Raw genomic sequence first — 54741 nt, 5'->3', positions numbered from 1 at the left:
CTGCGCCTCGCCCATTTCATGGCCCAGTGCGCGCACGAGAGCGGCGGCTTCCGGTACAATCGCGAGATCTGGGGGCCGACGGCGGCGCAGAAGAAATATGAAATGCATGCGGGGCTGGGCAATGACCAGCCGGGCGACGGCCTGCGCTATCTCGGCCGCGGCCCCGGCCAGCTCACCGGCCGCGCCAACTACCGGCTCTATGGCCGCAAGCTCGGCATCGATCTGGAGAGCAATCCCGAACTGCTCGAGATCTGGTCGCTCGGCCTGCTCGCCTTCTGCGCCTATTGGGACAATTGCAGCCTCAACGGCTGGGCGGACCAGGACAACCTCAAGGCCGTATCCAACGGCATCAACCGCGGCAGCCCCACATCGACCAAGGATCCCAATGGCTGGACGGATCGCCAGGACCGTTACACCAGGATGCAGGCGCTGATCCTCTGAACCACTTCGGACCGGGTTCCGGATTGATTTGGCAGTCGGATCAATCCCTTATTCGATCTTCTCAATCGAGGAGTCGTTGCATGAAAACCGCTCTGAAGATCGCCGGACTGTTCGCCGTGCTCGCCGCCAACATCGCCCTTCCCGCCCAGGCGGCGATGCATGGCCGGCAGGAATATGTCGTCGTGTTCTACAGCGACGAGAGCCACACCAGCATCGTCGGCCAGAACGTCTTCTATTGCGACGGGCATATCGTCCGCGTCGGCGTCCCCTCGCTCGAAAGCGAAGAAATCTACTACGGCTGCGACTGATCTGATCGGCGGAGGGACGGGTCGGTCAGAACCCGCTCCCGTCCTTCCGCCGGAACCCCTGCCCCGCCGGCAGATGCATGTCGATGTCGGGATAATGGCAGTCGGTCACGGACGGCTTGCCCACTGCGATGTACACACAGGGCGTGTCGCCACGGTTCTGCAGCACATGCCCATTGCCGTCATTCTTGGGAAAGGCCGCGACGTCCCCCGGTCGCATGATCGTCTCGCCGCCATCATCGACCAGCACCGCCTCGCCGGACAGCATGACGACGAACTCGTCCTCGCCCTGGTGCCAGTGCCGCTGCGCGGACCAGGCGCCGGGCTCGAGCGTGACATGGCTGTAGCCGAAATCGGTGATCCCGCTCGCCGGGGCCAGCCGGCGATACCAGCGCCCCTGCACTGGCCCGGCAAATTCGGGGGGATAGCCGGTCGCATTGGTCTGCGGGATGGCATCGAGATCGAGCTTGGGCATCGGGAAACCTATTGGCGCCAGCGGAGGCAGGCATCAGCGAGCCGCAGTAGCGCCTCGTTGTCCAGGCCGTCGCTCAGTTGGAGTTCGGTGCGAGAAGGCTGCACGGTGCCGAACCGGCGATTGAGCACCGCCGCCGTCGCCTTGAGCTTTCCATTCCGCGCCTGGCCGATGCGCCCTTCCTCGGCGGTGCGATATCGCTCGCGGGCGAGCGTCTCCGAATCCGCGAGCATCTCCACCTTGATGCCGGTCAGCCGGCACAGGCCCGGCGTCGGCACGGGCGTGGTTGCGGCCTCCTGCCCGGATGCCAGCAATGCCGCGATCAGCAGTGCCATCATGCGCCGCCCCTCCGTGCCGGGATTGTATCCTTGTCGCGCTTGGGCAATGCCACCTCCACCAATGCCGGAGACCATCTTGCCCGACGCCATCGAACTCACCAAGGCCCTGATCGCCGCCGAAAGCGTGACGCCTGCACGCGGCAGCGTCTTCGACGTGCTGGAGGCCGCCCTCCTCCCGCTCGGCTTCAAGGTCGAGCGCTTCATCGAGGGCGAGGCGCCCGAGGGGCCGGTCGAGAACCTGCTCGCGGTGCGGGGCACCAGCGGCCGCCACTTCGCCTTTGCCGGCCATCTCGACGTGGTGCCGCCGGGCCAGGGCTGGACCAGCGGCGCCTTCGAGCCGGAAGTGCGCGGCGGCCTGCTCTATGGCCGCGGCGCGGTGGACATGAAGGGTGCCATTGCCGCCTTCGTCGCCGCCGCGGCCCGGGTCGAGGGCGGCGTGACCACCCTGATCATCACCGGGGACGAGGAAGGCCCCGCCACCTATGGCACGCCCCGGCTGATCGAGCGGATGGCCGAGCGCGGCCTGCTGCCCGACCTGTGCCTGGTCGGCGAGCCCACCTCGCAGCATCGGCTCGGCGACATGATCAAGATCGGCCGCCGCGGCTCGACGGTTATCGACATCGTGGTGCCGGGCAAGCAGGGCCATGTCGCCTATCCGCACCTCGCCGACAATCCGGTCCCCCGCCTCGTCCGCGCGCTGGCCGAGATCGATGCGATCACCCTCGACCAGGGCAATGCCTGGTTCCAACCCTCGAACATCGAGATCATCGACCTGACCGTCGGCAATCCCGCCACCAACGTCATTCCCGGCGAGGCCAGGGCGCGGATAAGCATCCGCTTCAACGACCAGCAATATGGCCCGGACCTGATCGCCCGGATCGAGGAGATCGTGCAGAGCCATGCGCCGGCGGGGATCGTCAAGGGCCGGGTCTATGGCGAAGCGTTCCTCACCGAGCCTGGGGAGCTCTCCACGCTGATCTCCGGCGCCATCCGCGACCGGCTGGGCGTCGAGACCGAGCTTTCGACCACCGGCGGCACCTCCGACGCCCGCTTCCTCTCGAAGCTCTGCCCGGTGGTGGAGTTCGGCCTGCTCAACGCGACGATGCACAAGCTCGACGAGGCCGTGGCGCTTCCCGACCTGGTCGCGCTGACGGACGTCTATGCGGAAATCCTGAAGCGGGCGTTCGCCTGACCCAAACCGTCATCCCGGCGAAAGCCGGGATCTCAGGCGACGGCGCGATACGGCACGAGACCCCGGCTTTCGCCGGGATGATGGGGGGTTACCCCGCGATCCGCTGCGGCTCGATGCCGCGCGCCCATTCGAGGAAGGCGTCCTCCTCCATCGGCGTCGCCACGGCATAGCCCTGGAGGATGTCGCAACCGATGACGCGCAGCACGGTGGCCTGGTCCTCGCTCTCGATGCCCTCGGCCACCGCCTCGCAGTTCAGGCCGTGGATCAGGCCGATCAGCGCCTGGGCGATCGTCCGCGCTTCGGCGCTGTTGGCGACATGCTCGATCAGGCTGCGATCAAGCTTGATGCGGTCGATCGGCAGCTTGCGCAGGCGCGCGATGTTCGAATAACCGGTGCCGAAATCGTCGATCGCGATGGTCGCGCCGTCATGGCGCAGCAGGGCGATCGCTTCGAGCACTTCGCTCGAGCAATGCATCGCCAGCGTCTCGGTGATCTCCAGCTCGAGCAGGTGCGCCGGGGCATTGGCCGCCAGCATCGCCTCGCGCAGCTTGCGGAAGAAGCTGGCATGATCGAGCTGGCGCGGGCTGATGTTGACCGCGAGCCGCTGCTGGATGCCGAGGCGGCCCCAGCGCGAGATCGTCTCGGCGACGCTCTCGACCACCCATTCGCCGATCTCGACGATCAGGCCGGTCTCCTCGGCGCGCTGGATGAAGGTACCGGGCATCTTGAGCCCGTCCGGATGGCGCCAGCGCAGCAGCGCTTCAGCCGCCACGATGCGCCCGTCGCCGGCGGAGACCTGGGGCTGGTAGACGAGGGTGAACTGGTCCTTGTCCACCGCTTCGCGCAGATCGCTCTCCAGCCGGGCGCGGTCGGCGATCTCGGCGGCGAGGATCTCGGTGAAATGCTCGGCGCGGCCGCGGCCCATCGCCTTGGCATGGTACATGGCGGCATCGGCGGCGCGCATCAGGTCGTGCAGCGTCGTGCCATGCTCGGGGCGCAGCGCGATGCCGATCGAGGCGCCGATCGACACTTCCTGGTCGGCCAGGTCGAACGGCTCGGACAGGGCATAGAGGATGCCGCGGCCGATCCGCTCGGCGTCGCGCACATTGCGCAGCGTCGGGAAGAACATGGTGAACTCGTCGCCGGCCAGGCGCCCGATCAGCGGCGGCCGGGCGTCGGCCTCGGCGGCGAAGCGGTCGGCGACGGCGCGCAGGCGATTGGCGACCATGGCGAGCAGCGCGTCGCCGGTGGCATGGCCCAGCGTGTCGTTGACGTGCTTGAAGCGATCGAGATCGATGAAATAGAGCACCGCGACATTGCCCGTCGGCAGCTCCGAAAGCATGCGTTCGGCCGTGCGGCGGAAATTGGTGCGGTTGGGCAGCGAGGTCACCGGATCGAACATCGCCAGCCGCTGGACGCTCTCCAGATTGGCGTGGAGCTGGCTGAACAGCCCGTCCATCGCCCGCGCCAGCGTCGGCACCGATTCATGCACCTGGGGCGGGATGCCGCTCTGCAGATCGCCATTGGCGGCGCCTTGGAGGCGCTCGATCGCGGCGTCGATGGCTTCGGCGGTGGAAGCGATGCTGCGCTCGGCCGAGGCCCAGCACATCACGCCGCAGACGATCGCGGCGATCAGTGCGCGTCCGGCACTCTCGACGGTGATCAGTCCGGGCGAGGAGGCAGCCGCCAGCGCGAGGATGAACGCCACCGCACCGGCGCACATCGCAAAGGCTATCGCACGGCTCTTGAGCGAGAATCCTTCCACTATGCTCCGCCCGTCCCCCAGAATCCCTGGCCTGCCGGTGCAATCCAGCGGCGACCCGAGGACGATCAATCGCAGAGAGAGGTTAAGAATTCTCTCGGGGCCGACGCAGGACTATATAGAGGGCTCCGGTGCCGCCGTGGCGGGAATGCGCGGTTCTTACGGCAGCGATACGATCCGAGAAGCGCGACGCGGCAAGCCAGTCGCCGACCGCCGCGCGGATCGCGCCGCGGGCATGGGGACGCTCGGATTCCGGCCGCGGCGGCTTGCCGGTGACGAGCAGCAGCACCCGGTCGCCCCGCGCGATCGCCACCTCCAGCCCGAAATCGAGCCGGTCATAGGCCGAGGACAAAGTGTGACCGTGCAGGTCTACCGTCGATTCGGGCGAGACCAGGCCGCGCCCCAGCCGGCGATCCCAGGAAGCGTCGAGCGTGTTGGCGGCCGCTCTGCGCGCTGGCGGAGGCGTCGGCGTGGGCGCACGCAGCGGCGGTACCCGCCCCTTCACCTTGGGCGCCCCCGGCATCGGCAAAGGCGCAGGCGTCACCGATTTCTCGATCGCCTCGACCGACTTGACCGGACGCGCCTCGAGCGGCGTCACGCTGGCGATCACGCGTTTCCACAGCGCCGCTTCCTCGGGCGCGAGGCGCCTCACCGCTGGTGAGTCGGCGCCGGCACCGTGGCGATCGGCGCACCGCCCAGCCGGCTGAGCGTCCCCGCCGGCAGCAGCAGCCAGGCCGTGCCGCGCGCGTTCATGCCGCCCGCGATCGCCCGGGCATCGTCGCCGGCGCCCCAGAAGGTATCGACCCGGTTGGAGCCCTTGATCGCCCCGCCGGTATCCTGGGCGATCCACAGTCCGTTCGCCTCGGCGCGGTCCATCGAGAGGAACACCGGCGCGCCGAGCGGGATGAACTTGGGATCGACCGCGGCACTCACCTGCCCCGTGACGGGCAGCCCGAGCGAACCGTTCGGCCCTGCGCCCTTCAGTTCCTGGAAGAACACATAGCTCTTGTTCTCCCACATGATGTCGCGCCCCTCCTCGGGATGGGTGCGCAGATATTCCATGATGCCCTGCATCGAGGCCTTGCCCGGCTGGAGCAGCCCGCGCTCGCGCATCAGCGCGCCGATGCCGACATATTCGCGACCGTTCTGCCCGGCGAAACCGATGCGCATCATTTCGCCGTTCGGCCCGCGCAGCCGGCCCGAGCCCTGGATCTGCAGGAAGAACAGCTCGATCGGATCCGCCGCCCAGGCGATCTCGAGCCCACGCCCATCGAGCGCGCCCTGGTCGATGTCCTTGCGGTCGTAATAGGGGATGAAGGTCTTCCCCGCGACGCGGCCGCGGATCTTCTTGCCCTTCATGTCGGCAGAGAACTGGCCGAGATCGACTTCGATGATGTCGTCCGGCTTGGCATAGACCGGGACCTCGTATCCCGACCGGCGATGCCGCGATCCGGCGATCTCGGGCTCGTAATAGCCGGTCGCCTGCGCCTTGCCGTCGGCGACTTGCACCGTCTCGAACCAGCGGGAGAAGAAGGCACGCGCATCGCGCTCTGGCCAGGTCTTGGCCGCGTCGCACGAAGGCTGCCAGTCGCGTCCCTGGGTGAGCCCGCTAGCATCGGTGCGGCGCACCAGCGAAGGGCAGCTCAGCCGATAGGCGGTCAGCGCGCGCGCCGCGCCGGCATCGCTCAGCGGCAGTGAGTCGAGCGAAGGCCCGGCGAGCAGCCCGGCCGAGGACGCGGTGAGCGTTCCGGCGGGTGCAGCGGGCGCCGGGATGGCGGCCAGCGGTGTCGCCGGGATCGGCTGGCGCACCGCGGGATTGCCATGCGGCTCGGACACCCGAGGATTTTCACGCGGGGTCTCGCGCGGCACGTGGCGCGGCGGCGGACTGTACCCCGGCTCGACCGAATGCGGCACCACCCCGCCCGAACAGGCGCTCAACAGCGCCGCGAGCGCGACTCCCCCCCAGATTCGCATTGAATGGCCCTTCTTCAGGCTTCGTCGGTCTCGACGAGCTTCCAGTTGGGATCGTCGTTGCGGAGGTTCCGCGCGAAGGTCCAGATGTCGTGGGTCTCGACTGCGTCGCTCAGCGAGCCGGCGACCACATTGCCTTCGCCATCGCGCGTCACCGCTGCGATATCGGCGTCGAAGCGCACGGTGATGCGGGCGACCTTGCCCTCGACCACGGCGTCCGAGATCAGCGCGCGCTCGATCGCGACCAGGCGATTCTCGAGCACATGGCCGGCAGCCTTGCGGTCGGCGATCGCCTGGGCGAAGCCGGCACGGACATCGTCTTCCACCAGCCAGGCCAGCGTATCCTCGTCGCCCTTCCAGAAGGCTTCGAGGATCATCTTGTACGCGCTCTTGGCGCCGTCGACGAACTGGGCGACGTCGAAGCTGGAATCGGCGGCGATCACGGCCTTCAGGCCCGTCTCCGCGCCGGTACCGATCACCCGGGCACCGATCTCGCGAACCTCGGGAGTCTGGTCGATGGTGCGGGCCGCGGGCGGCACGGCCACGCGCTCCTCGCTCGGCTTGGGCAATGCCTGCTCATGGCCGGTGCGCTTGCCGAGCACGGCATAGAGTCGGAGTGCCAGGAAACCGGCCACCATTGCGAACAGGATTATCGTGTACACTACGCCTCCAAACGCTTCGCCGGTTAACATAGGCCTAAGCGGCGCCGGTTTCAAATCCGGCCAAAACCGGGGGCAATTGAAACCAATGCGCCCGCCTGCTAGGCGCGCAACCGATCCAACGCTTCAATAGCGCGAAACTTTCCGAAAAGAGGATTTTGTAATGGCCGAGAACGACACGATCGCCGAATTCGGCGAGCCCGCAGCCAACGGTGAAGACACCGCTCCGGCCGCCGGCCTGCTGTCGCAATATGTGAAGGACTTCTCGTTCGAGAACCCGAACGCCCCGGCCATCTTCCAGAGCCCGACTGCGCCTGCGATCGACGTGCAGTTCAACATCGGCTCGGGCAAGGTCGCCGACGAGGTGTTCGAAGTCGTGCTCAAGATCGAAGTCCGCGCGACTGCCGAGAGCCAGACCGCGTTCATCGTCGACCTGTCCTATGCCGGCCTGTTCGGCATCCGCAACGTGCCCGAGGGCGAGGCGCTCGACGGCTTCCTGCTCGGCGAGGCCCCGCGCCTGCTCTTCCCGTTCGCCCGCCGCGTGCTGGCCGACGCGGTGCGCGACGGCGGCTTCCCGCCGCTGCTGCTCGAGCCGATCGATTTCGGCGGCATCTACCTCCAGCAGCGCGCGGCGAACGAGTCGGGCCTGATCGGCGAAGTGGCCGGCGAAGCCTAAGGGAGTATCGGGGGGTGACGGTTCTCAAATCCTCCCCGAGCTTGTCTCGGGGAGGGGGACCATTCGCGCAGCGAATGGTGGAGGGGCCGTCGGCGAAGCCGGCGGTGTTCCACCGCCGCCCCTCCACCACGACGCTACGCGTCGCGGTCCCCCTCCCCCAGCAAGCTGGGGGAGGAATTTTTAAGTGAAACTCGCGCGTAGCCTGGGCTCGATCGGCGGGCTAACGCTCGCCAGCCGGGTGCTCGCGCTAGTCCGCGATTCGCTGCAGGCGCGCTATGTCGGCGCGAACTTCGCGTCCGACGCGTTCCTCGTCGCCTTCCGCCTGCCCAACATGTTCCGCGCCTTCTTCGCGGAGGGCGCCTTCTCCTCGGCGTTCATCCCGATGTTCAACCGCAAGCTCGCCGAGCATGACGGCGAGCGCGGGCCGGCCTTCGAATTCGCCGAGCGCACCCTGGCGGTACTGTTCGCCATCCTGGCGGGGATGACGGTGGTGATGCTCGCCGCCGCCTGGCCGCTCACCGCCCTGCTCTCAGGCGGCTTCCACAAGCAGGCGCCGACGCACGATCAGTTCGCCTTCGCGGTCGAGCTCAGCCGGATCACCATCCCCTATCTGATGCTGATCTGCCTGGCCTCCCTGCTCGGCGGCATCCTCAATTCGCTCGACAAGTTCTGGGTCAACGCCGCGGCGCCGATCCTGCTCAACATCGCGATGGTGACGGCGCTGTTCGTCTTCCACGGCACGCCCGAGGAGACCGCACGCGCGCAGGCGATCGCGGTGCCGCTGGGCGGCGTGGTCCAGCTGCTCTGGCTCTGGTTCGCCTGCCGCGCAGCGGGCGTGTCGCTGCGCCCGCGCCTGCCCCGGCTCGATCCCGAGGTGAAGCGGCTGATGAAGCTGATCCTGCCGGCCGCGCTCGGTGCCGGCGCGGTGCAGCTCAACCTGGTCATCTCCACTGCCCTCTCCGGTTACCTGCTCGGCGAGGGCTCGATCTCGTTCATCTATTATGCCGACCGGCTCAACCAGCTGCCGCTCGGCATGATCGGCATCGGCCTGGGCACCATCCTGCTCCCCACCGTCTCGCGCCTGCTCGGCGCCGGCAAGGAGGCGGAGGCGATGGAAACGCAGAATCGCGGCATGGAGCTGGCGCTGTTCCTCACCCTGCCCGCGATGGTCGCGCTGATCGTCGCCGCCGAGCCGATCGTGCGCGGGCTGTTCCAGTATGGCCACTTCACCGCCGACGACACGGTGAAATGCGCCTGGGCGCTGGCCGGCTTCTCGATCGGCCTGCCCAGCTATGTGCTGGTGAAGGTGCTGACTCCGGGCTTCTATGCCCGGCAGGACACGAAGACCCCGGTCCGCTTCGCCATGATCTCGGTGGTGGTGAACATCGTGGCGAACCTCGCGCTGATCCCTTCGATCGGCCATATCGGCCCGCCGCTGGCGACGGCGCTCTCCTCGACGGTCAATGTCTGGCTGCTCTACGCGGCGCTGAAGAAGCGCGGCCATTTCGTCGCCGACGCCCAGCTCAAGCGCCGCCTGCCCCGCCTCGCCATCGCCGCGGTGCTGATGGGCGCTGCGATCTTCGGGTGCGAAGGCCTGCTCGACCCCTGGCTGAACGGGCATATCGTCGAGCGGTACGGCGCGCTGATCGTCCTCGTCGGTGCCGGCGTGGCGATCTACGTCATTGCATGCTTCGTCACCCGCGCCTTCCGGCTTTCGGACCTCAGGGCGCTGGTGCGCAGGCGGCGCGCCTAACCCACCCCCAAACCGTCATCCCGCCCCAATCGTCATCCCGGCGAAAGCCGGGATCTCAGGCGAAGGCGCGGGGATGACGAAATGGGTCTTACCCTGGCGATACCCTTCGACTAGGACGCCTCCGTCCCTGACATCGCTGTGCGGCCGCGTCCCCGCCGTCTCGGACCCGCGGCCCGTCCAAAGGCCGAACGGTCAGCCCGGGCGTGGAAGGAATGAACATGCGTGTCGTCTCCGGCATCCAGACCACCGGCAATCTCCACCTCGGCAACTATCTCGGGGCGATCAAGCAGTGGGTGGCGATGCAGGACCAGGGGGAATGCCTCTTCTTCCTCGCCGATCTCCATGCGCTGACGGGCAACATCTCGCCGCAGGAGCTTGCCAATTCGACGATCGAGATGGCCGCGACGCTGATGGCGTCGGGCATCGACGATCGCGCGATCCTGTTCAACCAGGCGCGCGTTCCCGCACATGCCGAGCTGTGCTGGATCCTCAACGGCACCGCGCGCATGGGCTGGCTGAACCGCATGACCCAGTGGAAGGACAAGGCGGGCAAGAACCGGGAAGGCGCCAGCGTCGGACTGTTCACCTATCCGGTGCTCCAGGCCGCCGACGTACTCGTCTACAAGGCGACGCACGTGCCGGTGGGCGAGGACCAGAAGCAGCATCTCGAGCTGGCGCGCGACATCGCGACCAAGTTCAACACCGATTTCGAGGTCGATCTCTTCCCCCTGCCCGAGCCGTTCATCTCCAAGGCGGCGCCGCGGATCATGAGCCTGCGGGACGGCAGCGCAAAGATGTCCAAGTCCGATCCGTCGGACCTGTCGCGCATCAACCTGTCCGACGATGACGACACGATCGCGCAGAAGTTCAAGAAGGCGAAGACCGATCCCGAGCCCCTGCCCGATTCGTTCGACGCGCTCGCCGAGCGTCCGGAAGCGAAGAACCTCGTGACGATCTTCGCTGCGCTTTCGGATCGCGATCCCCAATCGGTGGTCGCCGAGTTCGCCGGCCAGGGCTTCGGTTCGTTCAAGCCGGCGCTGGCCGATCTCGCCATCTCGACACTCGGCCCGGTGCGCGAGCGGCTGAACCAGCTGCTCGTCGATCGCGAAGCGGTGGGCGCGCAGCTCGCCAGGGGCGCCGAGCGCGCCAGTACGCTTGCCGCGCCGACACTGCTCGCCGCGCAAAAGGCGGTCGGGTTGCAGGTCTGACGTGAAATCCGGGGTATCCGTGCACGCCGCGGGTACCCCGGCGACCGGTCTGAGCCCTCGTACACGGAAAAGGCACGGGAACCGCTATAACTAGAATCGGGTTTTGCCTTCCGGAGTGCGTTACATGCGTAGACTGATTCCCGTATTGCTCCTCGGGAGCGCGATCGCAGGCTGCAGCGGCGGCGGCTCGGATGGCGGCGCCGTCGTCACGCCCACCCCGACCCCGACCCCCACCACGACGCCCACGCCTTCGCCCACGGCGACGCCCACCCCGACCGGCACCGAGCCGGCCACGGGCTCCGATTTCCTCAGCTCGGTCGCCCTGCTCTACAGCGCCCAGCCGAACATCGCCGCCTGCCAGGCGGGCACGCTCAAGCCCGAGGTCGGCGCGCGCGTGCTGGCGGCGCTCAACGATATCCGCGCCCGCCACAAGCTGCCGGCGGTCACCTATGCCCCGGCGGACGAGCCCGCCTCCCAGCAATCCGCGTTGATGATGGCCGCCAATGGCCAGCTCAGCCATTTCCCGCCCACCAATTGGAATTGCTACACCACCGCCGGCGCCACCGCCGCGGGGCAGAGCAACATCTATCTGGGCATGGGCGGGCTGCGCTATTCGCAGGATGCCGACATCCTGATCGGCTTCCTCACCGACACCAACAATGTGACGGCGAACAATATCGGCCATCGCCGCTGGCTACTCTACCCCTTCCTCTCGACCATCGCCTATGGCCGGGTCGCCGGCGTGTGGCAGACCAACAACCGTGCGGACGGCGCTTCGATCAAGGTGATCAACACCACCCAGAACACCGCCGGTCCGCTGCCCGATTACGTCGCCTATCCGTTCGAGGATTATCCGGCGCGCTACTACGAGAACGGGGCGCTGCTTTCCTTCGGGGTGATCGCCAACAAGAGCTCGAACTTCGGCGCGAACAGCGCGGTGAACTTCGCCAATGCGACGATCACCGTCCGCGCACGCGGCGGCGCGGCGCTCACCGTATCGAATGTCTCGTTCGACAATGACGGCTTCGGCCTGCCCAACAACCTGCAATGGAGTGTTGCGGGACTGACGAACAACACGACCTACGACGTGACGATCAACAACGTCGTGGTGAGCGGTGCCGCGCGCAACTACAGCTATTATTTCAAACTGGTGCCCTGATCGGGGCAAATCCGCCATTTCCGTTGCAGATCGACTAGGTTGCGGCGCCGCCGCAACCTAGCCTGCGCCTCCCAGAAAGGGAGGCATATATGCGCAAGAAGATCGGTTTATCGCTTTCACTTGCCGCCGCGGCCGGATTCCAGGCCGTCCTCGCCCAGCCGCTCCAGGCCCGGCCGAACCTCGAATGCACCAACCCGCCCTCGGTCACCTGCACCAGCTACCGCGCGCGCGGCTTCGCCAGCTATGGCGAGTGCGTGACCTATTACAGCGAATATTGCCCGTTGCTCGAAAGCGGCGAAGGCGGATGCGTCTATGATCCGCGAATCGGCCAGACGATCTGCTGGTAAGCCGCAAAAGGCGACGACGTACCGAGGGAAACCGCATCCCGGTTATGTCTAGACAAAAAGGCCGGAGCTCCATGGAGCCCCGGCCTTTCCGTTTTGAAGGGTGGAGGCGTGACCGATCTGCGTTGCCCCGCTCTCAGCTCCTCCACCCCGCCCGCCCCTGAAAGGAGCGGGATTGTAGCTCGTTAGCCTTCCAGCGTGCGCATCAGCGTGCGCACGGCGGTGTCGATCTCCACGTCCTTGGCGCGCAGATCCTCGATTCGCTTCACCGCATGGATCACGGTCGAATGGTCGCGATTGCCGAACTTGCGGCCGATCTCCGGCAGCGAGCGCGTGGTCAGGCGCTTGGCCAGGTACATCGCGATCTGGCGCGGCCGGGCGATCGCCACGGCGCGGCGCTCGGAGATCAGGTCGATCTGCTTCACTTCGAAATGCGCCGAGACCGCGCGCTGGATCTCGTCGATGGTGATCCGGCGCTGGGCCGAGCGCAGCACTTCGCCGAGCACGTTGGTGGCGAAGTCGATCGTGATCACTTCGTTGTTGAGCTGGGCATAGGCGACCAGGCGATTGAGCGCGCCCTCGAGCTCGCGAACATTGGTGGTGATTCGCGCCGCGAGCAGGTCCATAACCTCGTGCGGCATGCTCACCGCCGGCATGTCCGTCAGCTTGCGGCCGACGATCGCACGGCGCAGTTCCAGCTCGGCCGGCTTGATGTCGGCGACCAGGCCCGAACCGAGACGGCCAGCCAGGCGCGGCTCAAAGCCTTCGAGCGCCTGCGGGGCACGGTCAGCAGCAATCACCAGGCGCTTGCCCGACGACATGAACTCGTTGACCGTGTGGAAGAATTCCTGCTGCGTCGCGTCCTTGCCGCCAATGAACTGCAGATCGTCGATCATCAGCAGATCGACCGAGCGCAGCCGCGCCTTGAACGCGTGGGTATCCTTGTTGCGGAGTGCCTGGACGAACTCGAACATGAAGCGCTCGGCGGTCACATAGATCGCGGTCGCTTCGGGATTCGCATCGAGGAACGCATGGCCGATCGCGTGCATCAGGTGCGTCTTGCCCTGGCCCGTGCCGGCATGGAGGTAGAGCGGGCTGAACTGCGGCGCGCCCGGCTGCGCCATCGCCTTGGCGGCGTTGCAGGCGACGCGATTCGTCGCGTCGATGACGAATCGCTCGAAGGTGAAGCGCTGGTCGAACTGCGGGCGCTCAACCGCGGCGGCCGCCACCGGTGCCGAATCGGCGACTGGCGCAACCGGTGCCGCGCTCAGGACGCGCTTGGGCTCCTCCGCCACCGTCTCGATCGAGACCGCGCACACCGCCGGGATCTGGCCCCGGAACTCGAGCAGCAGCCGCTCGGCATAGTGGTTCTTCACCCACTGGGTCATGAACGCCGAGGGCAGGCCCAGGCGCACGACATCGGCATTGCTGCCCTCGATCAGGACCACCGGCTTGAGCCACTGGTCGAACAGGCGCTGGCCCGCAGAGCGCCGCAGGTTCGCGCGCACGTGCGACCAAGCCTTGGCAACCGCTGCTTCCATTCCGTCCCGATCCAAGGCCTGAACCTGAGTCACTCTGACGCACCCCTCCCTCGCGGGAAGCATCACTTCCCGCGCGTCAATCCAATCCGACAAGAGGCCCTCTGACACCGGACATCCCCGGTCCCTGTGCAGCGGGCTTCGATAACACCCCGGCGAGAGCTCGCCTGGGAGGTCTGTTTTAGGAACCCCTGTCTGAGTCGATCAAGGGGGTCGGGTGTAAAGATACTGAAATAGTTTTGTTGACTCGCCATAACCCACGGAAAACCGTGGGAACAATCTAACAAGCCAATGAAAACATTGGCTTCTTCAGATTATTGCAAGTCCAAGACACTGCGACTCGCGCGAATCTCAGGGTTCCAGAACCTCGACCCGATTCGTTCCTCAAGCCCTTTCGGACACGACAAAAACCCCGCGGAACCGGGGTCCCGCGGGGCTTTGTTACGGAAAAGTTACGGTTATGCCAGCGCTTCGACGCGCTTGTTCAGACGCGCGAACTTGCGCGAAGCCGTATTCTTGTGGAGCACGCCCTTGGCGACGCCGCGGGCCATTTCCGGCTGCGCAGCGGCGAGCGCGGCAGCGGCCGCAGTCTTGTCGCCGGCCTCAAGGGCCGACTCGACCTTCTTCACGAAGGTGCGGATACGGCTCACGCGGGTGCCGTTGATCTCCGCACGGCGCGCATTGCGCCGGATACGCTTCTTCGCTTGCGGCGTATTCGCCATGCCGTGTCGTTCCTAGCTCGAAATGTTTAGGGCGCGGGGAACATGCCTCCACGCCCGGAAAGACGGGCCCCTTAACCCCGCAGGCGATTCGGGTCAACCGTCTTGCGCCTATCCCGAGCCTGGTCCGCCCTCCCTTATTTCTGGCACCTCGGGCACCAGAAGGTCGAGCGCCCCGAATCGACGCGCCGCTCCACGAGGCCGCCACAGCCGCAGGGCTCACCCTCCCGGCCATAGACCCGCCACTCCTTGGCGAAATAGCCGAGTTCGCCGTCCGGCCGGGCATAATCGCGAATCGTCGAGCCGCCGGCACGGATCGCGCTCTCCAGCACCTCGCGAATCGCTATGACCAGCTTCTCCAGCCGCGCCTTGCTGATCGTCCCGGCTTCCCGGATCGGCGAGATGCGCGCGATGTAGAGCGCCTCGCACACATAGATGTTGCCCAGTCCCGCCACCACGCGCTGGTCGAGCAGCAGCGCCTTCACCGGCGCGATTCGATCCTTGAACAGGCGGGCGAGGTGCGCGGCATTGAAGTCCGGCCCCAGCGGCTCGGGGCCCAGCGCCACGAACGGCGCCCAGGCCGCGACCTCGGCGGTCGGCACCAGGTCGACCGAGCCGAATCGCCGCGGGTCGTTGAGCGCCAGCCGGTGGTGCTGCGTCTCCAGCACCATGTGATCGTGCTTGCCGATCTCGCCCGGATCGATCCGCCAGCGCCCCGACATGCCGAGATGGAAGATCAGCGTGTCGCCGCGATTCGTCTCGATCAGCCCATATTTGGCGCGCCGGCCCATGCCCGTCACGGTCGCCCCGGTCAGCCGCTGGCCCAGCCCTTCCGGAAAGGGCCGGCGCAGGTCGCCGCGGTGCAGGGTGACGCGCGTGATCGTCTCGCCCTTGAGCACGGGCTCCAGCCCGCGGACGGTGGTTTCTACTTCGGGGAGTTCTGGCATGGCCCGTCCGTACCCTTCCCGCCATCCCGGCGAAAGCTGTGATGACGGAAGGGCTTTGCGCGGCAGGGCTTTGCGCGGCGCACATGCCCCGCTAGAGCCCATCGCATGACCGACACCGTCTCCTTCGGCTACGAAGACGTGGCCCCCGAGGAAAAGACCCGCCGCGTCGGCGAGGTCTTCTCCAGCGTCGCGGCCAAATACGACCTGATGAACGATGCCATGTCGGGCGGCCTCCACCGCCTGTGGAAGGACAAGTTCGTCCGCCGGGTGAAGCCCCGCGCCGGCGAGCACATCCTCGACATGGCCGGCGGCACCGGCGACATCGCCTTCCGCATGGCCCCTTCGGGCGCGGCGATCACGGTGGCCGACATCAACCCGGAGATGCTCGCCGTCGGCGTCGAGCGCGCCGCCGAACGCGGGATCGACGGGCTGGTATGGAGCGAGGCCAATGCCGAGACGCTGCAATGGCCCGACAAGTTCTTCGACGCCTATACCATCGCCTTCGGCATCCGGAACGTGACCGACATCCCCAAGGCGCTCCGCGAAGCGCACCGCGTGCTCAAGCGCGGCGGGCGGCTTTATGTGCTGGAATTCTCGACCACCCAGTGGCCGGGCTTCGCCGAAGTCTATGACGCCTATTCGCACAAGCTCGTCCCCAAGCTCGGCCAGATGCTCGCGGGCGATGCGGACAGCTATCGCTACTTGATCGAATCGATCCGCCGCTTCCCGCCGATGCCCGAGTTCGAGCGGATGATCCGCGAGGCCGGCTTCACCCAGACCAAGGTCGAGCCGCTGCTCGGCGGGCTGGTCGCGATCCACAGCGGCTGGAAGATCTAACCTCACGTGACCGCACCCGCCGTCCATCTCTGGCGCCTGCTCAAATGGGGCCGCATCCTGGCGCGTCACGGTGCCCTGCGCGGCATCGAGCAGGACCCGCACACGCCCAGGCCCGTCCGCCGCGTGGCGCGCATCGCCCGCTTCGGCGCGCGCGTGCCCGCTGTGCCGCGCTATGCCGATGCCTTCCAGGCGATCGGCCCCGCCGCGATCAAGCTCGGCCAGACGCTCGCCACCCGTCCCGACCTGGTCGGTGACGAAGCCGCGCACGACCTGCTCCGCCTGCAGGACGCGCTGCCCCCGCTCCCCTTCCCGGTGATCCGCCAGCGGATCGAGGGCAGCTTCGGCCGCCCGCTCGAGACCTTCTTCGCCGAGTTCGACGAGCATCCCGTCGGCGCCGCCTCGATCGCGCAGGTCCACCGCGCCATCACCACCGATGGCCGCCAGGTCGCCGTCAAGGTGCTGCGCCCAGGCATCGAGACCGAGTTCACCAAGGCGATCGACACCTATGAATGGGCCGCCGCCCAGGTCGAGGCGATGGGCGGCGAGGCCTCGCGCCTGCGCCCGCGCCTGGTGATCGAGACGTTCAAGCGCTGGACCGCGCGCGAACTCGACCTGCGCCGCGAAGCAGCCTCCGCATCGGAACTCGCCGAGGGCATGCAGGCCGAGCCGGACTTCATGGTCCCGCAGATCGACTGGCAGCGTACCACCGGCAAGGTGATGACGCTCGAGTGGATCGACGGCATAAAGCTGTCGCACCGCCAGAAGCTGATCGAGGCCGGGCACGACACCAGCCTGCTCGCCAGCCGGCTGATCAAGGCGTTCCTGCGCCAGGCGATCGCCGAGGGCTTCTTCCATGCCGACATGCACCAGGGGAACCTCTTCGCCCTCCCCGACGGCCGCATCGCCGCGATCGACTTCGGCATCATGGGCCGGATCGACCGGCGCGCCCGGGTGTGGCTGGCCGAGATCCTCTACGGACTGATCACCGGCAACTACAAGCGCGTCGCCGAGATCCATTTCGAGGCGGGCTATGTGCCGCCGCACCACAATGTCGCCGAGTTCGCCACCGCGCTGCGTGCCGTCGGCGAGCCGATGCGCGGGCTGGCGGTCAAGGACATGTCGATGGGCGCGATGCTCGACGGCCTGTTCTCGATCACCCGCGACTTCGACATGCAGACCCAGCCGCACCTCCTTCTCCTCCAGAAGACGATGGTGATGGTCGAGGGCGTGGCGCGCGGGCTCGATCCCGACATTAACCTGTGGGATGTCTCGGCCCCGTTCGTCCGCGAATGGATCCGCACCGAGCTGGGCCCCGAGGCCAAGATCGCCGACCGGCTGGTCGAGGACATCCGCACCCTCGCCCGCCTGCCCGACCTGATCCGCAACATCGAGCTGCGCTTCCCGGCCCCCGGCGGCGCACCGCCCGCGCCGCCGCTCAAGGAGATCGAGCGGATCCGCGTGGTCGGCGGCTGGCGCTACGCGGCGGTGGCAGTGCTTTCGGGCGCGGTCGGCGCGGCGGCCATGATGTACCTGCTCTCATGAAGCTGCCGGCGGTGCAGTGGCTGGCCGATCCGACGCGCTTCGCCGTGTTGAACCGTGGCGGCGCCCGGATCGCGCTCGCGATTCTCGGCCTGTTCCTGCTCCTCTCGCTCACCGCGCTGGTCACCGTCGGCCCGCCGCCGGTGAGCGGCGACCCGGCCAAGCGGGCCGACGACCAGAGCGACGTCGTCCTCTATGAGAGCATCGTCGCAGGCGTGGCGCATGGCGGCGGCTATTATGCCGTCACCGCCGATGCGCTGCGGGCCGGCAACTATCCGCTGCGCCCCTTCGTCACCTTCCGCCTCCCCGGCCTGGCGATGGTCCAGGCACATCTGCCGCGCCTCGCGATCCTGGCGCTGCTCTACGCGCTGGTCGCCTCGGTCTTCGCCGTCTGGGGCATGAAGCTGCGGGCCGGCATGACGCGCTGGCCGCCCGTCGCGATCGGCCTCACCCTGCTCGCGGGCGGGCTGATGGCCTTCGTCCAGAGCGACCTCTGGGCGTTCCACGAGATCTGGGCGGGCCTGCTCATCGCCCTGGCGCTCGGCATTCGTCGCAAGGGCCGCTGGATCGAGGCGGTTGCGATCGGCCTGCTCGCCATGCTGATCCGCGAGACCGCCGCCCTGTTCGCCATCGTCATGCTCGCCACCGCCTGGTTCGAAGGGCAGAAGCGCGAAGCGATCGGCTGGGGCATCGCGCTCGCCTGCCTGGCGGTCGCGCTCGGGCTGCACGCCCATGCGGTGGGCCAGGTCACCAATGCCGCCGATCCCGCGTCGCCCGGCTGGGCGGGCCTGCACGGCTATGGCTTCTTCGCCAAGGCGATGGTGCTTTCGACCGCGCTGCAGCTCTTCCCGATGGCACTGGGCGTATTGCTCTTCACCCTCGCCCTGTTCGGCTGGGCGGCATGGAAGGACCAGGCCGCCGGCCGCGTGTTCCTCACCCTCGCCGGCTATGGCCTGGCTTTGGCCCTGTTCGCCCGCCCCGATACCTTCTATTGGGCATTGATGGTCGCCCCGCTCTCGCTGATCGGCCTGGCCTTCGTGCCCGATGCCCTGCGCGACCTGGTCCGCCAGGCGCTCGACAGGCGGCGCATCACCGTGACAAAGGTGGTGCGATGAGCGGCTATGATCGGCCTGCGCCCTTGGCGCCTCTGCCGTACGCCTGGCTGGGCGGCACGCTCGCCACGGCCCTGTTCGCGGTGCTGGTGCATCTGGGCCTGATCGCAGCGATGACCCCGGGCAATGCGCTGGCGGCGTCGCTGAGCATCCTTCCGAGCTTCCTGCTCTATGCCGTCGCTGCCTCCGGCGTGGTGATCGCAATGCTCGTCGCGATCATGGGCTTTGCCGAGGCCAGCGGCACGCGCCGGTCGCTGCGCGCCTGGCTGCTTGCGGGGCTGGCGGTCAGCAGCCCGCTTGCGCTGCTGGGCCTGGCCCTCGCCAATATGGGCGATCCGATCGAGGGCGCGCCGCAGTTCGATTATCGCACGCTGCTCGCCCCTGCCTTCTTCTTCACCTGCGGACTGGTCGGCGGAGCAACCGCCTTCCGCATCCGCCACCGGAGCTGGCGCCAATGATCAAGCGCATCCTCCTGATCGTCGGTGGCGGCATCGCCGCCTACAAGGCCTGCGAACTTATCCGCCTGTGCCGCAAGGCCGGGATCGAGGTGAAGTGCGTGCTGACCGAAGGCGGCCAGCATTTCGTCACGCCGATGACGCTCGCGGCCCTGTCCGAGAACCAGGTCTACACGAACCTCTTCGACCTCAAGGACGAGGCCGAGATGGGCCATATCCAGCTCAGCCGCGAGGCCGATCTGGTCGTCGTCGCGCCCGCCACCGCCGACCTGCTCGCCAAGATGGCCGCCGGCATCGCCGACGATCTCGCCACCACGCTGCTGCTCGCCACCGACAAGCCGGTGCTCGCCGCGCCCTCGATGAACGTGCGGATGTGGCAGCACGCCGCCACCCGCCGCAACGTCGCCACGCTGCGCGGCGACGGCGTGACGATCCTCGAGCCCGACGAGGGGCCGATGGCCTGCGGCGAGTACGGCCCCGGCCGCCTGCCCGAGCCCGAGGCGATCCTGCGCGCGATCCAGGGCGCATCTGCACCTGAATCCGGCGCGCCCAGACGCCTCACCGGCAAGCGCATCCTCGTCACCGCCGGCCCCACCCACGAGCCGATCGACCCGGTGCGCTACATCGCCAACCGCTCCTCGGGGAAGCAGGGCTATGCCATTGCCGGCGCGCTCGCCGCGCTGGGGGCGAAGGTCACGCTGGTCTCCGGCCCCGTCACCCTCGCCACCCCGCCGGGCGTTACCCGTGTCGATGTCGAGACCGCGCAGGAAATGGCCAATGCCGTGGCGCAGGCGCTCCCCGCCGATGCCGCGGTGATGGTCGCCGCGGTAGGCGACTGGCATGTCGAGGCGGCCGCGCAGAAGCTCAAGAAGGAAGGCGGCGCCCCGCCGACTCTGCATCTCTCGGAGAACCCCGACATCCTCGCCATGCTCGCCGCCAGCCCGCGCCGGCCAGGCCTCGTCGTGGGCTTCGCCGCGGAAACCGAGCAGGTCGTCGATCATGCCGTCGCGAAAAGGACTCGCAAGGGCGCGGACTGGATTGTCGCCAACGATGTTTCGGGCGATGTGATGGGCGGTGAAGCCAATGCCATCCATCTCGTCACCGCCGACGGTGTCGAACACTGGGAAAGACTGCCCAAGGAAGAAGTCGCCCGCCGGCTGGCGGAGCGTATCGCCGATGCGCTCTAGCCTCGCCTTGCTCCTGCTCGGCGCGAGCCTCGCCGCCTGCGCGCCGCGCGTCGGCGGCCCTGCCGAGCCGCCCGCGCCGGCGAACGGCCTGTACAGCCAGAGCTTCGGCAATACGCCGGCCAAGCAGGTCCGCACGCTGATCGTTGTGCTGCACGGCGACGCGCCGACGACCAAGCCGGACTATCACTACGCCTTCGCCCGCGCGGCATCGGAAGCGGTGCCGAACAGCGTCGCGGTCGCATTGCTGCGTCCGGGCTATGAGGATCCGCAGGGCCATCGCTCGCCCGGCGAGCGCGGCGAGACCACCGGCGACAATTACACCGCCGACCGGATCGGTGCGGTCGCCGCGACGATCCGCCACCTCCAGCATCGCTATGGCCTGGCCCGCACCGTGCTGGTCGGCCATTCGGGCGGCGCCGCGATCGCCGCCGATCTCGCCGCGACCCATCCCGGGCTGATCGACGGCATCGTCCTCGTCTCCTGCCCCTGCGCGCTGCCCGAGTGGCGCAAGTACATGAAGAAGGTGTCGCCGACGCCGCTCTGGGACGCACCGGTGACCAGCCTCGATCCAGTCAAGCTGGTCGGCGGCATGGCACCCACCCTGCGCGCCGCGGTGCTGGTCGGCGCCGACGACAAGACCACACCGGTGCGCTTCTCGCGCACCTATGCCGAGGCGCTGTCGCTGCGCGGCATCGCCACCGACTATCGTATCATCCCCGGCAAGGACCATGAGCTGCTTGGCGATCCCGAAGTGATCTCCGCGCTCCAGCGCCTCGCCGCCGCCCTGCCTGGAAAGTCCTGATGCTCGCACCGATCCGTATCGCCCTGCAACGCCTGCCGCATGGCGAGGGCCTGCCCCTGCCGGCCTATGCGACCGCGGGCGCAGCCGGCATGGACGTGGTCGCGGCGGAAGACGTGGTGCTCGCTCCCGGCGCGCGCCATGCGGTGGCGACCGGCTTCGCGATGGCGATCCCGGTCGGCTACGAAGTCCAGGTCCGCCCGCGCTCGGGCCTCGCGCTCAAGCACGGCATCACCTGCCTCAACACCCCCGGCACGATCGACAGCGACTATCGGGGCGAGGTTAAGGTGATCCTTGCCAATCTCGGTGACGCGGACTTCACCGTCGCGCGTGGAGACCGGATCGCACAGCTCGTGCCCGCGCCTGTCCAGCACGCGGAGCTCGAGGAGGTGGGGACGCTCGACGAAACGGCGCGAGGCATTGGGGGCTTCGGATCGACGGGTACGTGAGCGGATTGCTTCTTCTTGCCGCGGCGCTGCAGACGGCGCCGATCGATTGGGACGCGCTGCCGCCCCTGCCCTGGCGCGCGCCTCCGATCGTGACGCCGGACATGCAGAGCTTCGTCCAGCGCGAAGTGAAGCTGCGTCGCTGCGTCACGCCCAAGCCGAACACGCTCGAAGTCTCGGTCGCCGTGCTGGTCGATGAGAACGGGGCCATCCGCACCACCGTACCACGCGCCATCGCCTGCCCCTCGGTCGAGCAATATGCCGCCGCGCTCGCCGCCGGCTTCGCGCGCAACAACCTGCTCCCGCGCCCCGGCGCGACCGATCAATGGTACCGCACGACCCTCAGCTTCACCTGGACCAAATGACTCTCTCCGACGCGGAGCTGGAGCGCTACGCCCGTCACATCGTGCTGCGCGAGATCGGCGGCGGCGGGCAGATGCGGCTCAAGGCCGCGCGCGTGCTGGTGATCGGCGCGGGCGGCATCGGCTCGCCGGCGATCGAGTATCTGGCGGCCGCCGGCATCGGCACGCTCGGCGCGGTCGATGACGACCAGGTCTCGCTCTCCAACCTCCAGCGCCAGACGCTCTACGCCACCGCCGATGTCGGCCGCGCCAAGGTCGAGGCGGCCCGCGCCCGCGTCGCCGCGCTCAATCCCGAACTGGTGTTCACCGGCTTCGACCAGCGCATCGACGCGCGCAACGCCGACGCCCTGATCGAGACCTTCGCGCCCGACGTGATCCTCGACGGCTGCGACAATTTCGCCACCCGCCTCGCCGTCGCTGACGCGGCGCTCCGCCACCGCATTCCTCTCGTCTCCGCCGCGGTCTCCGAGTTCGAGGGCCAGCTCGGTGTGTTCCGTGGCTGGGAGGCGGACAGGCCCTGCTATCGCTGCTTCGTCGGCCATGATCCCGAACGCCCGGGCATCAGCTGTGCCGAACAGGGTGTGCTCGGCGCGCTCACCGGCGTGATGGGCAGCCTCGCCGCACTGGAGACGATCCGTGCGATCGCGCCCTTCGGCGAGGATCCCGCGGGCAAGCTGCTGCTCGTCGACGCCCTCGCCTTCCGCTTCCGCACGCTCACGCTGCCGAAGGACCCGGGCTGCCCTTCCTGCGGCGGCCAGTAACCGCCAGAGAGGAACTGGACTTCCCTCCCCGCTTCGGGCACCTCCCGCGCCATGACGCGCGTCCTGGTCACCGGCTCGGCCGGCTTCATCGGCTTCCACACGGCCAGCAAATTGCTCCAGCGCGGCGCCACCGTGCTCGGCGTGGACAATTTCACCGCCTATTATGATCCGGCGCTCAAGGAAGCGCGCAACGACATCCTGTCGAACCATCCGAACTTCAAGGTCGCCCGCGTCTCGATCGACGACATGGCCGCGTTCGGCGAGGCCTGGGCCGAGTTCCAGCCCGATGTGGTGATCCACCTCGCCGCCCAGGCCGGCGTGCGCCACTCGATCGACAGCCCGGAATCCTATGTCGCGGCGAACCTGATCGGCACCTTCAACGTGCTGGAGCTGGCCCGCCACCACAAGACGAAGCACCTGCTCGCCGCCTCGACCAGCTCGGTCTATGGCGCGAACACCGACATGCCGTTCACCGAGACGCAGCGCACCGCGACACCGCTCAGCTTCTACGCCGCCACCAAGGGCGCGACCGAGCTGATGGGCCACAGCTACGCGCATCTCTTCAAGACGCCCATGACCTTCTTCCGCTTCTTCACGGTCTATGGCCCGTGGGGCCGGCCGGACATGGCGCTGTTCAAGTTCACCAAGGGCATCCTCGCCGGCGAACCGATCGACATCTACAACAACGGCCAGATGGTCCGCGACTTCACCTATGTCGACGACCTGGCCGAATCGATCGTGCGACTGACCGAGGCGGTGCCGGGCGACACTCCGGTGGAAGGCGACAGCCTCTCCCCCGTCGCGCCCTTCCGCACCGTCAATATCGGCGCCGGCCAGCAGACCCAGCTGATGGACTATATCGGCGAGATCGAGCGCGCGCTCGGCAAGGAAGCGATCAAGAACTTCATGCCGATGCAGCAGGGCGACGTGCCCGCGACCGAGGCGTCGCACGCCCTGCTCAAGGCGCTGACCGGCTATGCGCCCTCCACCCCGCCGAGCGCGGGCGTGCCCGCCTTCGTGGAATGGTATCTGGAGCATTATCGAAACTGAAACCCCTCTTCCGGCATGAAGACGCGAGAGTGTTTTCCACCGGGATAGGGTAGCTATGAGCATCGAATGGCCCGCGCACGGGCTGAAGCTGCAGGCGCGGATCGAAAGCGGCAGCGCCATCATCGGCGTGATCGGCATGGGCTATGTCGGCCTGCCGCTCGCCGTGGCCTTCGGCGAAGCGGGCTGCCCCGTCCTCGCCTTCGACGTCGACCAGGCCAAGATCGACGCGCTCGAAGCCGGTGAGAGCTACATCAAGCACATCGACGCGGCCCGCATCGCGCCGCTGGTCGCAAACGAGAAGCTGCGCGCCACCGCCGATCTCGCCCGGCTGGGCGAAGCCGATGTAGTGCTGATCTGCGTCCCCACCCCGCTCACCCGCCATCTCGAGCCCGACCTCAAATATGTCGAGCTGACCACCCAGGCGATCGCGAAGACGCTGCGCCGCGGCCAGCTCGTCATCCTCGAATCGACCACCTATCCGGGCACCACCAGGGAAGTGATGCAGCCGATCCTCGAGGCCGAGGGCCTGGTCGCCGGCAAGGACTTCTTCCTGGCCTATTCGCCCGAGCGCGAGGATCCCGGCAACCCGACCTTCTCGACCACCAAGATCCCCAAGGTGGTCGGCGCCGACGACACCGTCTCGGCCGATCTGGCGCTGGGCGTCTATCGCCACATCGTGCCCCAGGCGATCCAGGTCTCGTCGGCCGCCACCGCCGAGGCGGTGAAGATCACCGAGAACGTGTTCCGCGCCGTCAACATCGCGCTGGTCAACGAGCTCAAGCTCATCTTCACCGCGATGGACATCGACGTGTGGGAAGTGATCGACGCCGCCAAATCCAAGCCGTTCGGCTTCATGCCCTTCTATCCGGGCCCGGGCCTTGGCGGGCACTGCATCCCGATCGACCCCTTCTACCTCACCTGGAAGGCGCGCGAGTACAACCAGCACACCAAGTTCATCGAGCTGGCCGGCCAGATCAACGCGGACATGCCGCAGCATGTCGTCCGCGTCCTCGCCGACACGATGGACGCCCGCTTCGGCCGCGGCCTGCGCGATGCGCGCATCCTGGTGCTGGGCGTCGCCTACAAGAAGAATGTCGAGGACATCCGCGAGAGCCCGTCGCTCCGCCTGATGGAGATGATCGAGGCACGCGGCGCCACCGCCGACTTCTTCGATCCACACGTCGCCCAGATCGACAATACCCGCGAGCACCCGACGCTCAACTTCCGGGACGGCATCGCGTGGGACGAGGCCGAGATCGCCAGGTACGATGCGGTGCTGATCGCCACCGATCACGACGCGGTGGACTATGCCGCGCTCGTCGAGGCGGCGAAGCTGGTGGTCGACACCCGCAATGCCTGCGCAAAGGCGGGCGTGGTGTCGGACAAGGTCGTCCGCGCCTGAGATCCGGTGCGCAGGGAGGGCTTGGCCTTCCCTGTCCGTTCTCAAATACTCCGTCCAGGCACGCTACCGCTTGCAGCAACCATTCCTCCCCCGGAGGGGGAGGGGGACCAGCCGCAGGCTGGTGGAGGGGTATTCTCCACGGACGAGATCGCTTGGGGCAGGCTACCCCTCCACCACCGCCTCCGGCGGCGGCCCCCGCCCCCTCCGGGGGAGGAATGGTCCTCATCCCGACCATCTGCCTTTAATCGCATGCGATACGCCCATGACCCCGCTTGCAAAATAGCACGACCGTTCGTACCAAATCGACATGAAAGCAGAAACGACTCGAATCCGCGTGCTCGAAGAAGGCCTGCAGACGCTCAGCCAGGGGGGGCTCGCGGCAGTCACCATCGGCCGGCTGGCAGAGGCGACCGGGCTCTCCAAGAGCGGACTGTTCGCCCATTTCCGGTCGCGGGAAGCGCTGGAACTCGCCCTGCTCGACGAGACCGTCCGGTTGGCCTGGCGCAACGTCGTCGAGCCCGCGATGCGCAATCCCGAGGGCCTGCCGCGCCTGATGGCGCTGGTCGGCCTGTGGTTCGGCTGGTCGTCCCGCGCCGGCCTGCGCGGCGGCTGCCCCGTCGCTGCCGCGATGTTCGAGCTCGACGACACGCCGGGCGTGGTGCGCGATCGCGTGGCCGAGCTGGACGAGGAATGGCGGCAGGTGCTCCATTCCCATGTCCGCCAGGCAATCGACCTCGGCCACCTCCATGCCGAGACCGATGCCGATCAGGTCGTGTGGGAACTGCGCGGCATCTATCTCGCGCATCACAGCACGATGCGCTTCCAGCGCGATCCCGACGCAGATCGCCGCGCCGAGGTTGCGCTCGTCGCCCTGCTGCGCCGCTGCGGCGCCGATCCCGCGAATCTCTGATGCCGCAAGCGCCCCGCATGCAGCAGCCCGCCCCTTCCCCGGCCGCCGCCGAGGAACGCGCCCAGATCCGGCGCCTGCGCCTCGCGTCCTTCGTCGAGGCGACCACGCTCCTGGTCCTCGTCTTCGTCGCGGTCCCGCTCAAGCACCTGTTCGACTATCCCCTGGCGGTCAGGCTGATGGGGCCGGTGCACGGCGCCGCCTTCGTCGCCTATGCCTGGAGCCTGGTCACCACCGTGTCGGGCGGCGGCTGGTCGCGGGGCGAGATCGCAAGGCTGGGCCTCGCGGCCTTCATCCCCTTTGGCGGCTTCCTCAATGCCGGGCTGCTGCGCCGCAAGCGCGCCGCCCTCGCCGCCCCGACAGGGGCGCGCGCCTGATGCCCTATCTCTGGCTGAAGGCGGTGCACGTCGCCGCCGTCCTGCTCTTCATCGGCGGCCTGTTCGCCCAGACCTTCGCCCTCGCCGCCGCGCAGCGCGGGGATGCCGCGACCACGGCCCCGCTCGCCCGCTGGGACCGGCTGGTCACCGTCCCGGCGATGCTGCTCGTCTGGGTGACCGGCGCGACGATCGCCGTCGAGGCCGGCTGGTTCACCAGCCCCTGGCTCTGGGCCAAGCTCGCCTTCGTCCTCGCTTTGACCGGGCTGCACGGCATCCAGTCCGGCAAGCTCCGGCGGCTGCGTGGCGGAGATCTGCCGTCCAGCCCCATCTCGGTCCTTCGGGTCGCGGGATTCATCGCCGCAGCCATTGCGTCGATCGCCGTGCTGGTGGTCGCCAAGCCCTTCTAGCCTCCGCCTCCCGCGGCCGACGCCTTGCAACGCGTCCGGCGCACCGGGACGCACGGCTCAGCCGGGGCAGCGGCTCGTCATGAAATCGCGGATCGCCGGGGCGATGTCCTCGCGCTCCAGCGCCACTGCGATGTTCGCCTGAATGAAGCCGGCCTTGTCGCCGCAGTCATAGCGGGTGCCCTCGAAGGTCACGCCGTGGAAGCGCTGGCCGCCGATCATCTGGGCCATCGCGTCGGTCAACTGGATCTCGCCGCCGGCGCCCTTTTCCTGGCCTTCGAGCACGCGCATCACTTCGGGCTGCAGGATGTAGCGGCCAATGACCGAGAGGTTCGACGGCGCGGTGCCCGGCGCCGGCTTCTCGACCAGCCCCTTCACCTCGGTCAGCGCGCCATCCTGCGCGCCGGGGGTGATGATGCCATAGCGGTGCGTCTGGTCGTCGGGGACGATCTCGGCGCAGATCAGGTTGCCGCCCACCTTGTTATAGGCATCGACCATCTGCTTCAGGCAGCCCGGCTTGCCGAGCATGAAGTCGTCGGCGAGCAGGACCGCAAAGGGCTCGTCGCCCACGATGTCGCGGGCGCACCATACGGCATGGCCCAGGCCCATCGGTTCCTGCTGGCGGACATAGGCGACCGCGCCGGGCTTCAGGCGCGTGGCATCGAGGATCTCGAGCGACTTGCCGCGGGAGGACATCGTCGTCTCGAGCTCATAGGCGATGTCGAAATGGTCCTCGATCGCGCTCTTGCCGCGGCCGGTGACGAAGATCATCTGCTCGATGCCGGCTTCCAGCGCCTCGTCCACCGCGTACTGGATCAGCGGGCGATCGACGATCGGCAGCATTTCCTTCGGCAGCGCCTTGGTGGCAGGAAGGAAACGCGTACCCAGGCCGCCGACGGGAAACACGGCCTTGCGCAGCGGCTTGATGGTCATAGCCCGAACATATCTCCGAAATATTGGCGCTGCTACTCGCCAAATGCGTCTCGTGCAATCGGCGCAATGCGCCAGAGCCGCGATGCGCGGTCTCGTATTGCGCCGCAACATGTGCCACGGGACGCACATGCAGCACATCATGCTCCGTATGTTCTTCCTTGTCGCGGTCGCTCTGGTGACCTTCCTGGCGCTGACGCCCGGTCCCTTGGGGCAAGTGGTGGAATCGGGGCCCGTACGCCACCTGCTCGCCTTTGCCGCGCTCCCCGTGCTCAGCAGCCTGGCGTGGCCACAGGTGAAGCCGGGCTGGCAGTTCATCGCCTATGCCGCGTTCGGCGCGGCGATCGAGATCACCCAGCTGCTGATGAATGTGGGGCGCGTGGCGGAATGGGATGATTGGGCCAATGATCTGGTCGCCACGGCGATCGCCCTCAGCCTCGTCACCTTTGGCCGGAACTGGCTCGAACGTCAGGCAGGGTTAGAGGCGCGTTAAGCTCGACCTGCTACGCGACGGGCATGACAGAATCGCCTGCTCGCCGCGTCCTGCTGATCTTCGGCACCCGTCCCGAAGCGATCAAGCTCTTCCCCGTCGTCCGCGCGCTGGCGGACGTGCCGGGCCTGGATGTGCGCACCTGCGTCACTGCCCAGCATCGCGGCCTGCTCGATCAGGTGCTGTCGATCGCCGGATTGGTGCCGGACATCGATCTCGACCTGATGGAGCCGGGCCAGACGCTCGACCAGCTGACCGCCCGCCTGCTCACCGGCCTGGGCAAGGTGATGGACGAAGAGAAGCCCGACCGGGTGATCGTCCAGGGCGACACCGCCACCGCGATGGTCGGCGCGCTGGCTGCCTATTATCGCAAGGTGCCGGTCAGCCATGTCGAGGCCGGGCTGCGCTCGGGCGACATCTACCAGCCCTGGCCCGAGGAGGTGAACCGCCGCATCGTCGCGCCGATCGCCGACCAGCATTTCGCTCCGACCGAGACCGCCGCCGAGGCGCTGCGCCGCGAGAACATCGCCCCTGCGACGATCCACGTCACCGGCAACACGGTGATCGACGCGCTGCTCGCCACCCGCGCCCGGATCGAGGCCGAGCCGGCGCTCGCCGCCGGGCTCGATCCGATCGCGACGCGCTTTGCCGGGAAGCGCATCGTCCTCGTCACCACGCATCGCCGCGAGAATTTCGGCGGCGGCATGGAGGACATCGCCCGGGCGCTCGGCCGCATCGCCGATCGCGACGACACCGCGATCCTCTTCCCGATGCACCCCAACCCCAATGTCGTCGCGGCAATGGACAAGGTGCTGGGCGACCGCCCCAACGTCGCCCGCATCGAGCCGCTCGATTATCCGCACTTCATCCGCGCCCTCGAGCTCAGCCATGTCGTGCTCAGCGATTCGGGCGGCGTGCAGGAAGAAGCCCCCGCGCTCGGCAAGCCGGTGCTGGTGATGCGCGAGACCACGGAGCGCCCCGAAGGGGTCGCCGCGGGCACGGCGAAGCTGGTCGGCACCGATCCCGAGCGTATCGTTTCCGAAATCTCAACCCTCCTCGACGTACCATCCGCCTATTCGGCCATGGCCCGCGCCCACAATCCGTTCGGCGATGGCCATGCTTCTGAGCGGATTGCGGGGATCGTCGCACATGGTTTCGGATTCTGAGCTCAAGGTCTGTGTTCTCGGCCTGGGCTATATCGGGCTTCCCACGGCAGCGGTGATCGCACGCACCGGCGCCAAGGTGCTGGGCGTCGATGTCCACCAGTCGGTGGTCGACACGGTGAATTCGGGCAAGGTCCATATCGAGGAGATCGATCTGGACGGCCTGGTCTCCGGCGTGGTCGCCCGCGGCAGCCTGCGCGCCTCGCTCAATGTCGAGCAGGCCGATGTGTTCGTCATCGCCGTTCCCACCCCCTTTGGCGAGAATCACGCGCCGGACATCGGCTTTGTCCTCAAGGCCGCGACCAACGCCGCGATCGTGCTCAAGGCCGGCGACGTGGTGATCCTCGAATCGACCTCGCCGGTGGGCACCACCGAAAAGGTCGCCGAGCTGCTCGCCAGTCTCCGCCCCGACCTCAAGATTCCCGGCCACTGCGTCGGCGTCGCCGATGTCGCCATCGCCTATTGCCCCGAGCGCGTGCTGCCCGGCCGCATCCTGGTCGAGCTGATCGACAATGACCGGGTGATCGGCGGCATCACCCCGCGCTGCGCCCGCAAGGCGCTGCAATTCTATCGCCGCTTCGTGCGCGGCGCCTGCGTCACCACTACGGCCAAGGCCGCGGAGATGACCAAGCTCACCGAAAACGCCTTCCGCGACGTCAACATCGCCTTCGCCAACGAGCTGAGCCTCGTCGCGGAGAAGATGGGCGTCGATGTGTGGGAAGTGATCCGCCTCGCCAACCGCCACCCGCGCGTCAACATCCTGTCGCCGGGCCCCGGCGTCGGCGGTCACTGCATCGCGGTCGATCCCTGGTTCCTGGTCAGCGCGGCGCCCGAGCAGACGCCGCTGATCCGCACCGCCCGCGAAGTGAATGACGGCAAGACCGACTATGTCATCGGCCACGCCGCCGCGATGATCGAATCGAACCCGGCGGCGCGCGTCGCCTGCCTGGGCCTCGCCTTCAAGGCGAACATCGACGATTTCCGCGAGAGCCCCGCGCTCAAGGTCGCGGCTGCCCTTGCCCAGCGTTTCGGCGAGCGCATCCAGATCGTCGAGCCCTATGCGAACGCCCTCCCCGCCACCTTCGATGGCACGGGCGCCGAGCTGATCGACGTCGATAGTGCGATCGAGAGCTGCGAGATCTTCGTGGTGCTCGTCGACCACGACGTGTTCAAGTCGGTCCCGCTCGACGAGCGCGCCGACAAGCTGGTCTATGACACGCGGGGGATCTGGCCGGACCAGCCCCGCCTCGCGGGCGGCGAGCCGCTGCGGCTGGCGAGCTGATCCTCGCCTAGCGGCGAACCAGGATCGATTGCCAATCGCCGTCGAGCGGCTTGTTCCGATCGGCGATCAGCGCGGGCACCAGCGGCCGCGTGGAGAGCGCGTCGATCTTCGTTGCCTCGGCCTCCAGCGTCGCCACCCTGTCCCGCCACGCCGGGTGCGAGCGGCTGCGCAGGATGCCCCCTGCCTTGCTCGGGCCGAAATGCTGCCAGAACGCCACGCTCGCCCGCACCGGGTACTTGGCGTTGGCGAGCAGATAGGCGGAGAGCAGGTCCGCCTGCACTTCGGTCTGGCGGAAATATTTCACATTGGCACCGAAGCCGGCCAGCAGGCCGTAGTCGACGCCGCGGGCCTCCAGCCGCTCGCGGTGGCGCAGGATGTTGTGCGCGAATTCGTGCGCGATCACCGCGGCAAGCTGGTCGTCGGGATAGTCGTCGAGGAAGCCCGACCCGATCTGCACCATGGCACCGTCCGCGGAGGCGCCGAAGCCGCCGTCCAGCTCGAGCTCGAAGCGCGTCCTGCAGGCGGGCACCGGCTGGACCGCGACATGCACCGGCGCACCGGCGCGGATGACGTCGATCTCGATCGGCGCGTCCTGTGGCAGTGCGGCGATGCCCAGCTGGGCCGCGACCAGCCGGTCGGTGGTCCCCGGCCTGCCGGCGAGCTTTGCGATCTCGACCGGGCCGACCCGGACCAGGGAATCGTCTGGGCGCAGTCCGGCGCGCTCCGCCGGGCTGCCCGCGATCACGCCCTCGATTGCCACCGGAGTCGCGAAGCCAAAATGCGCTCTGGCCGAATCCCGCGCCTTGGGATCGAATTGGTCCAGCGTATGCACCACCACCCCCATCCCGGCTTCCATCTGGTCGCAGAGCGGGACGTTCGCGGTTGCCAGACGCCAGCCGATTGCCGCCACCCGCAGGTCCGCTGCCCGTACCGCTTCGAGCAGCTTGGCATCCGCGTTGTCTGCCCGAGCATGGACGCCCGGCAGCGCGAGCGCTGAAATGGTTCCGACCAGCAGGGCGAAACGACGAAGCATGCGATGTGGAGGGTGCATCACACCGCCTTAAGGGCCGACATCGTCCTTGCCAAATCGGGGGATGATCCAGCGCGAATCATTGAGGGACCGCCGATCCCGACGTCAGGCCACGAACTCTTGTGCATCGCAACCAGGATTGCATCGGTGCAATCGAAACAAATCCGTCACAAAAAATCCCCTGTAACCCTCAAGAAACACGCCCAATTCGGCAGAGACGCTTCATTAACCCCCTTGGCGATATTGATGCAGCGCGTTAAGGACGCTCCCGTAACCACTTGGTGCGGGTCGCCCGAGTGCTGACTGAGAGGTTCGGGGCAACCGAACCCGGTGTTGCTGATGAGACACGGCGGGAATCTTCTCGCCGGTACCAAGGTTTAAGGTGTTGCGGCTGGTTTTGTCCTGTGCCATAGGTCGACCCGACGAGAGCACCCAGAGCTCGAAAGAGGGAGAAAAAGAGTGTTCACTAAGCTTCTTACGGCTGCTGCTATCGCGTCGATGGCGACTGCCCCTGTTCTGGCCGCTCCGACCAGCGCTTCGAAGCTGTCGCTGTCGGGCGTTCGCGCTTCGACCTCGACCAGCAAGAAGAGCGAACTGGCTCCGGCTATCCTGATCGGCGTTCTCGCCACTGTCGCCATCATCGGCGGCGCCGTGGTTCTGGCCGACAGCGACGACTCGCCCGACAGCCCGTAGTATCGGACTGCGCAAGCAGAGTTTCGAAGTGGCGGCCTAACGGCCGCCACTTTTTTATTGCCCGTTAGCCGGCAGCGGGATCGAGCAAGAATCACAGGTTGTTGCACATCATGTTCGCCAAGCTCTTTCGGTCGCGCCCGTCAGCTCAAGCCGAGCCAAGCGGCAGCATCCCCGATGGCCAGCGCATCTACGCCATCGGCGACATCCATGGCCGCCTAGACCTGCTTCAGGATCTGCTTGCGCGCATTGCAGCAGACGAAGCCGGGCGCACCGCAGCGGATACCCAGCTGATCTTCCTGGGCGATCTGATCGATCGCGGACCCGAATCCGCACAAACGGTAGAGTTCCTCCGGCAGCTCGCCTTGGAGCGCCCAAAGGACCGCACGCGCTTCCTCGCCGGCAATCACGAGGAGGTCTTCCTGTCCAGCCTCGATGGCGACGAGAAGACCTTGCGCTTCTTTACGAAGATCGGCGGCCGCGAAACGATCCTCAGCTATGGCTTCACGGAAGCCGAATATGACGCGCTCGACTACCCAGAGCTTTCCGCCGAACTGCAGGAGCGCGTTCCGGCGGAACACCGCGCATTCCTGGCCGATTTCGAGGACATGATCATCATCGGCGACTATGCCTTCGTCCATGCCGGCATACGGCCTGGGGAAGCGCTGTCGCGCCAGCAAGGCAAGGACCTGCGCTGGATCCGCAGCGAGTTCATCGAGCACAGGGGCGCGCTCGAGAAGATCATCGTCCACGGCCACACCATCACCGAAGCCGTGGAGATGACCGCCCATCGCATTGGCCTCGACACCGGCGCCTATGCTTCCGGCAGGCTCACGGCGATGGGATTCGAAAGCAACCGGCGCTGGGTGATCGACACCGCCGACTGAGCCGCCGCAAAGGCCCAAACAAAAACGACGGCGGAGCGATCCGCCGGCGTTTTCGTATTCAATCGACAGAAGGAAGCTTGAAGGAAGCTTACTGCCCCTGGGGACCGCCCGGCTGCGGGCCGCCCGGCGCACCACCCTGCTGCTGCTGCATCATCTGCTGCTGCATCATCATCTGGCGGAGCTGCTCGGCCGGGATGAGATCCTTGATCTCGAGATCGAACTGCAGGAGCTTGCCGAACAGCGGATGCTGCGGGCCGGCCTTCTCATAGCCGAGGTTCGCCGGGATCCAGATGCGCAGCTTCGAGCCCTTGCTCATCATCTTGAGCGCTTCGTCGAAGCCCGGGATCGCGCCGCCGACCTGGAGCGGAATCTCGCCGGCAGGCTGGAAGATCGAGCCGTCGCGCAGCGTGCCGGTGGTGAACACCTTCACCCCGTCGCCTTCGAGCGCCTTGGGGCCCGAGCCTTCCTTGAGCACCTGATACTGGAGACCCGAAGCCGTGGTCTGCACGCCGAGCTGGCTCTTGTTCCAGGCCAGGAACTGCGCGTCGTCGCCCTTGACGGCGACGGGCGCACGCGTGCCCGTCCAGGCCAGCGCCACCCCAATGGCGATCGCCAGGACCAGACCGGCCCAGAGCCAGATCTTGTAGCTGCGCTTGACGGGCTGGAGCGGAACGGCGGTCACGGACATGCGATAGGCTCCAGGCGCGGGTATTCAGCTACCCAAAGTTCACCAAGTTCACGACAGCCACGCGCGAGGACCGCGCGTGGCCGAATCGCGAAATCAACGGGCGCTGTCGCGCTCCATGCGCTTGCGCTCGAGCTTGCGCGCGCGGCGGACCGCGGCGGCACGCTCGCGGGCGCGCTTCTCGCTGGGCTTCTCGTAGTGACGACGGAGCTTCATCTCGCGGTACACGCCCTCGCGCTGCAGCTTCTTCTTGAGTGCGCGCAGTGCCTGGTCGACGTTGTTGTCGCGAACGATGATCTGCATAAGCCCGTCAGTGCTCCGGTCTATTCAATAGAAAAGGGTTCGCCGGAACGCGGGGTTGCGGCGTCGTGCCGGCCACCTAACAGCGCGAATCCATTTTTTCAAGCGAGAACAGGCCCTGCCCCCTCTCAGGCGCGGCAAACCGATCAGCCCTGGGCCTTGCCCTGGCAGAGTCCGAGCCGCTTGCCATAGACCCGCATCCGAATCGCGGCATAGCCGGGCTGGCCCTTTTCGCCGCTCTTCTGGTCCACGGTCACGTCATAGGCGTCCTTGCCCATGGTGCCGGCGTAGAGCAGCGTGGTCCTGGAGCCGCTCGCCTGGGTGCACTGGATCTCGACGTCGAGCTTCCCGCCCTTCTGCACGAAGCGCGGGAAGGTGCAGGTGCCCGCGACCTTTTCGAGATTCTCGATGTCGAGCGGCTTGAGATCGCCCGCCGTCTGGCACTTGGTGGCGTGGCGCTGCTGCTTCTGCACCGCCGCCAGCTGGTCCGCCTTGTCCGGTCCGTCGGTGAAATCGGCGGACAGGACCTGCATCCCCGAATCCCAGGTGCCGGGCTGCATCAGCATCTTGGAATGGGCCGCCTTGGACAGCGCGGCGACTTCCTTCATCGAGGCATTGTGCACTTCGATCTCGCCCGTGGCGGCTGCCTGCCGCTCCGCGGCAGACTGGCAACCAGCGAGAACAAGGGTGGCGCCGAGAAGCAGCATGGCACGCATCTTCAGGAAATCCCTCTCCAAAATCGTGGCGCCACACAGCCGATATCGCGACCAAAGACAAGCGCGATTCCTCGCGGCATAGTGACGCGATGACCGCTGCCGACACCGCCGCCCCGCCCCGACATCGCCTGCGCTCGATCCTGGGGGGATCGGCCGGCAACCTGGTCGAGTGGTACGACTGGTACGCCTATGCGGTGCTCGCGAGCTATCTCGCCCCCCATTATTTCCCCAAGGGTGCCTCCCAGGACATCAGCGCGTGGATCGTATTCGCGATCGGCTTCTTCATGCGGCCGATCGGTGGCTGGCTGATGGGGATCTATGGCGATCGGCACGGACGCAAGGCCGGCCTGACCCTGTCGGTGACGCTGATGTGCGCCGGATCGATCATCATCGCGGCGACGCCGAGCTATGGCGAGATCGGCGTGACGGCGACCATCGCGCTGGTGGCGGCACGGCTGCTCCAGGGACTCAGCCTGGGCGGCGAATATGGCGCAAGCGCCACCTATCTCTCCGAAATGGCCGGCAGGAAGCACCGCGGTTTCTTCTCGAGCTTTCAGTACGTCACCCTGATCTCGGGCCAGCTCGTCGCGCTGGTCGTGCTACTGGCGCTTCAGGCGACCCTGTCGGAGGCGGACCTGAAGCAATGGGGCTGGCGCATCCCCTTCGCGGTGGGCGGCGTGCTGGCGCTGGGCGTGTTCTGGCTGCGCCGGCGCCTCGCCGAGACCGAGAGCTTCGCCAAGCGCGAAGCCGGCAAGAAATCGGGCGCGCTGGCGCTGCTGCGCGAGCACCCGCGCGAGGCCGCGGTGGTGATGCTGCTCACTGCGGGCGGTACGCTCGCCTTCTATGCCTATACGATCTACCCGATCGCCTTCCTCAAGAAGACCGCCGGCTTCTCCGATGCGGCTGCGACCCAGGTGAATGCAGCCGCGCTGTTCGTGTTCATGGCGATCCAGCCACTGGCCGGCGCGCTTTCGGACAGAGTCGGGCGAAAGCCGCTCATGGTGGCGTTCGGCGTGTTCGGCACGCTGCTCAGCTATCCGATCTTCGTCGCGATGGAAGGTGCGCGTGACGCACTGACCGCATTCCTGCTGATGACCGGGGCACTGGTGATCGTGACCGGCTATACGTCGATCAATGCGGTGGTGAAGGCCGAGCTGTTCCCCGCGCACATCCGCACCCTGGGCGTCGCCCTGCCCTATGCGCTCGCCAATGCGATCTTCGGCGGCACCGCGCCGACGGTGGCGCTGTGGTTCAAGCAGGAAGGCTGGGAACGCGGCTTCTACTGGTACGTCACCGCGATGATCGCCATCTCGCTGGTCACCTATCTGCGCATGCGGGACACCGCGAAACATTCGCAGATCCTGGAGGATTGATGCGCTATTGATTAGCAATAGCGCATCAATCCTCCGTTCCTTCATCGTCATCCCCGCGCAGGCGGGGATCCAGGGTAACAGAGCGATGTCCCGCGTGACTCTGGATCCCCGCCTGCGCGGGGATGACGAAATAGAGGGAGGCGCCAAAATACCCTTACGGCTTACGCCCCGCCGCTCCGTCTATATGTTTCCGTGCGTTGCAGCCATGCAATACGGGCGTTAGGCTCGCACCTTAACTCCATGGGATGCAACTCGCAGCTTTAGCGCCAGCCTTGGACATCGAGACCCGCCTGCTGATCGTCGATGACGATCCCGGAATCCGCGAGCTGACCGCGGCCTTCCTGTCGCAGCACGGCTATGTCGTCGATACCGCATCGGGCGCGGCCGAGATGCGCGCACTCACCGGGCGGAACGACTACGCGCTGGTCGTGCTCGACGTGATGATGCCGGGTGAGGACGGCCTCTCCATCCTGCGCTCGATGGACCGCCAGACCGGGCCGGCGGTGATCCTCCATTCGGTGATCGGCGAGGATATCGACCGGATCGTCGGGCTGGAGATGGGCGCGGACGACTATGTCCCCAAGCCGGCCAATCCGCGCGAGCTGCTGGCACGCATCCGCTCGGTGCTACGCCGCAGCCAGACCGATCGCGTCGTGCCGGCGACGACGCCGACCCGGGCATTCCTGCGCTTCGCCGGCTGGCGCCTCGACCCCGTGGCGCGCCAGCTCTGGGATCCGGACGATGTGATCATCAACCTGTCCGATGGCGAATTCCGGCTGCTGCTCGCGCTGGTCGAGCGACCGCGCCGCGTGCTGACCCGCGACATGCTGCTCGATTTCTCGCGCGGCCCCAATGCCGAGCATTTCGATCGCGCGATCGACGTGCAGATGAGCCGGCTGCGCAAGAAGCTCGCCCGCCCAGGCTCCGAAGACCTGATCCGCACGATCCGCAACGAAGGCTATATGTTCGTCACCGAAGTGGCGACCAAGTGATCTGCCCATGACCCGGCGTTCGATCACGGCACCCATCGTCCTGCTCGTCATCGCCGCCGCACTGATCGCGACGACGACGCAGTTCACGATCATGTTCAACGGCCCGCCGCCCGGGCCGGGACCGCTGCCGCTGATCCGCGTGGCCGAAGCGCTGCGCACCGGCATCGTGCCCCCCACCGCGCAGGCCCGGATGACGGTGCGGCGCACCAGCGAGGACAAGTTCGGACGGGAAGACGAGCGCCCCTCCCCCGCCCGCGACGCGGCGGTGGCCCGGCTGCTGGGCGTGCCGGCCGAGCGGGTCCACGGCCTCTACCAGTTCCCGGCGCGCGATCCCGACCAGGACATGCACGGCAGCTTCACCGTGGCGCTGGAGGATCCCAATGGCTGGATCGTCGCATCCAGCCTGCCCCGTCCCGCCTTCACGCCCTGGCATCTTGCCCGGCTGCTGGGGATGCTGGGCGTGCTGCTGGTGCTCTCGCTGCTCGCCTGGGGCGTGGCACGGCGCATTTCGCGGCCGATCCGCGAGCTGGCCGGCGCGGCGACCAAGGTGCGGCTCGGCGCGCGCCAGCCGATCCCGCACAAGGGCCCCCGCGAAGTGCACGAACTGGCGCGTGCGCTGGACTCGATGCAGGAGCGCATCCTGCTCGAGGCGGAGAATCGCAGCGCGATGCTGGGCGCGATCGCCCATGACCTGGGCACGCCGCTCTCGCGGATCGCCTTCTGGGTCGAGCAGCTGCCCGATGCCGCCCGGCTGCGCGCCGAGGCGGACATCGAGGAGATGCGCGCGATGCTGAAGGCCGCGCTGAGCTTCACCCGGGACGGGCGCGACGGGGCGCCGCACGAGCGGCTCGACCTGGGCAGCCTGATCGAGAGCCTGGTCGACGATCTCGCCGCGGCGGGCAAGCCGGTGACCGTGGAACCCGGCCCGCGCGCGGTGGTGCGCGGGGACAGCGCGGCGCTGCGGCGGCTGTTCGCCAATCTGATCGAGAATGCGATCCGTTACGGCGAGCGGGCGCGGCTCGGCTGGAGCCTGGGCGAAGGCAAGGTGGATGTGCTGGTGGAGGACGATGGCCGCGGTTTCGACCTGGCCCGGGCCGAGGCACTGTTCGCGCCCTTCGTTCGCGGCGAGACCTCGCGCAATCGGGAAACCGGCGGCACCGGCCTGGGGCTGGCGATCGTCCGCTCGATCGCGGAGGCGCATGGCGGCGAGGTGTCGCTGGAGAATCGGGCCGCCGGCGGCGGTCGCGCGCGGGTCCGTCTACCGGCCTGAGCTGCAAAAGGCTGAAACATTGCGCCACCGCGCGAAATCCCGCCGTGTGTCCGGCATGTGACTGAAGGCCTTCGACCAAGGAGGCATGATGGACCATCAAGACGCGCACGACCTGGGCCTGGCCCATGACCTGAAGGCAATGACGCAACTCGCCAGCCGCCGGCGCGCGCTGGGCTGGTTCGCCGGCGCGAGCGGCGCAGCGATGCTCGCCGCCTGTGACGGCGGATCGGGCGACAGCGCGACGAGCGGCAGCGCCGGCACGGCGACCGCGACGCCGACGCCAACCCCCTCGGCCACTGCCACCCCGACCCCGAGTGCGACCGCCACCAGCGGCAGCTGCGTGGTCGATCCGACCGAGACCAACGGCCCCTACCCCGCCGACGGCACCAACACCTCGAGCGGCGTCACCTCGAACGTGCTCACCGCCGCCAATGTGGTGCGCAGCGACATCCGTTCGTCCTTCCTCGGCAGCTCGACCGCGACCGCGGCGGGCGTGGAAGTGGTGCTGACGCTCACCCTGGTCGACGTGAACGCCGCCTGCGCGCCGCTCGCGGGCTATGCCATCTATATCTGGCACTGCGACCGCGACGGGAAATACTCGCTCTACGACCTGCCGGCCGAGAGCTATCTGCGCGGCGTCGGCGTGACCGACAGCAACGGCCAGGTGCGCTTCACCACCATCTTCCCAGGCTGCTATGCCGGGCGCTGGCCGCACATCCATTTCGAAGTGTTCTCGAGCCTGGCGAACGCCACGGGCGGGCGCTACGCCACGCTCGTCTCGCAGCTCGCCATGCCGAGCGCTGCGTGCAGCACGGTCTATAACGGCGCGAGCGGCTATTCGACGAGCGTCCGCAACCTCGCGGGCGTGAGCCTGAGCAGCGACAATGTGTTCGGCGACAACAGCAGCGCGCAGATCGCCCAGCAGACCCCGGTGATGAGCGGCAGCGTCGCCGCCGGCTATACGGCAACCGCTGTCATCGGCATCGCGCGGTAGTTCTGCACCGGCGCGGCGGGCGTGATCCCTAGAGGATCATGCCCCCGCCGCCGCGGATCGCAAGCACGCGGCCGATCGAATCGAACAGCGCGTCCATCGCCACCGGCTTGAACAGCACGTCGTCGGCGCCGACCGCGAGGCAGCGCTCGCGAAGGTCGACGGCGGTGTCCGCGGTGACGACGATGATCGGCAGCTCGCCCTTGGCGTCGCCGCGTGCGCGGATGCGCTCGATCGTCTCGAACCCGTCCATCCCCGGCATGCGCAGATCGACGAGCACGACGTCGAAGGTCTCGGCGTCGAGCATGGCCAGGCCCTCCTCGGCCCAGCTGGCTTCGGCCATTGTAGCCCCCGCGACGTCGAGCATGTCCTTCACGACCCGACGGTTCATCGGATCGTCCTCTATGAAGAGGATGTTCATGCCCGTCCGCCCGTGGCGACCGGTTTCCCCGAGATGCGCGCGACCGTTTTTGTCATGTCCGGTGTGCTATCGCCCTAAGCCGCCCGAGATACAAGCGGGTCCCCCTTCCGCTTATCGGAATTTTCTTCCGCGGGTGGAATAATAGCATCAATCAGGGCTGCCCCGGTAACGGGTTTTTCGATTATTCTGCAGCCACTTGCCGCAATCAGCTCAGCCGAGGTCTCCGCATCGGGCTTGAGCCAGAGAATGGTGTGCGGCACGCTTTCGGCGCCGGCACGCAGCGCGGCGAGCGCCTGGATCGGGCCATCGGCTTCGGCCTTCAGCGTGCCCTCGTCGGCCAGCAGATGGCCGACGCCCGCCTCCGCGAGCATCGGCAGCGCCTCGGCGACCGAGCCGGCGAAGCGCAGCCGGGCGACGCGCGGCTCGAGCAGGGTGCGCAGCATCGAGCGGGCGATCGGGTTCCTGTCGAGCACGACCAGGTCGAGCCCGCCTGCGCTCTCGCTGGCGGCGGCCGCCGCGGGCGCCTCTGCGGGCACGAGCGGCAGGTCGACGATGAAGCGCGAGCCCTTGCCGTCCTCGCTCTCGACCATGATGTCGCCCCCCAGCGCACGGGCGAGGTTACGGCAGATGGCGAGGCCCAGTCCGGTGCCGCCGAAGCGGCGCGTGGTGCTGGTGTCGACCTGGCGGAAGCTCTCGAAGATCTCCTCGAACTTCTCCGGCGGGATGCCGATGCCGGTATCCTCGATAGCGAGCTTCAGGCGGCGGGCGTCGCCCTCACCTTCCGCCACGGCGCGCAGCGTGACGCCGCCCTTCTCGGTGAACTTGATCGCGTTGGAGAGCAGGTTGAACACCACCTGGCGCATGCGGGTGGCGTCGCTGACGATCCAGTGCGGCGCGTGGCTGAGCTCGAGCTTGAACGACAGCCCCTTCGCCCGCGCCTGCTCCTCCCAGAGCTTGGTGACTTCGCGGAGCGTGGCGCACAGGTCCATCGGCGCCGCCTCGACGCTGAGATTGCCCGTCTCCATCTTCGCGACGTCGAGAATGTCGTCGACCAGCGCGCGCATCGTGACGCCGGCGCCGTGCACGATGCCGATCCGCTCGCGGGTCCGCTCCTCCAGCTTCGGATCGGACAGCATGACCTGGGTCATGCCCAGGATGCCGTTCAGCGGCGTACGGATCTCGTGGCTGGTCGTCGCCAGGAACTCGGTCTTGGCCTTGAGCGCCTTTTCGAGCGCGACATTGGTCTCGCCCAGCACGATGTTGGCGGCGCGCACCTTGTTGCGGCTGCGGCGGATGGTGACGAGGCCCCAGCCGAGCGCGCCCATGACGATCACCGTCGCGGCACCGATCAGCAGGAACATGGTCAGCTGGGTGCGGGCGCGATTCTCGACCTCGCGGTTCTGGAGCTCCAGGATATCGTTCCGCTGCTTCGCCCAATTGAACTTGGCCGCCATCAGCGCGGCGCTGGTCGTCGTCGCCACCTTGGCCGCCTCGTCGCTGATGCGCTTTGCCGCCCTCAGGTGATCGAGGGCATCGATCGAGGCGCCTGCACGGTCGAATATCTGATAGGCGTAGAGGTGGTCACTGCGGAATTCCACGGTCGTCTTGGTCAGGTCGAGGCCGGCAAAGGCTTCGCGAATCAGCCGGACGGCATGGCCATTGTCACCCCGTTCCGAAGCGAGCACGGCGGCAGTCGCGAGAAGATGCCGGTGCAGCGTATCCGCATCCGCGCCCTTGAGCAGCTCGAAACCGCGCGTCGTCAGCTGGTTTGCAACGTCGAAGCGCTTGAGCGCGACCTGGCTGCGGGCATAGTTGCTCAGGATGCGCGCTTCGAGAACCGGCTTGCCCATGGTGCGCGCGATGTTGATCGCCGCTTCATATTCGCGACCGGCCTCGACATTGCGGTCCATCGCGAAGAGGACATTGCCGCGATTATTGTGCAGCGACAGGGACAGTGCCGGATCGCTGTCATAGAGATCGGCCGCTTGCCGGTAATATTGCTCGGCCCGCGCATTGTCGTTCGCCGAGAAATAGAGCGAGGCGATATTCTGCAGCGCGACCGCCTGGCCGCGCAGCTCCTTCGCCTCGCCGAAGACTCGATAGGCGTTCTGATAGCTGTCGAGCGCCTTCACCGCCTGGTCGCGGGCCATGAACAACGCGCCCTGGGACATCAGCAGGTCGGCGCGCAGCTTGATCGGCTCGGGCACCGATGCGATCAGATTCAGTCCATCCTGAAGCAGCGGCGCGGCGCGGCCGGGCTGATCGTTGCGCAGGTTCGCCTCCGCCGCCAGCCAGCGTGCCGTCGCCATCGCGAGGATGCGCTGACGGGGGTCGGCAAGAGGCTTTGCCAGCGTGTCGATCATGGCCGCATGGCGCAGCGCCACGGCCTGATCGGTCATCATGCTGTCCTTGGCGGCCTGGATCTCGGCCTCGATGGCCGCAGGAAAGGCGGACTTCTGCGGGGGCTGTTGGGCCAGCGCGGGAGCCGCGAGCAACAGCGCGAGGCATGTGAGACTGCGAAGGATGCCGCGCATCACGCGCGCTTCCAGAAGCTCTCGGGCCGGACGAACGACGCGGGGCCGCTCGCATTTTCGAGATGGCCGTCGTCCGCGAGGAACTTGCGGAACGCGTCGAGCCCCAGCGGGCGCGAGATCAGGAAGCCCTGCACCATGTCGCAGCCCATGACGCTGAGCAGCGCGAGCGCGGACGGCGTCTCCACGCCCTCGGCGGTGACCTCCATCTCGAGCGCATGGGCGAGGTCGATCGTCGAGCGCACGATCAGCGGATCCCGGTTGCTGCTGGTCAGCTGCGTGACGAACATCTTGTCGATCTTGAGTTCGCGCGCCGGCAGCTTCTTGAGATAGGCGAGCGAGGAAAGCCCGGCGCCATAATCGTCGATGGCCAGTGTGACCCCGCTGTCGGCGAAGAACTGGAGATGGCGGATCGCGCTTTCCGGATCCCGGATCACCGCAGTCTCGGTGATCTCGAAGCCGAGCTTGGCGTCGGCGGTCGCCAGCATGCCGCACACTTCGTCGACAAAGGCGGGATCGGCGAGGAGCTGGCCCGAGATGTTGACGAAGAGCAGCATGTCGAAGCCGTCCTCACGCAGCTTCTTCTGGTCCTCGATCACCTGGCGGAGCGTCCAGAGCGTCAGGGTCGAGATCTCGCCCGCCTGCTCTGCAACGGAAATGAAGTCGCCCGGCAGGATCAGCCCGCGGGTCGGGTGCTGCCAGCGCACCAGCGCCTCGGCGCTGGCGATCTCCTGGCGGCGGACATGGACCTTGGGCTGATATTGCAGGAACATCTCGCCATTGGCGATCGCGCGCGGCAGCTCGCGCATGAGGGTGAGCTTGTCGAAGGCGAGGTCGGCGCGCGACAGATCGAGCATCACAACCCGGCCATCGATCCGCGCCTGGTCCAGCGCAGACTCGGCGGCCTCGGCGAGCAGCACCTCGTCGTCCTCGACCAGGGGCGCGGCGGCCACGCCGAAATGCATATCGAGCTGGTGCGGCTCCCCGTCCAGGTCGAGCGCGCGCAGGAAACCCTTGCTGATCCGGTCGATATCGTCGGCCGCCTCTTCGGGGGATTCCCGTTCGAAGGCGATCTCGATCACCGCCCGGCCGGCTGCCGCGATGCGTATGTCGGGCACGATGTCCGAGAGTCGCCGGGCTACGTCGAGCACCAGCGAATCGGCGCGTGCACGGCCCAAATGACGGCGAAGCGAGGCAAAATTCGCAATCTCGCAAAGCCCCAGGACGCTCCAGTAACGTCCCTCGACATGGCGATCGTTACTTGCCCGGTGCAATTCGCGCTTGCCGGGTGCCTTGGGCCCACGCTCGCGAAGGCTGACTTCCATGCCTTCGCGCGATCCATGGACCCGCACGAATTCCCTCGCGATTTCCGCGTGTTCCGCGGAGTTCACGACTGCGCTGGGCGCAGTGATGGCCAAGGGCGCCAAAGGCTCTTTGCGTGCCGACATGCCCCCTAGGCCTAGCCCCAGACCCTTGAAGGAACGGTTAAATCACGCCGCCGAAACGCTTTTGACGAAGCCACCTCCGCAGAAATCCGGATTGATTCATCGTTAAGCTATCTTTAACCACGCGAATCGCGCACTCGTGCGCACCGATGGGAGACTACCAATGTTCGCGTTTCTGACTCTTCTGTTCCGTGAAGGCGGCGGCAACGACATCCGTCCGTTCTAACTAGGAACGTTCATCCGGGCCGGCGGTGGAGCGACCTCTCGTGAGGCCGTGCTGACCGGCCCGGACGACAAATATGAAGGCGGCCCCAGGCCGCCTTTTTTGTTGCCCGCGCCTTTCTCGCCCCCTGCTCCGGAGAGGAGCGCCACGCGGCCCCTTGCCCCGGGCGCAGGCGTCGCTATCTGCGACACATAGTTTCTTCCCAAGGGGATCCACGTTGCGCATCGCGATGATCGGCACGGGCTATGTCGGCCTGGTTTCCGGCGCCTGTTTTTCTGACTTCGGCCACGAGGTGGTTTGCGTCGACAAGGACGCCCGCAAGATCGAGCTGCTCCACCAGGGCGTGATGCCGATCTACGAGCCCGGGCTCGACGCGCTGGTCGCCTCGAACGTGAAGGCGGGCCGCCTCTCCTTCACCACCGACCTGGCCGAAGGCGTCAAGGATGCCGATGCCGTGTTCATCGCCGTCGGCACCCCCAGCCGCCGTGGCGATGGCCATGCCGATCTCAGCTATGTCTTCGCCGCCGCACGCGAGATCGCCGAGAACCTGACCAAGCCGAGCGTGATCGTCACCAAGTCGACCGTGCCGGTGGGCACCGGCGACGAAGTCGAGCGGATCATGGCCGAAGTGGCCCCGAACTCCGGCGCCAAGGTTGTCTCCAACCCCGAGTTCCTGCGCGAAGGCGCAGCGATCGAGGACTTCAAGCGTCCCGATCGCGTCGTCGTCGGCACCGATGACGAGGACGCGCGCGAGGTGATGCGCGCGATCTATCGCCCGCTCTCGCTCAACCAGAGCGCGCCGATCCTGTTCACCGGCCGCCGAACCAGCGAGCTGATCAAATATGCGGCGAACGCGTTCCTGGCGGTGAAGATCACCTTCATCAACGAGATCGCCGATCTGTGCGAGGAAGTCGGCGCCGACGTGCAGGAAGTCGCGCGCGGCATCGGCATGGACAACCGGATCGGTGCCAAGTTCCTCCACGCCGGCCCGGGCTATGGCGGCTCGTGCTTCCCCAAGGACACGCTGGCGCTGCTCAAGACTGCTGGAGACAACGAGACTCCGCTGCGCATCGTCGAGGCCACCGTGCAGGTGAACGACGCCCGCAAGCGTGCCATGGGCCGCAAGGTCATCAAGGCGATGGGCGGCGACGTCCGCGGCAAGACCGTCGGAATCCTGGGCCTGACCTTCAAGCCGAACACCGACGATATGCGCGACGCACCGAGCCTTTCGATCGTCGCCGCGCTGGAAGATGCCGGTGCCACGGTGAAGGCCTATGACCCCGAAGGCTTTGAGCAGGCCCGGCCGTTGCTGCCGAACGTCGAGTTCAGCGAGAGCGCCTATGCCGCTGCAGAAGGTGCGGACGCGCTGGTGATCGTGACCGAGTGGGATGCGTTCCGCGCGCTCGACCTCGACCGGATCAAATCACTGCTCAAGGCGCCGCTGCTCGTCGACCTGCGCAACGTCTATCCCGCCTCCGAGGCGGAACGCGCCGGGCTCAAGCTGGTCGGCGTCGGCAAGCCGAAGCGCGGCTGATCCCGGCCTGCGGGGAGGAAATCGATGAAGGCCAGCCTGCTGCAAATGACGAGCGGGATCGATCCGGCCGCCAATGCGCGCACCATCACCGATGGGATTGCGCGGGCGGCGGCGGAGGGCAGCGCAATGCTGTTCACGCCCGAAATGTCCGGCCTGCTTGACGGCAATCGCGAGCGCGCGCGCCAGCATGTCGTCGCGGAGGAAGAGGACCTGGTCCTCGCCGCGACGCGCGAAGCCGCGGCGAAGCACGGTATCTGGGTGCATCTCGGCTCGCTGGCGCTGAAGGGCGAAGGCGACAAGTTCCGCAACCGCGGCTTCGTGATCGACGACGCCGGCGCGATCCGCGCGAGCTACGACAAGCTGCACCTGTTCGATGTCGATCTCGCTACCGGCGAGAGCTGGCGCGAGTCCAACACCTATGATCGCGGCGAGCGCGCGATCCTGGTCGATACGCCGATCGGCAGGCTCGGCCTCGCCATCTGCTACGACATGCGCTTCCCGGACCTGTTCCGCGCACTGAGCGATGCCGGCGCCACCGCCCTCGCCGTCCCCGCCGCCTTCACCCGGCCGACCGGCAAGGCGCATTGGCACGTGCTGCTGCGCGCCCGCGCGATCGAGGCCGCCGCCTATCTCATCGCCACGGCCCAGACCGGCGAGCACGAAGATGGCCGCGCCACCTATGGCCATTCGCTCGTCATCGATCCCTGGGGCGAAGTGCTGCTCGACATGGGCGAGGAAGCGGGTCTCGGCTCGGCCGAGATCGATCCTTCCCGCGTCGAGGACGTCCGTTCCCGCGTTCCCGTACTGCGCCACCGGCGCCCGATCCCTCCCGTCGAGACCTTCGCATGAGCACCAAGACCGAGAGCAACAAGGTTTCGGCCCCGATCGAGGACCGCGCCCAGCTGATCGAATATTTCGCCAAGGGCGAGAAGCCGAAGGAGCGCTGGCGCATCGGTACCGAGCACGAGAAGTTCGTGTTCGCGACCAAGGACTTCCACGCCCCCAGCTATGACGAGCAGGGCGGCATCCGCGACCTGCTGGGCGAGCTGACCCAGTTCGGCTGGACGCCGGTGCTGGAGGGCGACAACGTCATCGCCCTTTCCGGTCCCGACGGCACGGTGAGCCTGGAGCCCGCCGGCCAGCTCGAGCTTTCGGGCGCGCCGCTGGAGAATCTCCACGAGACCTGCGGCGAGACCGGCCGGCACCTGGAGCAGGTGAAGCAGGTCGGCGACAAGCTCGGCCTCAACTTCCTCGGCCTGGGCATGTGGCCCGACAAGACGCGCGCCGAGCTGCCGATCATGCCCAAGGGCCGCTATGGCATCATGCTGAAGCACATGCCGCGGGTGGGGTCGCTCGGCCTCGACATGATGCTGCGCACCTGCACGATCCAGGTGAACCTGGACTATGCGTCCGAAGCGGACATGGCGCAGAAGTTTCGCGTCGGCCTGGCGCTGCAGCCCCTGGCGACCGCGCTCTTCGCCAACTCGCCCTTCACCGAGGGCAAGCCCAACGGCTTCCTGAGCTTCCGCTCGAACATCTGGTCGGATACCGATCCGGCGCGCACCGGCATGCTGCCCTTCGTGTTCGAGGATGGCTTCGGCTATGAGCGCTATGCCGAGTACGCGCTCGATGTGCCGATGTACTTCGTCTACCGCGACGGCAAGTACATCGACGCCGCCGGCCAGAGCTTCCGCGACTTCCTGAAGGGCGAGCTGCCCGCCTATCCCGGCCAGAAGCCGACGATGGACGACTGGGCCGACCATCTCTCGACCGCATTCCCCGAGGTTCGCCTCAAGACCTTCCTAGAGATGCGCGGCGCCGATGGCGGCCGCTGGGGCCGGATCTGCGCCCTGCCCGCGCTCTGGGTGGGCCTGCTCTACGACCAGGGCGCGCTGGATGCGGCCTGGGACCTGGTGAAGGGCTGGTCGATGGAGGAGCGCGAGACGCTGCGCAGCTCGGTGCCGAAGCTCGCCCTCGACGCGCCGCTGCCGGGCGGCGGCAAGCTCAGGGACATCGCCGGCGAAGTGCTCGACATCGCCGCGGCGGGCCTGAATGCGCGCGGCCGGCTCAACGCCTCGGGCGACAATGAGAGCGGCTTCCTCGATCCGCTGCGCGAGGTGGTGCGCACGGGCAAGGTGCCGGCGCAGGTGCTGCTCGATCGCTTCAACGGCGATTGGGGTGGCGACATCCGCCGGGTCTATGAGGAAGCGCGGTTCTAGGTTCTAGCCTTCCCGGCCCGAGGGAGCACCGCCGGGAAGGCCAGCCCCCTACTGACGCGATATCCGCTCGACTTCCCGCAGCCGTCCGTCGATCGCTGCCACTTCGTCGTCGTCACCCTTGCGGATCGCGGCGACGATGAGGTCGATCAGCTGCTGCGGCGTCGAAGAGCCGAAACGCAGGAGCAGTTCCTCGCCCGAAAGGACCGCGACGTCCCGGAGTACCATCCGTCCACATTCGCCGGCCTTATGTTCGGGCTCGGACTTCCCACGCTTCACACTCGCCTGCATGACCGCTTTACTCGCTGAACCGTCGCGGATTCTGCGCTCGCCCGGCGCGCGGGAAAACTCGTAAATTTACCTATTTTGGCGCCGACAGGGACTGCCAGCCATATCTGTGGATTATGGCCCCCGGGCGGTTCGGCATGGCAAAGCCCGGCACGGCTGCTGTAGGGAGCGAAGATGGCCTATTTCCTCGGCATAGATGCAGGCGGCAGCCATTGCCGCAGCCGGTTGGTGGACGCGAACGGCGTGATCCTGGGCACGGGCGAGAGCGGCCCGGCCAACACGCGGATCGGCATCGAGAAGCTCCACGCGGTGTTGCGCGAGGTTTCGACCCAGGCGATCGGCGCCGCGGGCCTCGACGCGGCGCAGGTCGCGACGATCCGCGCCGGCATGGGCATCGCCGGCATCTCGCGCCCAGGCATGCGCGAGCAGCTCGCCGCCCTGCCCTTCCCCTTCGCCTCGACCGAGTTCGTCACCGACGCCGCGATCGCCAATCTCGGCGCGCATGACGGTGCGGAGGGCGCGACCTTGATCATCGGCACCGGCAGCGTCGCCGAGGTGCGCGTCGGCTCGACCAGCTTCACCATCGGCGGCTATGGCTTCCCGATCTCCGACGAGGGCAGCGGTGCCGCGCTGGGCCTCAGCGCGATGCGCCACGCGCTGCGCGCGCTCGACGGGCGGAGCGAAGTGACCCCGCTCAGCCACGCCGTCACCGCCGGCTTCGGGCACGACACCGCCCGCGCCGTCGCCTGGATGGATGCGGCGACGCCGAAGGACTATGCCGCCTTCGCCCCGCTGGTGATGGACTATGCCGAGAACAACGACGCGATCGCCCGATCGATCGTCGAGGACGCGGCCCAGCATATCGAGCGCTTCATCGAGACGATCTTCGCCCGTGGCGCGGTGCGCTGCGCACTGGCCGGCGGCCTTGCGATGCGGATGAAGCCCTGGCTGCGCGCCCGCACCGTGGCACGACTCACCGACGCCGTCTCCGATCCGCTCGACGGCGCGCTGCTGCTCGCCGGCCTGCCCGCCACCACCCTGCCGACCCGGAAGCCCGATGCCCACTGAAGCCGCCGACCCCCGCTACCGTGAAATCGACCGCTGGCCCACCGAGACCGCGGTGGAGGCGATGCTCGAGGCGCAGATCGCCGCGATCGCCGCGCTGAAGAGCCAGACCGGCGCGATGGCCGCAGCGATCGACGCGGCCGCCGAGCGGCTGCGGCGCGGCGGCCGCATCGCCTATGCCGGCGCCGGCACTTCCGGCCGGATCGGCGTGCAGGATGGCGTGGAGCTCACTCCCACCTTCAACTGGCCGTTCGAGCGGCTGGCCTTCCTGATCGCCGGCGGTCCGGCGGCGCTCACCCGCACCCAGGAAGGCGCGGAGGACAGCCGCGAGGCGGCCCTTGCCGCAGTCGCTGCCGAGGAGATCGGCCCCGACGACGTGCTGATCGGCATCGCGGCGAGCGGGCGCACCCCCTATGTGATCGCGGCGCTGGAAGCCGCGCGCGCGGCCGGCACCCTGACCATCGGCATCTCCAACAATGCCGACACCCCGGTGCTGACCGCGGCCGAGCATGCGATCCTCGCCGATACCGGCAGCGAAGTGGTGGCCGGATCGACCCGGATGAAGGCAGGCACCGCGCAGAAAGTGACGCTCAACCTGATCTCCACCGGGATCATGTTGCGGCTCGGGCTCGTTCACCACGGGCTTATGGTCAACATGCAGGTCTCCAACGTGAAGCTGCGCGGCCGCGCAGTCCGCATGGTCGCGACGCTGGCCGGCGTCGGCGAAGGCCAAGCCGAGGCGGCGCTCGATGCGGCCGGGCTGGACATCAAGAAGGCCGTCCTCGTCGCACGCGGGCTGGATGCCGGCGCGGCGGAGACCCGGCTTGCGGCGGCACAGGGCAGCCTCGGCAAGGTGCTGGACATCCTGGCATGAAAGCCCTGGTCAACGGGCGCATGCTGCTGGCCGAGGGCTGGCGCGACGACGCCTGTGTGGTGATCGAGAGTGACCGGATCGCGGCGATCCTGCCCGAACCGCCGGCAGGTGCCGAGCGGATCGACCTGGGCGGTGGCACCCTGCTCCCCGGCTTCATCGACGTGCAGGTCAATGGCGGCGGCGGCCGGCTGTTCAACGACGATCCGAGCGTCGAGACGATCCGGGTAATCGCCGAGACGCATCGCCGCTATGGCACCACCGGCCTGCTGCCGACGCTGATCAGCGACGACCTGTCGGTGGTCGAGGCGGGCATCCGCGCCGTCGACGCGGCTATCGAGGCGGGCGTCCCCGGCGTGCTCGGCATCCATATCGAGGGACCGTTCCTCAACCCCGTCCGGCGCGGCATCCATAGCGAAGGCAAGATCCAGCCGCTGCGCGACGAATTCCTCGCGCTGCTGGAATCTGGCCGGCGCGGCAGGACATTGGTGACGCTGGCGCCCGAGGCGGCGACACCCGAGCAGATCGCCCGGCTGGTCGCGGCCGGGGTGATCGTCTCCGCTGGGCATTCCGACGCCCGGTACGAGACCGTCCGCGATGCGATCGACAATGGGCTGACCGGCTTCACCCATCTCTTCAACGCGATGTCGCCGCTGCTCAACCGCGCGCCCGGCATGGTCGGCGCCGCGCTGGAAGATCCCGAGGTCTATGCCGGCATCATCGCCGACGGCTATCACCTCCATCCGGCGACGCTGCGGGTGGCACTGCGCGCCAAGGGACCGGAACGGCTCATGCTGGTGACCGACGCGATGCCGAGCGTCGGCAGCGACGAGACCGTGTTCCTGATCCATGGCCGCGAAATCCACCGCGAAGGCGACCGGCTGCTCGGCGCGGACAACACGCTGGCCGGCTCGACGCTGACCATGGCGGGCGCGGTGAAGGGCATGATGGAACAGGGCCGCGTGGGGCTCGATGTCGCGGCGCACATGGCATCGATGTCGCCGGCGGCGTTCCTGGGGCTGGGCAAGCAGCTCGGCCGGATCGCGCCGGGCTACCAGGCCGACATGGTGCTGGTGGACGCGGCAATCGAAGTCACGCGCAGCTGGATCGGCGGCATCTCGGACTGAGCCTTTGCCGGGGAAAAGCGAAATCGCTGCGGAGGGTGCTAGACGACCCCCAGCCGCTCGCCCTGATAGGTGCCGGCGCGGATCGGTTCCCACCAGTCGCGGTTCGCCAGATACCAGTCGACCGTCTTCGCCAGCCCGGTCTCGAAGCTCTCGCGCGGCTGCCAGCCCAGCTCGCCCTCGATCTTCGACGGATCGATCGCATAGCGTCGGTCATGTCCCGGCCGATCCGCGACGAAGCGGATCAGGTCGCGGTGACTGCGGCCGCCTATCCGCGCGTCGAGCAGGTCGCAGATCGCCTCGACCACATGGAGATTGGTGCGCTCCTGCCGGCCGCCGATCAGATAGGTCTCGCCGGCCCGGCCACGGATGAGCACCTGTTCCAGTGCCTCGGCATGATCCTCGACATAGAGCCAGTCGCGCACATTCGCGCCCTTGCCGTAGATCGGCAGCTCCCTGCCCGCGAGCGCGTTGAGGATGACCAGCGGGATCAGCTTCTCGGGGAAGTGATGCGGCCCGTAATTGTTCGAGCAGTTCGACAGCACCACCGGCAGGCCATAGGTCTCGTGCCAGGCGCGGACGAAATGATCCGATGCCGCCTTGCTCGCCGAATAGGGCGAGGACGGCGCATAGGGCGTCGTCTCGCTGAACACGCCACTGTCGAACGGCAGGTCGCCGAACACTTCGTCGGTGGAGACATGGTGGAAGCGGAAGGCGGCGCGCTTCCCTTCGGACAGGCCGCGCCAATGCTCCAGCGCGGCATCGAGCAGGCGGACGGTGCCGAGGACATTGGTCTCGACGAACGCCGCCGGGCTGTCGATCGAGCGATCGACATGCGTCTCGGCCGCCAGGTGCATCACCCCGTCGATCCGCTCGTCGCGCATCAGCCGGTGGAGCTGCGCGGCATCGCCGATATCGGCGCCGACGAAGCGAAAATTGGGCCGGCCCATGATGCTGCCCAGCGAGGCCATGTTGCCCGCATAGGTGAGCTTGTCGACGCAGACGACGCGGTAGCGCTTGGCCACCAGCAGCCGGCACACCGCCGAGCCGATGAAGCCGGCACCGCCGGTGACGAGCACGCGGCGCATCTTCGGCGTGTCCGAAGCGATCGGCTCGTGGAAGGTCATGCGGCAGCCGCTTCCACGCAGCGGCGCAGATAGCGTGCATAGTCGGTCTTGCCCATCGCATCGGCGCGGACGAGCAGCGTCGCCGCATCGAGATAGCCGAGGTCGAAGGCGATCTCCTCGGGGCAGGCGATCTTGATGCCCTGGCGGTTCTCGATCGTCCGCACGAAGCTGCCGGCATCGTGCAGGCTGTCATGCGTGCCGGTATCGAGCCAGGCATAGCCACGGCCCAGCCGGTTCACGTTGAGATTGCCCTGTTCCAGATAGGCCGAGATCACGTCGGTGATCTCCAGCTCGCCGCGTGGGGAAGGCTTCAGCCCACGGGCAATGTCCGTCACCTGGTTGTCGAAGAAATAGAGGCCGGTCACCGCCCAGTTCGACTTGGGATCGGCAGGCTTCTCGACGATGCTGGTCGCCTTGCCGGTCTCGGGATCGAAGGTGGCGACGCCGTAGCGCTCGGGATCGTCGACCTGATAGGCGAAGACGCTCGCCTGGCCCTGTGCCGCAGCCTCGGCCGCGGCACGGCCCTTCGCCGCGAGCCCGTCGCCATGGAAGATGTTGTCGCCCAGGATCAGCGACGCCGGGCCGCCGTCGAGGAACTTCTCGCCGATCAGGAAAGCCTGGGCCAGCCCGTCCGGGTTCGGCTGCTCGGCATATTCGAAGTTGATACCGAACGCCGATCCGTCGCCCAGCAACAGGCGGAACATCGGCAGGTCGCGGGGCGAGGAGATGATCAGGATGTCGCGGATGCCGGCAAGCATCAGCACCGACAGCGGATAATAGATCATCGGCTTGTCGAACACCGGCAGCAGCTGCTTCGAGATCGACAGCGTCGCGGGATACAGGCGCGTGCCCGCCCCTCCCGCAAGGATGATCCCCTTCACGCCAGAACCCGCCATGGCTTCGCAGCCCTCCCCAACGACGCCAGATGCGCCGGGGGACTAGATGCACTGCAATTGGTTCAAGAACCGCTAAGGACAAAGGAAGCGGCGCGAAGACAGGACCAAACACAATCCTCCCCCGGAGGGGGAGGGGGACCAGCCGCAGGCTGGTGGAGGGGTATTCTCCACGGGCTATGTCGCTTGAGGCACGCTACCCCTCCACCACCGGCTGCGGCGGCGGTCCCCCTCCCCCTCCGGGGGAGGATTTGATCAGAGCCCCCATCCTACTCCCCGCTAAACATAAACTAGATCGCGCACCGTCAGGCACCTTCCTAAATCGCCCGGCATGCTGCATTCCGGGAACATGACGGAGACACAGGCGAGCGCTGGCGCTGCGGGGACGATTCCGGCTGCGCGGCTGACGCATCTCCAACGGCTCGAAGCCGAGAGCATCCACATCCTGCGCGAAGTCGTCGCCGAGGCCGAAAGCCCGGTGATGCTCTATTCGATCGGCAAGGACAGCGCGGTGATGCTGCATCTCGCGCGCAAGGCCTTCTACCCGGCACCCCCGCCCTTCCCGCTCCTCCATGTCGACACGACCTGGAAGTTCCGCGCGATGTACGATCTGCGCGACAAGGCGGCGCGCGACGCCGGCATGGAGCTGATCGTCTACAAGAACCCCGAGGCCGAGGCGCAGGGGATCAACCCGTTCGACCATGGCGGTCGCCACACCGACATGTGGAAGACCGAGGGGCTCAAGCAGGCGCTCGACAAATATGGCTTCGACGCGGCCTTTGGCGGCGCGCGGCGCGACGAGGAGAAGAGCCGCGCCAAGGAGCGCGTGTTCAGCTTCCGCACCGCGACGCATCGCTGGGACCCGAAGAGCCAGCGCCCCGAGCTGTGGCGGCTCTACAACGCCCGCAAGCACAAGGGCGAGAGCATCCGCGTCTTCCCGCTCTCCAACTGGACCGAGCTCGACATCTGGCAGTACATCCTCGCCGAGGGGATCGAGATCGTCCCGCTCTATTTCGCCGCGCCGCGCCCGACAGTGGAGCGCGACGGGCTGCTGCTGATGGTCGATGACGATCGCTTCCGGC

The 54741-nt window shown here is 67.4% G+C and carries 58 protein-coding genes (2 of these 58 cut by a window edge); 38 read left to right on the top strand and 20 right to left on the bottom strand.

Annotated features, from left to right (window positions below; all coding sequences use genetic code 11):
* Positions 1-441, top strand: the 3' portion of a protein-coding gene (locus tag GGR46_RS02440) for a glycoside hydrolase family 19 protein (RefSeq protein ID WP_183994239.1). It extends 174 nt beyond the left edge of the window; the window shows 441 of its 615 coding nt (coding positions 175-615); its start codon lies beyond the left edge, outside the window; its stop codon occupies positions 439-441.
* An 80-nt stretch (positions 442-521) separates the two neighbouring features.
* Positions 522-749 carry a hypothetical protein gene (locus GGR46_RS02435; RefSeq protein ID WP_183994237.1) on the top strand — a complete coding sequence of 76 codons (228 nt, stop codon included), beginning with the start codon at positions 522-524 and terminating at the stop codon, positions 747-749.
* 25 nt (positions 750-774) lie between these two features.
* Here the strand turns inward: GGR46_RS02435 and GGR46_RS02430 are convergent, their stop codons facing one another.
* Both GGR46_RS02430 and GGR46_RS02425 read right to left on the bottom strand, forming a co-directional pair.
* On the bottom strand, positions 775-1221 hold the full coding sequence (locus tag GGR46_RS02430; protein WP_183994235.1) for a cupin domain-containing protein: 447 nt from the start codon (positions 1219-1221) through the stop codon (positions 775-777).
* Positions 1222-1229: 8 nt separating this feature from the next.
* Positions 1230-1553 (bottom strand): hypothetical protein, encoded by a 324-nt coding sequence (locus GGR46_RS02425; RefSeq protein WP_221262532.1) that lies wholly within the window; start codon positions 1551-1553, stop codon positions 1230-1232.
* Between the two features lie 64 nt (positions 1554-1617).
* On the opposite strand from GGR46_RS02425, the gene dapE reads away from it, so the two are divergent.
* Positions 1618-2748, top strand: a complete 1131-nt coding sequence (gene dapE / locus GGR46_RS02420; RefSeq protein WP_183994231.1) for a succinyl-diaminopimelate desuccinylase — start codon at positions 1618-1620, stop codon at positions 2746-2748.
* 88 nt (positions 2749-2836) lie between these two features.
* Here the strand turns inward: dapE and GGR46_RS02415 are convergent, their stop codons facing one another.
* The 4 genes from GGR46_RS02415 to GGR46_RS02400 form a co-directional block, all read right to left on the bottom strand.
* A complete protein-coding gene (locus GGR46_RS02415) occupies positions 2837-4513 on the bottom strand; it encodes an EAL domain-containing protein (protein WP_183994229.1) in 1677 nt (558 codons plus the stop codon).
* Positions 4514-4595: 82 nt separating this feature from the next.
* Positions 4596-5162 carry a Smr/MutS family protein gene (locus GGR46_RS02410; protein WP_183994227.1) on the bottom strand — a complete coding sequence of 189 codons (567 nt, stop codon included), beginning with the start codon at positions 5160-5162 and terminating at the stop codon, positions 4596-4598.
* Positions 5159-6484, bottom strand: coding sequence for a murein transglycosylase A (gene mltA / locus GGR46_RS02405; protein ID WP_183994225.1), 1326 nt, complete (start codon positions 6482-6484; stop codon positions 5159-5161). The genes GGR46_RS02410 and mltA overlap by 4 nt, the downstream gene beginning before the upstream one ends.
* A gap of 14 nt (positions 6485-6498) precedes the next feature.
* Complete coding sequence (locus GGR46_RS02400; protein ID WP_183994223.1) at positions 6499-7143, bottom strand: Tim44/TimA family putative adaptor protein; 645 nt, start codon at positions 7141-7143, stop codon at positions 6499-6501.
* Between the two features lie 160 nt (positions 7144-7303).
* On the opposite strand from GGR46_RS02400, the gene secB reads away from it, so the two are divergent.
* From secB to GGR46_RS02375, 5 genes are all read left to right on the top strand, one after another.
* On the top strand, positions 7304-7816 hold the full coding sequence (gene secB / locus GGR46_RS02395; protein ID WP_183994220.1) for a protein-export chaperone SecB: 513 nt from the start codon (positions 7304-7306) through the stop codon (positions 7814-7816).
* 184 nt (positions 7817-8000) lie between these two features.
* Positions 8001-9569 carry a murein biosynthesis integral membrane protein MurJ gene (gene murJ / locus GGR46_RS02390; RefSeq protein WP_183994218.1) on the top strand — a complete coding sequence of 523 codons (1569 nt, stop codon included), beginning with the start codon at positions 8001-8003 and terminating at the stop codon, positions 9567-9569.
* A 218-nt stretch (positions 9570-9787) separates the two neighbouring features.
* Positions 9788-10777, top strand: a complete 990-nt coding sequence (gene trpS, locus GGR46_RS02385) for a tryptophan--tRNA ligase (protein ID WP_183994216.1) — start codon at positions 9788-9790, stop codon at positions 10775-10777.
* A gap of 124 nt (positions 10778-10901) precedes the next feature.
* Positions 10902-11936, top strand: coding sequence for a CAP domain-containing protein (locus tag GGR46_RS02380; protein WP_183994214.1), 1035 nt, complete (start codon positions 10902-10904; stop codon positions 11934-11936).
* An 89-nt stretch (positions 11937-12025) separates the two neighbouring features.
* Entirely contained in the window at positions 12026-12283 is a 258-nt protein-coding gene (locus GGR46_RS02375) for a hypothetical protein (RefSeq protein ID WP_183994211.1), read from the top strand.
* Between the two features lie 182 nt (positions 12284-12465).
* Here GGR46_RS02375 and dnaA read toward each other — a convergent pair whose 3' ends face one another.
* The 3 genes from dnaA to mutM all read right to left on the bottom strand — a co-directional run bounded on the left by dnaA (position 12466) and on the right by mutM (position 15484).
* Positions 12466-13821 (bottom strand): chromosomal replication initiator protein DnaA, encoded by a 1356-nt coding sequence (gene dnaA / locus GGR46_RS02370; RefSeq protein WP_183994209.1) that lies wholly within the window; start codon positions 13819-13821, stop codon positions 12466-12468.
* 455 nt (positions 13822-14276) lie between these two features.
* Entirely contained in the window at positions 14277-14540 is a 264-nt protein-coding gene (gene rpsT, locus GGR46_RS02365) for a 30S ribosomal protein S20 (protein WP_183994207.1), read from the bottom strand.
* A 134-nt stretch (positions 14541-14674) separates the two neighbouring features.
* Entirely contained in the window at positions 14675-15484 is an 810-nt protein-coding gene (gene mutM / locus GGR46_RS02360; protein WP_183994205.1) for a bifunctional DNA-formamidopyrimidine glycosylase/DNA-(apurinic or apyrimidinic site) lyase, read from the bottom strand.
* Between the two features lie 105 nt (positions 15485-15589).
* On the opposite strand from mutM, the gene GGR46_RS02355 reads away from it, so the two are divergent.
* From GGR46_RS02355 to GGR46_RS02290, 14 genes are all read left to right on the top strand, one after another.
* Complete coding sequence (locus tag GGR46_RS02355) at positions 15590-16321, top strand: class I SAM-dependent methyltransferase (RefSeq protein WP_183994203.1); 732 nt, start codon at positions 15590-15592, stop codon at positions 16319-16321.
* A gap of 6 nt (positions 16322-16327) precedes the next feature.
* Entirely contained in the window at positions 16328-17863 is a 1536-nt protein-coding gene (gene ubiB / locus GGR46_RS02350; RefSeq protein WP_183994201.1) for a 2-polyprenylphenol 6-hydroxylase, read from the top strand.
* Positions 17860-18975, top strand: a complete 1116-nt coding sequence (locus GGR46_RS02345) for a hypothetical protein (RefSeq protein WP_183994199.1) — start codon at positions 17860-17862, stop codon at positions 18973-18975. The genes ubiB and GGR46_RS02345 overlap by 4 nt, the downstream gene beginning before the upstream one ends.
* On the top strand, positions 18972-19430 hold the full coding sequence (locus GGR46_RS02340) for a hypothetical protein (protein ID WP_183994197.1): 459 nt from the start codon (positions 18972-18974) through the stop codon (positions 19428-19430). The genes GGR46_RS02345 and GGR46_RS02340 overlap by 4 nt, the downstream gene beginning before the upstream one ends.
* Complete coding sequence (coaBC, locus tag GGR46_RS02335; RefSeq protein ID WP_183994195.1) at positions 19427-20614, top strand: bifunctional phosphopantothenoylcysteine decarboxylase/phosphopantothenate--cysteine ligase CoaBC; 1188 nt, start codon at positions 19427-19429, stop codon at positions 20612-20614. The genes GGR46_RS02340 and coaBC overlap by 4 nt, the downstream gene beginning before the upstream one ends.
* On the top strand, positions 20604-21416 hold the full coding sequence (locus tag GGR46_RS02330; RefSeq protein ID WP_246425873.1) for an alpha/beta hydrolase: 813 nt from the start codon (positions 20604-20606) through the stop codon (positions 21414-21416). Before coaBC ends, GGR46_RS02330 begins: the two co-directional genes overlap by 11 nt.
* Positions 21416-21862, top strand: a complete 447-nt coding sequence (gene dut / locus GGR46_RS02325; protein WP_183994193.1) for a dUTP diphosphatase — start codon at positions 21416-21418, stop codon at positions 21860-21862. The genes GGR46_RS02330 and dut overlap by 1 nt, the downstream gene beginning before the upstream one ends.
* Positions 21859-22224 carry a hypothetical protein gene (locus GGR46_RS02320; RefSeq protein ID WP_183994191.1) on the top strand — a complete coding sequence of 122 codons (366 nt, stop codon included), beginning with the start codon at positions 21859-21861 and terminating at the stop codon, positions 22222-22224. Before dut ends, GGR46_RS02320 begins: the two co-directional genes overlap by 4 nt.
* Positions 22221-22982 carry a HesA/MoeB/ThiF family protein gene (locus GGR46_RS02315; RefSeq protein WP_183994189.1) on the top strand — a complete coding sequence of 254 codons (762 nt, stop codon included), beginning with the start codon at positions 22221-22223 and terminating at the stop codon, positions 22980-22982. Before GGR46_RS02320 ends, GGR46_RS02315 begins: the two co-directional genes overlap by 4 nt.
* A gap of 51 nt (positions 22983-23033) precedes the next feature.
* Positions 23034-24032, top strand: coding sequence for an NAD-dependent epimerase/dehydratase family protein (locus GGR46_RS02310; protein ID WP_183994187.1), 999 nt, complete (start codon positions 23034-23036; stop codon positions 24030-24032).
* A 55-nt stretch (positions 24033-24087) separates the two neighbouring features.
* Positions 24088-25434, top strand: coding sequence for a nucleotide sugar dehydrogenase (locus GGR46_RS02305; protein WP_183994185.1), 1347 nt, complete (start codon positions 24088-24090; stop codon positions 25432-25434).
* A gap of 307 nt (positions 25435-25741) precedes the next feature.
* On the top strand, positions 25742-26344 hold the full coding sequence (locus GGR46_RS02300; RefSeq protein WP_183994183.1) for a TetR/AcrR family transcriptional regulator: 603 nt from the start codon (positions 25742-25744) through the stop codon (positions 26342-26344).
* Positions 26344-26718, top strand: a complete 375-nt coding sequence (locus tag GGR46_RS02295; RefSeq protein WP_221262530.1) for a DUF3817 domain-containing protein — start codon at positions 26344-26346, stop codon at positions 26716-26718. The genes GGR46_RS02300 and GGR46_RS02295 overlap by 1 nt, the downstream gene beginning before the upstream one ends.
* Positions 26718-27125 (top strand): CopD family protein, encoded by a 408-nt coding sequence (locus tag GGR46_RS02290; protein ID WP_183994179.1) that lies wholly within the window; start codon positions 26718-26720, stop codon positions 27123-27125. Before GGR46_RS02295 ends, GGR46_RS02290 begins: the two co-directional genes overlap by 1 nt.
* A 57-nt stretch (positions 27126-27182) precedes the next feature.
* Here the strand turns inward: GGR46_RS02290 and galU are convergent, their stop codons facing one another.
* Positions 27183-28055, bottom strand: coding sequence for a UTP--glucose-1-phosphate uridylyltransferase GalU (gene galU, locus GGR46_RS02285; RefSeq protein ID WP_183994177.1), 873 nt, complete (start codon positions 28053-28055; stop codon positions 27183-27185).
* A gap of 127 nt (positions 28056-28182) precedes the next feature.
* On the opposite strand from galU, the gene GGR46_RS02280 reads away from it, so the two are divergent.
* The 3 genes from GGR46_RS02280 to wecC are packed head-to-tail and all read left to right on the top strand — an operon-like array spanning position 28183 to position 30987.
* Positions 28183-28545 carry a VanZ family protein gene (locus tag GGR46_RS02280; protein WP_183994175.1) on the top strand — a complete coding sequence of 121 codons (363 nt, stop codon included), beginning with the start codon at positions 28183-28185 and terminating at the stop codon, positions 28543-28545.
* 23 nt (positions 28546-28568) lie between these two features.
* Positions 28569-29708: a non-hydrolyzing UDP-N-acetylglucosamine 2-epimerase gene (wecB, locus tag GGR46_RS02275; RefSeq protein WP_183994173.1), complete on the top strand. Its 1140-nt coding sequence runs from the start codon at positions 28569-28571 to the stop codon at positions 29706-29708.
* On the top strand, positions 29692-30987 hold the full coding sequence (wecC, locus tag GGR46_RS02270) for a UDP-N-acetyl-D-mannosamine dehydrogenase (RefSeq protein WP_183994171.1): 1296 nt from the start codon (positions 29692-29694) through the stop codon (positions 30985-30987). Before wecB ends, wecC begins: the two co-directional genes overlap by 17 nt.
* 7 nt (positions 30988-30994) lie before the next feature.
* Here the strand turns inward: wecC and GGR46_RS02265 are convergent, their stop codons facing one another.
* Positions 30995-32020 carry a M48 family metallopeptidase gene (locus GGR46_RS02265; RefSeq protein ID WP_221262529.1) on the bottom strand — a complete coding sequence of 342 codons (1026 nt, stop codon included), beginning with the start codon at positions 32018-32020 and terminating at the stop codon, positions 30995-30997.
* 456 nt (positions 32021-32476) lie between these two features.
* Here GGR46_RS02265 and GGR46_RS02260 point away from each other — a divergent pair, with 456 nt between their 5' ends.
* Complete coding sequence (locus GGR46_RS02260) at positions 32477-32710, top strand: hypothetical protein (protein ID WP_343057955.1); 234 nt, start codon at positions 32477-32479, stop codon at positions 32708-32710.
* A gap of 110 nt (positions 32711-32820) precedes the next feature.
* The gene (locus tag GGR46_RS02255) at positions 32821-33594 is read left to right on the top strand and encodes a metallophosphoesterase family protein (protein ID WP_183994167.1); all 774 of its coding nucleotides are present in this window, start codon (positions 32821-32823) and stop codon (positions 33592-33594) included.
* Positions 33595-33682: 88 nt separating this feature from the next.
* Here the strand turns inward: GGR46_RS02255 and GGR46_RS02250 are convergent, their stop codons facing one another.
* From GGR46_RS02250 to GGR46_RS02240, 3 genes are all read right to left on the bottom strand, one after another.
* Positions 33683-34282, bottom strand: a complete 600-nt coding sequence (locus GGR46_RS02250) for an FKBP-type peptidyl-prolyl cis-trans isomerase (protein ID WP_183994165.1) — start codon at positions 34280-34282, stop codon at positions 33683-33685.
* Between the two features lie 93 nt (positions 34283-34375).
* The gene (gene rpsU / locus GGR46_RS02245) at positions 34376-34582 is read right to left on the bottom strand and encodes a 30S ribosomal protein S21 (RefSeq protein ID WP_010545388.1); all 207 of its coding nucleotides are present in this window, start codon (positions 34580-34582) and stop codon (positions 34376-34378) included.
* Positions 34583-34725: 143 nt separating this feature from the next.
* On the bottom strand, positions 34726-35295 hold the full coding sequence (locus tag GGR46_RS02240) for a DUF3617 domain-containing protein (RefSeq protein ID WP_183994163.1): 570 nt from the start codon (positions 35293-35295) through the stop codon (positions 34726-34728).
* An 89-nt stretch (positions 35296-35384) separates the two neighbouring features.
* Between GGR46_RS02240 and GGR46_RS02235 the strand changes: the two genes are divergently transcribed.
* From GGR46_RS02235 to GGR46_RS02220, 4 genes are all read left to right on the top strand, one after another.
* A complete protein-coding gene (locus GGR46_RS02235; protein WP_183994161.1) occupies positions 35385-36668 on the top strand; it encodes an MFS transporter in 1284 nt (427 codons plus the stop codon).
* Between the two features lie 245 nt (positions 36669-36913).
* Positions 36914-37660 carry a response regulator gene (locus tag GGR46_RS02230; RefSeq protein ID WP_183994159.1) on the top strand — a complete coding sequence of 249 codons (747 nt, stop codon included), beginning with the start codon at positions 36914-36916 and terminating at the stop codon, positions 37658-37660.
* A 7-nt stretch (positions 37661-37667) separates the two neighbouring features.
* Positions 37668-38930 (top strand): ATP-binding protein, encoded by a 1263-nt coding sequence (locus GGR46_RS02225; RefSeq protein ID WP_183994157.1) that lies wholly within the window; start codon positions 37668-37670, stop codon positions 38928-38930.
* A gap of 85 nt (positions 38931-39015) precedes the next feature.
* Positions 39016-39924 (top strand): dioxygenase family protein, encoded by a 909-nt coding sequence (locus tag GGR46_RS02220; protein WP_425506507.1) that lies wholly within the window; start codon positions 39016-39018, stop codon positions 39922-39924.
* 28 nt (positions 39925-39952) lie between these two features.
* Here the strand turns inward: GGR46_RS02220 and GGR46_RS02215 are convergent, their stop codons facing one another.
* The 3 genes from GGR46_RS02215 to GGR46_RS02205 all read right to left on the bottom strand — a co-directional run bounded on the left by GGR46_RS02215 (position 39953) and on the right by GGR46_RS02205 (position 44198).
* Complete coding sequence (locus GGR46_RS02215) at positions 39953-40342, bottom strand: response regulator (protein WP_183994155.1); 390 nt, start codon at positions 40340-40342, stop codon at positions 39953-39955.
* Between the two features lie 74 nt (positions 40343-40416).
* Complete coding sequence (locus tag GGR46_RS02210) at positions 40417-42876, bottom strand: tetratricopeptide repeat-containing sensor histidine kinase (RefSeq protein WP_183994153.1); 2460 nt, start codon at positions 42874-42876, stop codon at positions 40417-40419.
* Positions 42876-44198 carry an EAL domain-containing protein gene (locus GGR46_RS02205; protein ID WP_183994151.1) on the bottom strand — a complete coding sequence of 441 codons (1323 nt, stop codon included), beginning with the start codon at positions 44196-44198 and terminating at the stop codon, positions 42876-42878. The genes GGR46_RS02210 and GGR46_RS02205 overlap by 1 nt, the downstream gene beginning before the upstream one ends.
* Before the next feature lie 560 nt (positions 44199-44758).
* Here GGR46_RS02205 and GGR46_RS02200 point away from each other — a divergent pair.
* From GGR46_RS02200 to GGR46_RS02190, 3 genes are read left to right on the top strand one after another with little or no spacing between them, the layout of a single operon-like run.
* Complete coding sequence (locus GGR46_RS02200; RefSeq protein ID WP_183994149.1) at positions 44759-46075, top strand: UDP-glucose dehydrogenase family protein; 1317 nt, start codon at positions 44759-44761, stop codon at positions 46073-46075.
* 24 nt (positions 46076-46099) lie between these two features.
* On the top strand, positions 46100-46924 hold the full coding sequence (locus tag GGR46_RS02195) for a carbon-nitrogen hydrolase family protein (RefSeq protein ID WP_183994147.1): 825 nt from the start codon (positions 46100-46102) through the stop codon (positions 46922-46924).
* Complete coding sequence (locus GGR46_RS02190; RefSeq protein ID WP_183994145.1) at positions 46921-48294, top strand: glutamate--cysteine ligase; 1374 nt, start codon at positions 46921-46923, stop codon at positions 48292-48294. Before GGR46_RS02195 ends, GGR46_RS02190 begins: the two co-directional genes overlap by 4 nt.
* A gap of 48 nt (positions 48295-48342) precedes the next feature.
* On the opposite strand, the gene GGR46_RS02185 is transcribed toward GGR46_RS02190, so the two are convergent.
* On the bottom strand, positions 48343-48519 hold the full coding sequence (locus GGR46_RS02185; RefSeq protein WP_183994143.1) for a hypothetical protein: 177 nt from the start codon (positions 48517-48519) through the stop codon (positions 48343-48345).
* Between the two features lie 234 nt (positions 48520-48753).
* Between GGR46_RS02185 and GGR46_RS02180 the strand changes: the two genes are divergently transcribed.
* From GGR46_RS02180 to nagA, 3 genes are read left to right on the top strand one after another with little or no spacing between them, the layout of a single operon-like run.
* Positions 48754-49647: a glucosamine kinase nucleotide-binding domain-containing protein gene (locus GGR46_RS02180; RefSeq protein WP_183994141.1), complete on the top strand. Its 894-nt coding sequence runs from the start codon at positions 48754-48756 to the stop codon at positions 49645-49647.
* Positions 49637-50518 (top strand): N-acetylmuramic acid 6-phosphate etherase, encoded by an 882-nt coding sequence (locus GGR46_RS02175; RefSeq protein ID WP_183994139.1) that lies wholly within the window; start codon positions 49637-49639, stop codon positions 50516-50518. The genes GGR46_RS02180 and GGR46_RS02175 overlap by 11 nt, the downstream gene beginning before the upstream one ends.
* Positions 50515-51642 carry an N-acetylglucosamine-6-phosphate deacetylase gene (gene nagA / locus GGR46_RS02170; protein ID WP_183994137.1) on the top strand — a complete coding sequence of 376 codons (1128 nt, stop codon included), beginning with the start codon at positions 50515-50517 and terminating at the stop codon, positions 51640-51642. Before GGR46_RS02175 ends, nagA begins: the two co-directional genes overlap by 4 nt.
* 38 nt (positions 51643-51680) lie before the next feature.
* Here nagA and rfbB read toward each other — a convergent pair whose 3' ends face one another.
* Positions 51681-52766, bottom strand: coding sequence for a dTDP-glucose 4,6-dehydratase (gene rfbB / locus GGR46_RS02165; RefSeq protein ID WP_343057951.1), 1086 nt, complete (start codon positions 52764-52766; stop codon positions 51681-51683).
* A complete protein-coding gene (rfbA, locus tag GGR46_RS02160) occupies positions 52763-53647 on the bottom strand; it encodes a glucose-1-phosphate thymidylyltransferase RfbA (protein ID WP_183996656.1) in 885 nt (294 codons plus the stop codon). The genes rfbB and rfbA overlap by 4 nt, the downstream gene beginning before the upstream one ends.
* Positions 53648-54008: 361 nt before the next feature.
* On the opposite strand from rfbA, the gene cysD reads away from it, so the two are divergent.
* On the top strand, positions 54009-54741 hold the 5' portion of the coding sequence (gene cysD / locus GGR46_RS02155) for a sulfate adenylyltransferase subunit CysD (protein ID WP_183996655.1). Its footprint extends 212 nt past the window's final position; the window shows 733 of its 945 coding nt (coding positions 1-733); its start codon is at positions 54009-54011; its stop codon lies off the right edge, out of view.

The sequence above is a fragment of the Sphingomonas kyeonggiensis genome (genome assembly GCF_014196745.1).
GTDB classification, from domain to species: Bacteria; Pseudomonadota; Alphaproteobacteria; order Sphingomonadales; family Sphingomonadaceae; genus Sphingomonas; species Sphingomonas kyeonggiensis.
Note: the sequence above shows the minus strand (reverse complement) of the source record. Positions and strands in the feature narration are given on the sequence as shown.

Excerpts from the sequence above, each read along its gene's own strand:
- GGR46_RS02300 (WP_183994183.1), top strand. The coding sequence starts at position 25,742 with ATGAAAGCAGAAACGACTCGAATCCGCGTGCTCGAAGAAGGCCTGCAG.
- mutM (WP_183994205.1), bottom strand. The coding sequence starts at position 15,484 with ATGCCAGAACTCCCCGAAGTAGAAACCACCGTCCGCGGGCTGGAGCCC.
- rpsU (WP_010545388.1), bottom strand. The coding sequence starts at position 34,582 with ATGCAGATCATCGTTCGCGACAACAACGTCGACCAGGCACTGCGCGCA.
- GGR46_RS02230 (WP_183994159.1), top strand. The coding sequence starts at position 36,914 with ATGCAACTCGCAGCTTTAGCGCCAGCCTTGGACATCGAGACCCGCCTG.
- GGR46_RS02255 (WP_183994167.1), top strand. The coding sequence starts at position 32,821 with ATGTTCGCCAAGCTCTTTCGGTCGCGCCCGTCAGCTCAAGCCGAGCCA.
- GGR46_RS02190 (WP_183994145.1), top strand. The coding sequence starts at position 46,921 with ATGAGCACCAAGACCGAGAGCAACAAGGTTTCGGCCCCGATCGAGGAC.
- GGR46_RS02430 (WP_183994235.1), bottom strand. The coding sequence starts at position 1,221 with ATGCCCAAGCTCGATCTCGATGCCATCCCGCAGACCAATGCGACCGGC.
- GGR46_RS02295 (WP_221262530.1), top strand. The coding sequence starts at position 26,344 with ATGCCGCAAGCGCCCCGCATGCAGCAGCCCGCCCCTTCCCCGGCCGCC.
- GGR46_RS02215 (WP_183994155.1), bottom strand. The coding sequence starts at position 40,342 with ATGAACATCCTCTTCATAGAGGACGATCCGATGAACCGTCGGGTCGTG.
- GGR46_RS02180 (WP_183994141.1), top strand. The coding sequence starts at position 48,754 with ATGGCCTATTTCCTCGGCATAGATGCAGGCGGCAGCCATTGCCGCAGC.
- GGR46_RS02435 (WP_183994237.1), top strand. The coding sequence starts at position 522 with ATGAAAACCGCTCTGAAGATCGCCGGACTGTTCGCCGTGCTCGCCGCC.
- GGR46_RS02345 (WP_183994199.1), top strand. The coding sequence starts at position 17,860 with ATGAAGCTGCCGGCGGTGCAGTGGCTGGCCGATCCGACGCGCTTCGCC.
- GGR46_RS02265 (WP_221262529.1), bottom strand. The coding sequence starts at position 32,020 with ATGCTTCGTCGTTTCGCCCTGCTGGTCGGAACCATTTCAGCGCTCGCG.
- GGR46_RS02175 (WP_183994139.1), top strand. The coding sequence starts at position 49,637 with ATGCCCACTGAAGCCGCCGACCCCCGCTACCGTGAAATCGACCGCTGG.
- nagA (WP_183994137.1), top strand. The coding sequence starts at position 50,515 with ATGAAAGCCCTGGTCAACGGGCGCATGCTGCTGGCCGAGGGCTGGCGC.
- mltA (WP_183994225.1), bottom strand. The coding sequence starts at position 6,484 with ATGCGAATCTGGGGGGGAGTCGCGCTCGCGGCGCTGTTGAGCGCCTGT.
- wecB (WP_183994173.1), top strand. The coding sequence starts at position 28,569 with ATGACAGAATCGCCTGCTCGCCGCGTCCTGCTGATCTTCGGCACCCGT.
- dnaA (WP_183994209.1), bottom strand. The coding sequence starts at position 13,821 with ATGGAAGCAGCGGTTGCCAAGGCTTGGTCGCACGTGCGCGCGAACCTG.
- rpsT (WP_183994207.1), bottom strand. The coding sequence starts at position 14,540 with ATGGCGAATACGCCGCAAGCGAAGAAGCGTATCCGGCGCAATGCGCGC.
- dut (WP_183994193.1), top strand. The coding sequence starts at position 21,416 with ATGCTCGCACCGATCCGTATCGCCCTGCAACGCCTGCCGCATGGCGAG.
- GGR46_RS02375 (WP_183994211.1), top strand. The coding sequence starts at position 12,026 with ATGCGCAAGAAGATCGGTTTATCGCTTTCACTTGCCGCCGCGGCCGGA.
- galU (WP_183994177.1), bottom strand. The coding sequence starts at position 28,055 with ATGACCATCAAGCCGCTGCGCAAGGCCGTGTTTCCCGTCGGCGGCCTG.
- GGR46_RS02205 (WP_183994151.1), bottom strand. The coding sequence starts at position 44,198 with ATGGAAGTCAGCCTTCGCGAGCGTGGGCCCAAGGCACCCGGCAAGCGC.
- GGR46_RS02235 (WP_183994161.1), top strand. The coding sequence starts at position 35,385 with ATGACCGCTGCCGACACCGCCGCCCCGCCCCGACATCGCCTGCGCTCG.
- GGR46_RS02355 (WP_183994203.1), top strand. The coding sequence starts at position 15,590 with ATGACCGACACCGTCTCCTTCGGCTACGAAGACGTGGCCCCCGAGGAA.
- GGR46_RS02425 (WP_221262532.1), bottom strand. The coding sequence starts at position 1,553 with ATGGCACTGCTGATCGCGGCATTGCTGGCATCCGGGCAGGAGGCCGCA.
- wecC (WP_183994171.1), top strand. The coding sequence starts at position 29,692 with ATGGTTTCGGATTCTGAGCTCAAGGTCTGTGTTCTCGGCCTGGGCTAT.
- GGR46_RS02290 (WP_183994179.1), top strand. The coding sequence starts at position 26,718 with ATGCCCTATCTCTGGCTGAAGGCGGTGCACGTCGCCGCCGTCCTGCTC.
- rfbB (WP_343057951.1), bottom strand. The coding sequence starts at position 52,766 with ATGACCTTCCACGAGCCGATCGCTTCGGACACGCCGAAGATGCGCCGC.
- GGR46_RS02280 (WP_183994175.1), top strand. The coding sequence starts at position 28,183 with ATGCAGCACATCATGCTCCGTATGTTCTTCCTTGTCGCGGTCGCTCTG.
- GGR46_RS02185 (WP_183994143.1), bottom strand. The coding sequence starts at position 48,519 with ATGGTACTCCGGGACGTCGCGGTCCTTTCGGGCGAGGAACTGCTCCTG.
- GGR46_RS02315 (WP_183994189.1), top strand. The coding sequence starts at position 22,221 with ATGACTCTCTCCGACGCGGAGCTGGAGCGCTACGCCCGTCACATCGTG.
- GGR46_RS02330 (WP_246425873.1), top strand. The coding sequence starts at position 20,604 with ATGCGCTCTAGCCTCGCCTTGCTCCTGCTCGGCGCGAGCCTCGCCGCC.
- GGR46_RS02250 (WP_183994165.1), bottom strand. The coding sequence starts at position 34,282 with ATGTCCGTGACCGCCGTTCCGCTCCAGCCCGTCAAGCGCAGCTACAAG.
- GGR46_RS02240 (WP_183994163.1), bottom strand. The coding sequence starts at position 35,295 with ATGCGTGCCATGCTGCTTCTCGGCGCCACCCTTGTTCTCGCTGGTTGC.
- coaBC (WP_183994195.1), top strand. The coding sequence starts at position 19,427 with ATGATCAAGCGCATCCTCCTGATCGTCGGTGGCGGCATCGCCGCCTAC.
- GGR46_RS02210 (WP_183994153.1), bottom strand. The coding sequence starts at position 42,876 with ATGCGCGGCATCCTTCGCAGTCTCACATGCCTCGCGCTGTTGCTCGCG.
- GGR46_RS02340 (WP_183994197.1), top strand. The coding sequence starts at position 18,972 with ATGAGCGGCTATGATCGGCCTGCGCCCTTGGCGCCTCTGCCGTACGCC.
- GGR46_RS02220 (WP_425506507.1), top strand. The coding sequence starts at position 39,016 with ATGATGGACCATCAAGACGCGCACGACCTGGGCCTGGCCCATGACCTG.
- GGR46_RS02310 (WP_183994187.1), top strand. The coding sequence starts at position 23,034 with ATGACGCGCGTCCTGGTCACCGGCTCGGCCGGCTTCATCGGCTTCCAC.
- secB (WP_183994220.1), top strand. The coding sequence starts at position 7,304 with ATGGCCGAGAACGACACGATCGCCGAATTCGGCGAGCCCGCAGCCAAC.
- GGR46_RS02305 (WP_183994185.1), top strand. The coding sequence starts at position 24,088 with ATGAGCATCGAATGGCCCGCGCACGGGCTGAAGCTGCAGGCGCGGATC.
- GGR46_RS02380 (WP_183994214.1), top strand. The coding sequence starts at position 10,902 with ATGCGTAGACTGATTCCCGTATTGCTCCTCGGGAGCGCGATCGCAGGC.
- GGR46_RS02195 (WP_183994147.1), top strand. The coding sequence starts at position 46,100 with ATGAAGGCCAGCCTGCTGCAAATGACGAGCGGGATCGATCCGGCCGCC.
- trpS (WP_183994216.1), top strand. The coding sequence starts at position 9,788 with ATGCGTGTCGTCTCCGGCATCCAGACCACCGGCAATCTCCACCTCGGC.
- dapE (WP_183994231.1), top strand. The coding sequence starts at position 1,618 with ATGCCGGAGACCATCTTGCCCGACGCCATCGAACTCACCAAGGCCCTG.
- GGR46_RS02225 (WP_183994157.1), top strand. The coding sequence starts at position 37,668 with ATGACCCGGCGTTCGATCACGGCACCCATCGTCCTGCTCGTCATCGCC.